This window comes from Paucilactobacillus suebicus DSM 5007 = KCTC 3549, assembly GCF_001434475.1.
Lineage (GTDB): Bacteria > Bacillota > Bacilli > Lactobacillales > Lactobacillaceae > Paucilactobacillus > Paucilactobacillus suebicus.
Genome location: NZ_AZGF01000010.1, coordinates 1 through 57671 on the forward strand (window position 1 = coordinate 1; position 57671 = coordinate 57671).

The 57671-nt window shown below is 38.5% G+C and carries 42 protein-coding genes, 1 tRNA gene and 2 pseudogenes (1 of these 45 running past the window's edge); 10 read left to right on the plus strand and 35 right to left on the minus strand.

All coding sequences use genetic code 11. The features are described 5' to 3' along the window. The 4 genes and pseudogenes from FD16_RS12750 to FD16_RS05600 form a co-directional block, all read right to left on the minus strand. Positions 1–202: mucin-binding protein (locus FD16_RS12750; RefSeq protein WP_235804810.1), on the minus strand; the 202-nt coding region annotated here is incomplete at both ends. A gap of 1 nt (position 203) precedes the next feature. Further along, positions 204–4181: pseudogene (locus FD16_RS13350) on the minus strand (mucin-binding protein); the annotation flags it as partial. A gap of 396 nt (positions 4182–4577) precedes the next feature. Further along, complete coding sequence (gene araA / locus FD16_RS05595) at positions 4578–6002, minus strand: L-arabinose isomerase (RefSeq protein ID WP_010621414.1); 1425 nt, start codon at positions 6000–6002, stop codon at positions 4578–4580. A 326-nt stretch (positions 6003–6328) separates the two neighbouring features. Continuing rightward, positions 6329–7411, minus strand: coding sequence for a GntR family transcriptional regulator (locus FD16_RS05600; RefSeq protein ID WP_010621413.1), 1083 nt, complete (start codon positions 7409–7411; stop codon positions 6329–6331). Between the two features lie 144 nt (positions 7412–7555). Here FD16_RS05600 and FD16_RS05605 point away from each other — a divergent pair, with 144 nt between their 5' ends. Then, positions 7556–8407 (plus strand): aldo/keto reductase, encoded by an 852-nt coding sequence (locus FD16_RS05605; protein WP_010621412.1) that lies wholly within the window; start codon positions 7556–7558, stop codon positions 8405–8407. Between the two features lie 379 nt (positions 8408–8786). Here FD16_RS05605 and FD16_RS05610 read toward each other — a convergent pair whose 3' ends face one another. From FD16_RS05610 to FD16_RS05695, 18 genes are all read right to left on the minus strand, one after another. Beyond that, positions 8787–9026: a hypothetical protein gene (locus FD16_RS05610; RefSeq protein ID WP_029508309.1), complete on the minus strand. Its 240-nt coding sequence runs from the start codon at positions 9024–9026 to the stop codon at positions 8787–8789. Positions 9027–9281: 255 nt separating this feature from the next. Then, a complete protein-coding gene (locus FD16_RS05615) occupies positions 9282–9737 on the minus strand; it encodes a MarR family winged helix-turn-helix transcriptional regulator (protein WP_010621411.1) in 456 nt (151 codons plus the stop codon). Between the two features lie 324 nt (positions 9738–10061). Continuing rightward, entirely contained in the window at positions 10062–11441 is a 1380-nt protein-coding gene (locus FD16_RS05620) for a sugar porter family MFS transporter (protein WP_010621410.1), read from the minus strand. Positions 11442–11965: 524 nt separating this feature from the next. Continuing rightward, the gene (locus FD16_RS05625; RefSeq protein ID WP_010621409.1) at positions 11966–12694 is read right to left on the minus strand and encodes an L-ribulose-5-phosphate 4-epimerase; all 729 of its coding nucleotides are present in this window, start codon (positions 12692–12694) and stop codon (positions 11966–11968) included. Between the two features lie 23 nt (positions 12695–12717). Next, complete coding sequence (locus FD16_RS05630; RefSeq protein WP_010621408.1) at positions 12718–14325, minus strand: xylulokinase; 1608 nt, start codon at positions 14323–14325, stop codon at positions 12718–12720. A 499-nt stretch (positions 14326–14824) separates the two neighbouring features. Further along, positions 14825–15148 (minus strand): hypothetical protein, encoded by a 324-nt coding sequence (locus FD16_RS05635; protein ID WP_010621407.1) that lies wholly within the window; start codon positions 15146–15148, stop codon positions 14825–14827. 337 nt (positions 15149–15485) lie between these two features. Continuing rightward, positions 15486–18098 carry a bifunctional acetaldehyde-CoA/alcohol dehydrogenase gene (adhE, locus tag FD16_RS05640; RefSeq protein ID WP_010621406.1) on the minus strand — a complete coding sequence of 871 codons (2613 nt, stop codon included), beginning with the start codon at positions 18096–18098 and terminating at the stop codon, positions 15486–15488. A 289-nt stretch (positions 18099–18387) separates the two neighbouring features. Further along, positions 18388–18894, minus strand: a complete 507-nt coding sequence (locus FD16_RS05645) for a DUF1836 domain-containing protein (RefSeq protein WP_010621405.1) — start codon at positions 18892–18894, stop codon at positions 18388–18390. A gap of 72 nt (positions 18895–18966) precedes the next feature. Next, positions 18967–19641, minus strand: a complete 675-nt coding sequence (locus tag FD16_RS05650; RefSeq protein WP_010621404.1) for a M15 family metallopeptidase — start codon at positions 19639–19641, stop codon at positions 18967–18969. A 12-nt stretch (positions 19642–19653) separates the two neighbouring features. After that, positions 19654–20190, minus strand: a complete 537-nt coding sequence (locus FD16_RS05655) for a hypothetical protein (RefSeq protein WP_033385542.1) — start codon at positions 20188–20190, stop codon at positions 19654–19656. 325 nt (positions 20191–20515) lie between these two features. Then, entirely contained in the window at positions 20516–21073 is a 558-nt protein-coding gene (locus FD16_RS05660; protein WP_010621402.1) for a hypothetical protein, read from the minus strand. Positions 21074–21253: 180 nt separating this feature from the next. Then, positions 21254–21326 (minus strand) — tRNA-Thr (locus tag FD16_RS05665). 65 nt (positions 21327–21391) lie between these two features. Beyond that, positions 21392–22633, minus strand: coding sequence for a glutamate-5-semialdehyde dehydrogenase (locus FD16_RS05670; protein ID WP_010621401.1), 1242 nt, complete (start codon positions 22631–22633; stop codon positions 21392–21394). 5 nt (positions 22634–22638) lie between these two features. Further along, positions 22639–23460: a glutamate 5-kinase gene (gene proB, locus FD16_RS05675; protein WP_010621400.1), complete on the minus strand. Its 822-nt coding sequence runs from the start codon at positions 23458–23460 to the stop codon at positions 22639–22641. Positions 23461–23520: 60 nt separating this feature from the next. Continuing rightward, positions 23521–24057, minus strand: coding sequence for an NAD(P)H-binding protein (locus tag FD16_RS05680; protein ID WP_056938537.1), 537 nt, complete (start codon positions 24055–24057; stop codon positions 23521–23523). Positions 24058–24066: 9 nt separating this feature from the next. After that, complete coding sequence (locus FD16_RS05685) at positions 24067–24939, minus strand: ATP-binding cassette domain-containing protein (RefSeq protein ID WP_010621397.1); 873 nt, start codon at positions 24937–24939, stop codon at positions 24067–24069. A 115-nt stretch (positions 24940–25054) separates the two neighbouring features. Then, positions 25055–26140, minus strand: coding sequence for a PTS sugar transporter subunit IIC (locus tag FD16_RS05690; RefSeq protein ID WP_010621396.1), 1086 nt, complete (start codon positions 26138–26140; stop codon positions 25055–25057). Between the two features lie 191 nt (positions 26141–26331). Beyond that, complete coding sequence (locus FD16_RS05695; protein WP_010621395.1) at positions 26332–26802, minus strand: Rrf2 family transcriptional regulator; 471 nt, start codon at positions 26800–26802, stop codon at positions 26332–26334. Between the two features lie 238 nt (positions 26803–27040). On the opposite strand from FD16_RS05695, the gene FD16_RS05700 reads away from it, so the two are divergent. The 3 genes from FD16_RS05700 (at position 27041) to FD16_RS05710 (ending at position 29759) form a co-directional block, all read left to right on the plus strand. Next, complete coding sequence (locus FD16_RS05700; protein ID WP_010621394.1) at positions 27041–28423, plus strand: hemolysin family protein; 1383 nt, start codon at positions 27041–27043, stop codon at positions 28421–28423. 93 nt (positions 28424–28516) lie between these two features. Then, the gene (nrdI, locus tag FD16_RS05705) at positions 28517–28984 is read left to right on the plus strand and encodes a class Ib ribonucleoside-diphosphate reductase assembly flavoprotein NrdI (protein ID WP_010621393.1); all 468 of its coding nucleotides are present in this window, start codon (positions 28517–28519) and stop codon (positions 28982–28984) included. 19 nt (positions 28985–29003) lie between these two features. Next, a complete protein-coding gene (locus tag FD16_RS05710) occupies positions 29004–29759 on the plus strand; it encodes an NADPH-dependent oxidoreductase (RefSeq protein WP_010621392.1) in 756 nt (251 codons plus the stop codon). 307 nt (positions 29760–30066) lie between these two features. Here FD16_RS05710 and FD16_RS05715 read toward each other — a convergent pair whose 3' ends face one another. From FD16_RS05715 to gnd, 3 genes are all read right to left on the minus strand, one after another. Continuing rightward, positions 30067–33486 carry an SNF2-related protein gene (locus tag FD16_RS05715; RefSeq protein ID WP_029508307.1) on the minus strand — a complete coding sequence of 1140 codons (3420 nt, stop codon included), beginning with the start codon at positions 33484–33486 and terminating at the stop codon, positions 30067–30069. Positions 33487–34025: 539 nt separating this feature from the next. Next, positions 34026–34373, minus strand: coding sequence for a cupin domain-containing protein (locus FD16_RS05720; RefSeq protein ID WP_010621390.1), 348 nt, complete (start codon positions 34371–34373; stop codon positions 34026–34028). Positions 34374–34445: 72 nt separating this feature from the next. Then, on the minus strand, positions 34446–35354 hold the full coding sequence (gene gnd, locus FD16_RS05725) for a phosphogluconate dehydrogenase (NAD(+)-dependent, decarboxylating) (protein WP_010621389.1): 909 nt from the start codon (positions 35352–35354) through the stop codon (positions 34446–34448). A gap of 159 nt (positions 35355–35513) precedes the next feature. On the opposite strand from gnd, the gene FD16_RS05730 reads away from it, so the two are divergent. Continuing rightward, positions 35514–36356 (plus strand): MurR/RpiR family transcriptional regulator, encoded by an 843-nt coding sequence (locus FD16_RS05730; RefSeq protein WP_010621388.1) that lies wholly within the window; start codon positions 35514–35516, stop codon positions 36354–36356. 95 nt (positions 36357–36451) lie between these two features. Here the strand turns inward: FD16_RS05730 and FD16_RS05735 are convergent, their stop codons facing one another. From FD16_RS05735 to FD16_RS05745, 3 genes are all read right to left on the minus strand, one after another. Further along, a complete protein-coding gene (locus tag FD16_RS05735; RefSeq protein WP_010621387.1) occupies positions 36452–37444 on the minus strand; it encodes a D-isomer specific 2-hydroxyacid dehydrogenase family protein in 993 nt (330 codons plus the stop codon). A gap of 33 nt (positions 37445–37477) precedes the next feature. Then, positions 37478–39124: a mannitol dehydrogenase family protein gene (locus FD16_RS05740; protein WP_010621386.1), complete on the minus strand. Its 1647-nt coding sequence runs from the start codon at positions 39122–39124 to the stop codon at positions 37478–37480. A 147-nt stretch (positions 39125–39271) separates the two neighbouring features. After that, complete coding sequence (locus FD16_RS05745) at positions 39272–39967, minus strand: GntR family transcriptional regulator (RefSeq protein ID WP_010621385.1); 696 nt, start codon at positions 39965–39967, stop codon at positions 39272–39274. A gap of 238 nt (positions 39968–40205) precedes the next feature. On the opposite strand from FD16_RS05745, the gene gntK reads away from it, so the two are divergent. Next, positions 40206–41750, plus strand: a complete 1545-nt coding sequence (gntK, locus tag FD16_RS05750; RefSeq protein ID WP_010621384.1) for a gluconokinase — start codon at positions 40206–40208, stop codon at positions 41748–41750. Between the two features lie 94 nt (positions 41751–41844). Continuing rightward, entirely contained in the window at positions 41845–43191 is a 1347-nt protein-coding gene (locus FD16_RS05755; RefSeq protein ID WP_010621383.1) for an MATE family efflux transporter, read from the plus strand. On the opposite strand, the gene FD16_RS05760 is transcribed toward FD16_RS05755, so the two are convergent. After that, a complete protein-coding gene (locus FD16_RS05760; protein ID WP_010621382.1) occupies positions 43192–44337 on the minus strand; it encodes a helix-turn-helix transcriptional regulator in 1146 nt (381 codons plus the stop codon). Between the two features lie 124 nt (positions 44338–44461). Between FD16_RS05760 and uidA the strand changes: the two genes are divergently transcribed. Beyond that, positions 44462–46279, plus strand: coding sequence for a beta-glucuronidase (gene uidA, locus FD16_RS05765; RefSeq protein WP_010621381.1), 1818 nt, complete (start codon positions 44462–44464; stop codon positions 46277–46279). A gap of 58 nt (positions 46280–46337) precedes the next feature. On the opposite strand, the gene FD16_RS05770 is transcribed toward uidA, so the two are convergent. From FD16_RS05770 to FD16_RS05790, 5 genes and pseudogenes are all read right to left on the minus strand, one after another. Beyond that, positions 46338–47372 carry a lactonase family protein gene (locus FD16_RS05770; protein ID WP_010621380.1) on the minus strand — a complete coding sequence of 345 codons (1035 nt, stop codon included), beginning with the start codon at positions 47370–47372 and terminating at the stop codon, positions 46338–46340. 17 nt (positions 47373–47389) lie between these two features. After that, positions 47390–48640, minus strand: a complete 1251-nt coding sequence (locus tag FD16_RS05775; protein WP_010621379.1) for a glycoside hydrolase family 28 protein — start codon at positions 48638–48640, stop codon at positions 47390–47392. Between the two features lie 109 nt (positions 48641–48749). Then, complete coding sequence (gene uxaC / locus FD16_RS05780) at positions 48750–50183, minus strand: glucuronate isomerase (RefSeq protein ID WP_010621378.1); 1434 nt, start codon at positions 50181–50183, stop codon at positions 48750–48752. 42 nt (positions 50184–50225) lie between these two features. Further along, positions 50226–52721 (minus strand): glycoside hydrolase family 31 protein, encoded by a 2496-nt coding sequence (locus FD16_RS05785; protein WP_010621377.1) that lies wholly within the window; start codon positions 52719–52721, stop codon positions 50226–50228. Between the two features lie 113 nt (positions 52722–52834). After that, positions 52835–54255 (minus strand): annotated as a pseudogene (locus FD16_RS05790) (MFS transporter). 448 nt (positions 54256–54703) lie between these two features. On the opposite strand from FD16_RS05790, the gene FD16_RS05795 reads away from it, so the two are divergent. Together FD16_RS05795 and FD16_RS05800 are read left to right on the plus strand one after the other, a co-directional pair. Next, positions 54704–55663 carry an NAD(P)-dependent oxidoreductase gene (locus tag FD16_RS05795; protein ID WP_010621376.1) on the plus strand — a complete coding sequence of 320 codons (960 nt, stop codon included), beginning with the start codon at positions 54704–54706 and terminating at the stop codon, positions 55661–55663. Positions 55664–55864: 201 nt separating this feature from the next. Continuing rightward, positions 55865–57406, plus strand: coding sequence for a glycoside hydrolase family 30 protein (locus FD16_RS05800; RefSeq protein WP_010621375.1), 1542 nt, complete (start codon positions 55865–55867; stop codon positions 57404–57406). 236 nt (positions 57407–57642) lie between these two features. On the opposite strand, the gene uxuA is transcribed toward FD16_RS05800, so the two are convergent. Then, positions 57643–57671, minus strand: the final stretch of a protein-coding gene (gene uxuA / locus FD16_RS05805; RefSeq protein WP_010621374.1) for a mannonate dehydratase. Its footprint extends 1039 nt past the window's final position; only the last 29 of its 1068 coding nucleotides appear in the window; its start codon lies beyond the right edge, outside the window; it ends in the stop codon at positions 57643–57645.

Sequence of the window (57671 nt, forward strand, 5' to 3'; positions counted from 1 at the left end):
CCGTCTTTGGTTCCGTTGGTGTTAATGGTTCTCCGTTTGGTCCCTCAGGGACCAGTGGTGTGGTAATTTCAATCGGTGCCACTGGTGTTAAGACTACCTTAAAGACTTGATCCGTGTTGTCGTCATTGTCAAAGTAAGCATTCAAGGTTCCATCAGTTACTAGGTTGTAGCCTTGGTTAATGGCTTCTTGGATACCTGGTACNCTGTGTACTTGTATCTCCACTAATGGATTGATTAGGAATAATCGTATCGCCAGTCGTTTCATCAATATATTCCACGACAGCTTTTTGTGTATCAGGTGCATAAATAACAATCGTTGGTGTATTTGTCTTCTCTGGGAAATTAGGAACCGGTTGTCCCGGAACTACTGTATAACCTGGAATATTTGGATACATAGTTGTGTCAATTGGTGTATCTGGAATTCCGGTTTCTGTTACAGGAGTTGTTGGTTCCCCAGGAACATCATTTCCATTTGGTAATTCTGGTTTAATTGGTGTCGTTGTTTTAATAACTGGCACTGGAGTTAAGACCACTTTGAAAACTTGATCTGTGTTGTCATCATTATCAAACTGTGCATTTAAAGTGCCATCAGTTACTAGGTTGTATCCCTGATTAATAGCTTCTTGAATATTTGGAACAATTTGATCGTGCTCGACCAACGATCCCGTACCTCCAGAAATTGGTTGGTCAGCAAGAATCTTATTACCATTTCCATCGACATACTCGACCACTGCTTTTTGAGTATCTGCCGTATAAATAACCGTTTGTTGCTGATCTTGTGGAGTTGTTGTTTGCTCTTTTGTAGCAGTAATTGGTGTGTTGGTAAAGGTCACTTCATCTTGATCTGGAGTGTAGCCGGTTACTGGTGGAGTGGGAACTGTTTCGCTTTGGTCACTTGGCGTGTAAACAACCGTCCCAGTGACTTCATCAGTATCTGAACTCCAAGTAACAGGATTGGTACTATCAGCTGGTGTCAAGTCAGTTGGTGTTCCTGTATAAGTAACTACGTTATTAGTCGTTATAGCAGCTTGATTGACATCATGAACATGTTTTAGATGAACGGTATAAGCTTGATCTGCATTATCATCACTGTCGAACACAATTGAAGCTGGAACATCCGTACTAACAAGTTCATAGCCTTCATCTGTGAAACCTTTTAGTGTACCAGTGTAATCATAGTCACTAGTGGTATTGCTACCACCAGTTAGTTTATCGGTTTGGATGGTACTATTTTCATCATCATCGATATACGTAACTGTAGCATTTTGTTGATCAGCAGTATATGTGACAGTTATTTTTTGATTTTGAGGAACATCTGCTTTATTAACTGCCCCATCGCTAGGTCCTAACGGATCATTGGTAAAAGTTACCGTGGTTTGGCTAGCAGTATAGCCAGGTATTACAGGGCTCGTAACCGTGTTACCAGTACTTGTAGGGGTAAAGGTTTCATCGTTGTTAGCCTGATCCAAGTCCACATTCCAGTTCACACTCGTAACATTGTCAGCCGGTGTTAAATTGTTTGGCAACCCAGTATAAGTGACCGTATTCGTGGTGGTTGTGGTGCCACTATCGTGAACATGTTTTAATAACACAATTTTAGGGACCCAAGTTGGGACTTCAGTGGCACTAGTAGGAATTGTAAAACTATAGTTTCCAGAAACTGGTTGGAAAGCATCAGCTAATTCATAACCGGTTGGAATCTGCTGTGAGACGTTATATGTCGTGCTTTCATTAGTAACGCCATTAATTGGAATACCTGCTCCAACTTGTGCATTGTTATTATCTTCATCTTCAAAAATCACTTGGGCTTGTTGTGGGTCAGCAGTAACATGAATCGTAACCGTATAGGCACCTCGTCCGATATCCAAAGGGTCAGTACCATCAGAAACGCTTTGGCTTTGCAAAACTGGTGTGAAATCAACGGTTTGCGTGCTAGCATCATAGGTGGCACCTAGTGGGTCAGTAGCGCTGTCGGCAAACCCACCATTTGGGTAAGCCGCGATATCTGGTGAATACCCGACTGGAAAATTATTCAGTGTTAAAGTCGCCGAATCAATACTTGGAGTATATGTTGTAATTTTAGTGACTTCGTCATATGCAATAGTCCAAATGACGTTTGGCGAATATACGGTCGTCACCCCCATCGAGGTCGTACTACCTTTTCCAATCGTGTCATTAATATAACCAATTTGTAATGTCCAATCGTCAGTTTCGGTATCAATAATGTGTTTTAATTCTACCGTAAAATCATCACTGTCATCATCACCGAGTTTGATGACATCAGTGCCTAATCTATTTTGGGTACTATCCGCTAGTGTATAGCCTGTGGGAAGTTGCATTAAATAATTGGCAGCATAACTAGCATCTGGGCTAACCGCGCCACTAATAACCTGCGTTCCTTGGGGTCCTGCAATAGGTTGGTCACCATTATCAGCATCTAAATAAGTAATCGTGGCGGTATTTGCCAATACATATGTGTCAGGCGTTACACCATCATAACTGGTGACGATAGCCCCTGAAGGATTGGTCACAGTCTGACCAACACCACCGCCATTGACGTCACCAGTACCAAAACCTACAGCTGCCCAAGTTGGATTATTAACATTGATATTAGCTAAATTCATGGCCGGCATGTCAGCACCAAAGGTAATGTTGATCAAATGCGAATTATTATCTAACATCTGATTCATCGTCGCACTCGCATTCGGTGTCCAAGCCTCGAAGTTAAGGGTCGTAAAGGCTGTGCCGTTAAACAGGTTGTCAAAATCAGTAACGTTGCTAACATCCCACTTTGGATAATTATCAACTTCACTTAGTGAGCTATCTTGATAGAACATGTTGGCCATTGTTGTAACATGACTGGTGCCAATTTGGCCTAAATTAAGGTCCGTAAGCCCGCTATTCCCAGCAAAAGCCCCACTCAAATCTGTGAACACGTCCGACACCCATTGAGATGTATCAATGGTAGCCAATTGACTATTACCCGCCTGATTATCAGCAGTTAAGTTATTTAAGAAATTAGCCGCGGTCGTGAGATTAGTCATCTGCCAACCAGAAATATTTAAAGTCGTCAGTTGTGGCGTATTTTCAAACATCCCACTAATATCTTGCATTGAGTTTCCAACACCCCATTGAGCGTTGACACTCGTTAGACTAGTGTCATTTCTAAACATGTCAGCGGCAGTCGTAACTGTTTCAATGTTCATTCCACTAACATCAACTGTTTGTAAACTAGTATCATTTTCAAACATGCCACTAACATCTGTTAAATTAGCTCCACCAACAGACGTTGCAAATGTAATATTCGTGAGTGCTGTATCGTTAGCAAACATGTTCTTCATGCTAGTAATATTAGTGAAATCAATGTTATTTATATCACTCACCGTCGTTAAGCTTGGTAGATTTGCAAATAGATTACTGGAATCAGCTGGTAATATTGTAGAATTTGACACAAAATCGATACTGGTAATATCAGTATTGCCACTCCATGGAGCAGGCGTGGTCAAACCACTAATATCACCGGCAATTTGCAAAGTCCCATCACTAATTTGCCATTGACCGCCAGTGGAAACCGTTCCAGAAGTGGCTGTATCAGCAGCTATTGCATTAATTTGTTGTGGCTGACCAGTTTGTTGATACTGCTCTTCAGCTGCCGACTTTGCTTCCTGTATTTGATCACTTGTTGGATTATTTAATGTCTGTATATCAGCAGAGCTTGACGCTTGATTAGCATCGACTGATGTTCGTTGTGCTGACACCGCCCTGTCAGATTTAGATGCACTGCTTGTATCAGTTTGATTAGCTGGTTCGGATACAATTGCTTCGCTAGCTACACTACTTTCAGTTTGACTAGTAGATGTTGACGTTGCAGCTACAGTCTCACTAGCATTGTCAACTGAGAAGTTGCTTGCAGCGTTATTAGCTTCTGACAAATTATTCGTGCTATGCGAGTTCAAAGCCACACTTGCAGTATTGCTGTTAGCGGCACTCGTCACAACAGACGTATCAGTGGATACCGGTGTTGTATCACTAGCCTCAGCGTTTTGAGTGCTTAAACCAACCCCCAATGAAATTGCAAAAGTAAAAATTCCAGCATACACCCAATTTTTACCACGTTTATACATCTTGTAGTGTTCCTGTGCATTTTGACGTAAGAAGCTGGATTTGTTATTTCTAGACATATTCTAATTCATCCTTTCTTTATACAAACCGGTTCACTAGCAACCAGTGTTGTACTCCCAATAAAGTACTGACAATTAGTAATAAATAGTAAATCTATTAAATTAAAATGATTGTAACACGTATATAACTATTAAAACGTCAAGAAAATATTTTGTAACATAGCTTATACAGTTTAAGATGTTAATCATCTACTAAATAACGTGTAAACTATCATTACCATCATTCAGATAGATGCTATCATTTTTAAGAAAAACATTAAATGTCTTCACGTGGGTGTTTGTTCTACGTGTTTTTATAAATTATCTAAAAAGAGTGTAATTAACATTATTTTTAAAATGCCTGGACACTAAAAAAAGGAATCGCTTTAGCGATTCCTTTTAATCGAAAATTTTAAATTATTGAATGTCAACAAAGTCTAAGTCGATCAAGTTGGCAAAGTCTTGCAACTGTGTGCTTGTCAAAGCAAGTGAGAATACAGTATGGTGACCACCACCAGCGTGAATCCAAGCAGTTGCGCCCTTCTTCAAGCCAACTTTAGGTGTCCATAATTGCTTAGCAACTGGAAGATGTGGAGTTTCTTGTGCTTTAGCAGCAGTAACATCGTAACCAATCATCTTGAAGTCTGTACCCATGTCTGAAACGGTAACATCGATACCATCACCAGCTGAACCTGTAAATACAAGACGTGCAGGATCATCTTTGCCACCAATATCCAATGGGTGAACTTCAACACGAGGCTTATCACTAGCAATTGTTGGATCAACTTCCAACATGTGTGAACCAAGGATAGCTTCTTTACCATGTTGTAATTCAAGTGTGTAGTCTTCCATGAAGGCTGTTTGTTTGTTGTGTGACATGATCTTAAGGAGACGTGCCAAAGCAGCTGTCTTCCAGTCACCTTCAGCACCGAATCCATAACCTTCAGCCATCAATAATTGAGCAGCTAAACCAGGTAATTGCTTCAAGCCCCAAAGATCTTCGAAGTTTGTAACAAATGCGTGATAGTTGTTACGTTCCATGAATGACTTCAATGCGAAGTATTGACGAAGTTGTTCCTTAACTGAAGATTCGAACTTTTCAGGTGTGTTGTCGCCAACAACAAATGTATAGTCCTTTTGTAATTCTTCATATTTTGCATCAACGTCTTTTTCGTCAACGTGCTTGATTTCTTCAACCAAATCACCGACACCATAGTAATCAACAGTCCAGCCAAATTTAATTTGTGCTGAAACCTTGTCACCTTCAGTAACGGCAACATTACGCATGTTATCACCGAAACGAACAACACGAATCTTTTGGCTTTCGTTGTAGGCTACTGCAACATCTTCCCACTTACCGATTTCGTTTTGTGTTTCTTCATCGCCCCACCAGCCGTAAACAATCTTGTTGTTAAGGCCTAAGCGAGCATTGATGTATCCATATTCACGGTCACCATGGGCACTTTGGTTAAGGTTCATGTAATCAAAATCAATTGTGTCATATGGGATCTTGTTTAAGAATTGTGTTGCCAAGTGAAGTAATGGCTTCTGCAATAATTTTGTACCGCGAATCCAGTTTTTAGCTGGTGAGAATGTGTGCATCCATGTGATGACACCGGCAACGTTGTCATTGTAGTTAGCATCCTTCATAAACTGAGTGATGTTTTCGGCGGTAGTAGCAACCAACTTAAATACAACCTTGTATGGTAACTTACCACTTTCGTTTAATTTGTCGACAATTTCACGGGCGTCGTTTTCAACTGATTTCAGTTGATCTTCACCATACAAAAATTGACTACCAGTTGCAAACCAGAATTCATAATCAGGTACTTGTAATGACATGAGATGATCTCCTTTTTAATTTATTGTGTTGCAATAGAATTTGAATAGCGTTTTCATCCAAGCAACCGCAACACTTAAATCGCTTACATACATATTGTATGATATTTGTCCGTATAAATCAACAAAAACTTTTTTTGATAGCATAAAAATGACAAGTATTAGCCCTCAATAGCTGATAAATCTGTGCGATATCAGTGCTTTTATCGTTTAGAAAATAAATTTATCAAATAGTAAAAGTCACTAAAAAAGCCGCCCACTGGACGACTTTTGGTAATAATAATTAAATTAATTGTACTTTTTTAAAATTGGTGACATAAATTTATTAACTATTGATTCTTCTTAATACCTGCTGATTTTCTAATTTTTAGATCCAAAGGATAGCGAATTGATTCCACTTCCTCATGGTTAATCATTCTCATCAATAATTTGCCAGCATCAATCCCCATCTTACCCTTTGGATGGACAATCGTTGTTAAGCTTGGTTCAATGTACTTACTTAGTTGATAATCATCGAAACCGACAACGGCAACATCTTCTGGAATTCGTAAATCCAGCGAACGGACAACATCAATAATTTGAATTGCCAATTGATCGTTATAACAAGCAATCGCTGTTGGTCGATCTTCGCGCTGAAAAATACCCGAAACCTTATCGAAAATCTTAACCATTTCATCACTCGATTGGTACATAACCATTTCACTTAAGTACGATATCTTCGGATGCTTAAGGTATGCGTGAATAAAGCCGTCCATCCGATGAACTCCCTGCAAATCGTCTATTTGAAAAATGCCAAGTATTTTTTCATGTCCTTGGGTAAATAAGTACTCGGTCAATTGCTGCTCAGCATCGGAATCTTGTGTCTCAACATATGGAAAGGTGAAGTCCTCATAATGAGAGTTGATAAATAGCGTTGGAATTCCAGACGCTTTGATTTTTTCATAGATGTCACGATTAGGGTTAGGTAAAGCACTTTGAGTTGGTTCAATAATCATTGCTTCGATATTATCATCAAGCATACGGATCAAGCTTTGCCGTTCCTTTTGGTGATTGTTATGTGTATTACTCAAGATCATTGAGTACCCGTTATCGGAGATTACCCGATCTATGCCACTAATGATGCTTGGAAAAATATAATCGGCGATATGCGTTGTAATCAAGCCAATCATCTTATTATTGACCTTACTTGAACGGCCCTTTTGCCATTCGTCAACAAACATCCCCCCACCTTGAATACGGTAGACGTAATGTTCATTCTCTAGTTCACCGATTGCACGACGAATTGTGTATCGACTTACCTTATATTGTTCCATCAGCTCGGACTCTGTTGGCAGTTTATCGGTGACTTGGTACTTGCCGGCAATAATCTCTGACTTCAGGCCCTGCTTGACCATTTCATATTTACTTTCCACGAAATCTAACTCCTCATTTTTACGTATCTTTGCTAATACTATATCACTTGGAAACGTTTTTTGCTTCAACAGATGATAAACTTTTTTTCTTTTTAGCTTTTACGTTTATAATAGAGCATGTTAATAAACTAAACGGAGGCCATTATGACAGATATTAGCGATAACTTCATCACTCTCGCCGATGGCAATAAGATGCCACAGCAGGGGTTCGGTGTTTACAAAATCACCGATCAATCCGAATTTGAGCAGGCCGTGACTGCCGCATGGCAGCAAGGATACCGTCTGTTTGACACTGCACAAATGTACGAAAACGAACAGTATCTTGGTAAGATTTTACATGATTTACAGGTGCCACGCGAACAAATTTTTATTACTACTAAAATTTCGGAAGCCAATCAAGGTTATGACGCCACAATTCGTTCAATGAAAGAATCTTTAAAAAAATTACAGATGGATTATGTTGACTTATTATTAATTCACTGGCCAATTAACACCCACTTTTTCGACACGTGGCGTGCATTTGAAGATCTGAAAGCTCAAGGACTCACAAAATCGATTGGTGTCAGCAACTATGGCATGGTTCATCTTCAATACTTGGCAACCCAAGCACGTGAAATGCCAGTATTAAATCAAATTGAGGTTAGTCCCTACATGAGCCAGAAGCCACTCCTTCAGTTTGATAGAGAAAATAATATTGCTACCCAGGCATGGAGTCCGCTTGGACGAGGAAAAGTATTTAACGAGCCCGTCATTGCAAAAATTGCCGAGCAAAAACACCGTTCAGCAGCTCAGATCATCCTCAGATGGCACTTGCAAAACGGTGTAGCATTCATACCAAAATCAACTCATCCAGAAAGAATTGCACAAAATGCATCTATTTATGATTTCTCATTAACAGACGAAGAAATGCAACTGATGGATAGTGTTAATAAGAACCATCGTGTAAGTAAGGAACCTGAACTTGTTTACGAGTTTGGGGAACAGTATCCATATTAAGAGTGCGTAGAGTCCCCGGTCTGAGACTGGTGTATAAGAAGATTAGGAGGATTGATTGCCGGTTTTTGGCAATTGATTCTCCTAATCTTCTTATACGTTAGGTCTCAGGGGACTCGGAGCACATTTCGATTATATAAATTGATCAGAAGCACTAAAAAGTTAAAGATAAAACTCTATGATTAGCAGAAACAAGCAAAAACAGTCCGAACCACATCATATAAGCAAAGAGAACCATATAGCTCATACCCATCAGTATCCATCCTGCTGCCTAGCTGAAACGTGCAAAAATAGACTGATCCACATCATATAAGCAAAGAGGACTCACAGCCAAAACCCAGGCTGTCAGTCCTCTTTGCTTATATGAGACGGATCAACCCGTCTATTTTTGCACTCTATTTTGTTTCATATTCATGACCGCAATAACATCAGCAATAATAACCATTGCCAACCCAATTAGTGATACATATAAATTATCGTACATCATTGTCACAGCTGACAGCATAAATAACGACACAGAAATCATCCTTATCCTGCTACTCTTTGATGACTGGTGACGATCACGATTAAGCTGAAATAAGCCCGTGGCCAGTATAAAAATCATCACTATCAACCTAAACATTACGTTACACCTCATTTCTCATCATCTAAATATTTTTATTTCATCGATTTGAACACACAGTCTAACACTTTATGAAAATGTTTCAACTATAAAGAACTAAAGCGCATTTTAGACCGAACACATCAGTATATTTAATCAGTCTTTGAGCCTTAATCTGCTCATAACTATGTGAGCAAATGTATGTTTTTAGCTTCTATTCGTTGATATAAACATTATACATAAAATTATGGTTCGATACGTTTATTCATAAAAACATCAAAAATTGTTTATCATTTTGTCAACAACTTCCATAAAGATATGTTGCTCACCAGGTGTCACATCTTTTGTCATCTTTTTTTCAACTTGATCAACTAGTTTACTAATTTGATCAAAATGAGCGTCCATAAATTCTTTTCCAATTGGTGACAAGCTCAACATGACCTGTCTCGCATCAGTGTCTGACTTACGGGCTTGAATGTAATTCATTAAACTAAGACGCTTGACGATTCCTCTAGTGGTCGGATGACTCAAACGGAAATTTAATTCCAATGATTTTTGAGACATTTCATCATCTACAATATACAAAGTGTTAAGAACAGCAACTTGAACACCGGTTAAATTAGGAATCACTTTACTAATCGTATTGTTCAATTCCTTTTCAACTAGTGTATCAAGCATCTTTAATCTAGGACCCAGTTGATCTCCTGGTAACTCTGGTAGTGGTTTTGTCATTAGTTGCTCCTCCAAGTTGAACGAAGTACCCTGCTTCGCTATCTAATCAGTTGATATCATACCACAAAAACAGAGTCGTCAAGAAGGCGTTTAGATTATGTTGTATAAGCAAGGGTCGCTAATATTCGTCATTTGGATGTTTCCAAACCTTGCTTATACAATGAGAATTTGACCTCTTGACCACGTTTAGAACCGACAACAAAAAAACGAGATCCCATAAAGGATCTCGCATAAAACTTCATGTCATTAATACGCGCAACCAAAGCATACCAACGAATATTTATTTTTAAATTTTATTAATGAGCTGTTGCAATGTTAGAGAAATTATTCCTTAACGTTCTTAGCTTCGATCTCTTCAAGTGAAATACCTTTAGTTTCTGGAACACGGAACTTAACAAAGATAACACCGAAGATACAGATAACACCGAAGATGGCGAACACGGCTTCTTGTGGAAGACTTGCAGTCATGATTGGGAATAACAGACCAACAACGAATGAACCAATCCAGTTGAATGATGAAGCCAAGCCAGCGGCTTTACCACGAACAGCCAGTGGGAACATTTCACCAACGATAACCCATGTTAGTGGAGCCCAAGTAAAGGCGTAGAAGAAAACATAGATACATAGGAATACCAAAAGAAGAATTGGGTGTTCAGTACCAGTAATCTTGTTAACAATAGCTGGGATCAAGAATGAAATGGCCATGATTGTACCACCAGTCATGATCAATGTACGACGCTTGAATTTTTCAGCAATGATCATGTAGAGCAAAGCTCCGACAACCAAGATAACACCTTGGAGAACTGACCAAATCAAAGCATCACTAGCGTTAATCTTCAAAGCACTTTCAACGATCAACGGAATATAGTAGAAGATCGCGTTTGCACCTTGGAATTGCTGGAAGGCAGCAACCCCAACACCGGCAATAACTAGGTAACGATACTTACCAGTAAATAATGAAGCGTAGCTAACACTCTTGTTAGCAGCAGCATTTTCTGCTGAAGCAGTTTTCTTGATATCACTTAATTCTGAATCAATTTCATTGTCGTTATCACGAACGTAACTCAAAACCTTACGAGCTTCGTCGTTTTGACCATGGTTAACCAAGAAACGTGGTGATTCAGGTAATTTCAAAACACCAAAGAACAAGATAATTGCAGGAACAGCAGCGAAGGCTAACATAACACGCCAGCCCCATGATACTGGTAAACCTTTGAATACGTAATCCATGATGTATGAAATCAACATACCAGAAACAATCATTGTTTGGTTAAGTCCATTCATACGACCACGTAAACGTGCAGGTGCAAGTTCGGCCATGTATGGAGGTACAAGTGCTGAAGCAGCACCAACGGCCAAACCAAGGAAGCACCGAACGATAATCAAGTACATTGTACCGTTGTTAGGTGCAAAACCTGATAATAGTGAGAAGATACAGAAGATAACAGCTGAATACAAGATCATACGACGACGACCAAGACGGTCAGCTAATTGTCCAGCAATTGCACCACCAAAGATGGCACCGAACGTAACACCAGAAGTAACCCATCCGACTAATGAAGCATTTGACATTGCGCTTGCCCAATCAATTTTCAAGAAAGGTAAGGCACCAGTCATAACACCAATATCATAACCAAAAAGGATTCCACCAAATGATCCAAAGAAGTATATGAACCAACTTGGAATTTTCTTTTCATTTTCCATTGTACTTTTCTCCTTTGCTCCAAAGAATTAAACATGATGCCGTCAACGTAAGCGCTATCTAAAAACCCAGTAGTTTGTCAACAGAACTCGTATCGATCAGCATCACTTAACGGTAAATAATGGCTGTAGTTGCTGTGCCCGATCACATTTTGTCTAGAATTAAATATGACAAGGTACCGCTTACATATCTAACAATAAAATATTTGTACGTATAAATCAAGTACTAATTTGATTTATTTTACAATTTTTGTAATCGATTACCTTTTTAAGCTTTATTTACGTTCCTTAAAATACCGTTAAATCAGCTTTTATAGGCAAAATCATCTTTACATATTGATTTCGTAATTATTTCATCAATTTTAATTAGTCTCTAATTTATTTGATGATTACGCTAACATTTTATTTGAATTAATCATCCAATACTCTGATTAGATTGAAAATTTATAGTTACTTACCGAATAACAGAGTCAAAAAAATGGATATCGCAACCTTCAAGATTGCGATATCCATTTAAGCACACAAAACTATGCCTTCTTAGCATGTCCTTGTGACTTAGCATTAGTTTGACCGTAATATGCATTGGCCCCATGCTTCCGATAATAGTGCTTGTCTAACAAGTATTGTGGCACATGACTGTCGTCATGAGTCAATTGAAGAGTATGGTAATCCATCTCAGCAACGACTTCAAGAACCTTAGCATTATGCACAGAGTCAGCGGCATCTTTGCCCCATGTGAATGGTCCATGTTGGCTGACCAATACGGCTGGGACGGCGTCTGGATCGATACCACGTTTTTCAAATGTATCCACAATTACCTTACCGGTATTTGCTTCATATGCATCTTCGATTTCTTCCTTGCTTAATGCATCTGCGGCTGGAACATCCCCGTAGAATGTATCTGCATGAGTTGTACCAAAGGCTGGAATGTCCATCTTAGCTTGTGCAAACGAAACTGCCCAAGGTGAGTGAGTATGAGTCACACCACCGATGTTTGGAAAATGATTGTAAAGGTATGTGTGTGTTGGGGTATCACTTGAAGGGTTCATGTCACCTTCGACAACTTCACCCTTCAAATTAACGACAACCATGTCTTCTGGCTTCATCTTGTCATAATCAACACCAGAAGGCTTGATGACAAATAAGCCTTTCTCACGGTCAATTTGTGAGACATTACCCCACGTAAATGTGACAAGATCAAGTTTTGGCAACATCATGTTAGCCTCATAGACCTTTTGCTTAAGTTCCTCTAACATTTAAATATTCTCCCTCTTTCTTATTAGTTCATCTTCATTGATTCTACAGCCTTACTCTCTACAGGTAAAGCTGCTTTGTAATTATCAATAAATTTCTCGTATCCGCGAACACTAACAGGTTCTGGATCAAGAGTTGAACTATCAGGATCAGTAAACACTTCATCGTCAAGATAATCAGACAATGATTGACCATCTTTGTGACTCTTGGCATAAAGTGCTAGAACAGCCATCCCCCATGGTCCACCTTCGCCAGCATTACCCATAACTGTAATTGGTGTGTTCAATGCGTCAGCGAGCACTTGTTGTGCAACAACTGGTGTCTTAAATAATCCACCTTGAGCGATCAAGACATCTGTCTTAATGTGTTCCTCACGCAATAGGATATCCATACCAATCTTCAAAGGAGCAAATGCTGAATAAAGCTGTGACTTAAAGAAGTTAGCCAAATTGAAGTTAGCATCTGGCTTACGGACAAACATTGGCCGGCCTTCTGGTAAACGAGTGATGTTTTCACCTGAAAGATAAGCAAAGTTAACAACGCCACCAGCATCTTGATCACCCTTTAATGAGTTATCAAATAAAGCACCGTATAATTCGTTACCTTTTAGTGGCTTACCAATTGCACGTGCAAATTCACTAAAGATACTTGCCCATGCATTAATATCTGACGAGCAGTTGTTAGTATGCACCATGGCAACTGGTGCGCCATCTGGTGTTGTAACCATATCAATATCACGGTGAACCTTCTTCAATGGGCTGTCCAAAACAACCATTGAGAATGCCGATGTTCCGGCTGAAATATTACCAGTACGTTTACGAACAGCATTAGTTGAAACCATCCCTGTACCAGCATCACCTTCTGAAGGAGCCATCAATGAACCAGCTTGCAACTGGCCACTAGGATCAAGTAAAGCGGCACCTTCACTAGATAATGTACCAGCACTTTCACCGGCAACCTTAATACTTGGTAAAATGTCTTTGATATCCCATTGATACTGCTTAACAGCTTGAAGTGCACGGAATTTGTCTAACATGCCAGCATCAAAATCTTTGGTTCCTTCGTCAATTGGGAAAATACCAGATGCATCACCAATACCAACGACTTTTTCACCAGACAACTTCCAGTGAACATAACCGTCAAGAGTGGTGATAAAGTCAACATTCTTAACATGTTCTTCCTTGTTGAGAATTGCTTGATAAAGATGAGCAATACTCCAACGTTCTGGAATGTTAAAGTTGAAGAGTTCTGTTAATTCACTAGCAGCCTGGCCAGTGATATTGTTACGCCATGTACGGAATGGTACAAGAATTTCTCCACCCTTATCAAATGCCATGTAGCCGTGCATCATGGCACTAATACCAATTGAGCCTATCTTAGTTAAGCCAACGCCATACTTGTCTTCAACTTCAGCGGCTAAGTTAGCGTAACTTGTTTGGATTCCCTCCCAAACCTTGTTGAGTGGGTAACTCCAAATTCCTTGGTTTAATTCGTTTTCCCAAACATAGTCACCTGAAGCAACTGTTTGGAAGTCAGTAGAAACTAAAACTGCCTTAATTCGTGTTGAACCAAGTTCAATACCAAGAGCAGTGTTTCCGCTTACAATTTCGTTCTTAATTTGATCTGCATCCATGGGATAACCTCCACCTATATAATTAAGTAAGAAAATATATAATTACATCAAAGTTGTACGCTTACATTGTAAGATATTTATCCGTATAAATCAATAAATATCTAGATTTGTTTCATGAATAATAGAGTAGAGTGACAAATAAACCGATTAGGTCAAGTTATGTAAGTGAATAAGACGGATATCTCCGGGTTTGGGATATTTGACTTATTGGCTTACATGGCAGGACCTGGTTTATTTGTCGCGTTTCGGCTAGTCCGCCTAAAGCCACCATAAAAGAGCATCCCTTCCGAGGCAAAAAAACGTTAACTATTCAACAACTCATAGCAAATACACCTAGAATCATGCATCAATTTAAAAATTTCTCTTACATCTAAAACGTGCTCCGAGCACACTGAGGCCTTACAAAAATAAGGAGTGCAACTAAATCAATTGCAGAATCTGCAATCAATCTAGCTACACTCCTTATTTGTACAGCCTCAGCCCGTGTGCTCTCCGCACTCTACTTTGCTTCTTCTCCTCTTCGCAACAAATGATAATGCATCACAATGTTACCGTTAATGATAAAGATAATACTACTTAACAGCAATGCGTAAACAGCTCCACTTGTCACTCCAATCAAGTATAGAATCGCCGTTGCGACAGCAAACACAATTGCAACTCCCGTTAATATATGAACAGTCGCCTTCAATTTATGATAGATCGGCATGTTGTCTTCAACATCAGCGGTTGTTTGCTGCTTTTGATCCAATGTATCTCGATAGACCATAAAAGCCGCAAATAAAATACAAAATACAAACACAATCAGTGCAAATGTCATATTCATAGTTTTATGTTTATGGCGCCTTCTTAAACTTATTGAGAAAGCAGCCAATCCTTTCTGTAATTTCTATTAACAAATATAGCATGAATTTTATGTGAAAGTGAATTCTTTGACCAATAAATTTTAACGGAATACCGCTGAATCAGGTGTTTGTTTAGTAATAAATTTTTGTTTATACGTTTAGAATGAAATTAACACACTTTCTACTTTTATTGTAGAAACGTGCGAGCCAATCCAGCTCGACATAATATAACGGCCAAAACCCCATCAGGACCACGGTTCAGTCCTAATGGGGTTTTGGCCGTTATATTACCACGAGCTTACTGGATTGGCTCGCACTCTATTTTGTTTCAATACCTTTCCCATCAAAATCATCAATCATGATCTGTTTCAAATCATCGATTAAAGGTTCCTTAGGGTTAGCTGTAGTACATTGATCTTCATATGCTAATGCTGGAAGGCCATTTTCAATTGCCTTATCGAAATCGGCTTTCTTAACGCCGTTACCTTTAAGGCTTAAGTTGACGCCAACCGCATGTGCCAGCTTAACAAACTTGTCAATTAATCCGTTGATCAATTCTTCGTCAGTATTGCCTTGTACCCCAACGTAACGAGCTAAGTCAGCATAGTCCTTGTTTGCACGGAAGTATTCATACTTAGGCCATGCTTGGAACTTTTGTGGTTCAGTTGAGTTGTACTTAACAATGTGCGGGTAAGTAATTGCAATACATAGTCCGTGGGCTAAGTTGAATTCTCCACCTAATTTGTGAGCAACTGAATGGTTAATACCAAGGAACGCATTTCCGAATGCCATACCCGCTAAAGTTGAAGCATTGTGCATTTCTTCCTTAGCGTGTGCATCACCATTATATGATGCTTCCAAGTTGTCAAAGACTAACTTAGCTGCTTGCAATGACCATGGACGAGTGTAATCTGATGCTAATGCTGAAACGTATGACTCAGTAGCATGTGATAAAACATCAAGACCAGAGTAAGCAATTGTACGCTTTGGTACAGTTTCAATGAATTGTGAGTCTACGATTGCCACATCAGGTGTCAAAGCATAGTCAGCTAATGGGTACTTAACGTGGGTCTTGCTGTCAGTAATAACAGCAAATGGTGTAACTTCTGAACCAGTACCTGAAGTTGTTGGAATAGCAACAAACTTAGCCTTGTTAGCAGTACCAAACTTGTATGTCCGCTTACGGATATCCAAGAATTTTTGCTTAGCACCAAAGAAACTTGATTCTGGGTGCTCGTAGAATAGCCACATGTTCTTAGCTGCATCAAGTGGTGAACCACCACCAAGTGCAATGATTGTATCTGGTTCAAATTCGCGAATCTGTTTCAAGCCACGTTCAACAGTATCTGTCGATGGGTCTGGTTCGATATCTGAGAAGATTTCATATTGCATTTCGTTACCGTTAGGACGACGCTTTAATTCGTTGATAACGATATCTGCATAACCATACTTAACCATACTTGGTCCAGTAATGATCATAACTTTCTTAACGTTTGGCATGTCCTCAAGATAACGAACAGAGGTCTTTTCGAAGTATACTCGTGGAAGTTTTACCCATTGCATGTTATTCCGCCGCTTTGCGATAGTTTTGACATTGATTAAATCAAATGATGATACGTTGTGAGAAATTGAGTTTTTGCCCCATGAACCAGTACCAAGTGTCAATGAAGGAATCATTTCGTTATACATGTTACCAATACCACCAAGTGCTGATGGCGTGTTAACAATCACACGACTAGCCTTCATCTTGATACCAAATTTCAGGATTACATCGTCATCTTCTGATTGAATAGCTGCTGTATGGCCCAAGCCACCGAAGTGAAGTAATGCATCACATAATTCAAATGCCTTTTCTTGAGTCTTAGCACGATAAACTGACAGAACTGGTGACAATTTTTCAGCAGAAAGTAGTTCTTGCTTACCAACTTCGTTGATTTCAGCAATTAAGATCTTTGTGTCCTTTGGTACTGAGATGCCGGCAAGCTTAGCGATGTTATAAGCAGACATACCTGGAATTGGTCCCTTAACACCACCCCGTTTTGGATCAAACATTGCATCACGTAACGCCTTGTGATCTTTCTTAGCAACAACAAACGCATTGTGAGCTTTAAACTCAGCCATGGTCTCATCATAAATGCTATCTTCAATAACAGCACTGTTTTCTGAAGCACAGATCATACCATTGTCAAAAGTCTTAGAAAGTAAAATGTCATTAACGGCACGTTTGATATTAGCTGTCTTTTCAATATAAACTGGACCATTACCAGGACCAACACCTAAGGCAGGTTTACCAGTTGAGTAAGCAGCCTTAACCATGCCAGGACCACCAGTAGCAAGAACACTAGCAACACCGTCGTTATTAATTAATTCTGTTGTAGCTTCAAGGCTTGGTGCATCGATCCATTGAATGATATTTTCAGGTGCGCCAGCTTTAACTGCAGCATCTAACAAAATCTTAGCTGCAGCAACACTACTCTTTTGAGCTTGTGGATGGAACGCGAAAATAATTGGGTTACGAGTCTTAACAGCAATTAATGATTTAAAGATTGTTGTCGAAGTTGGGTTCGTAACAGGGGTGATCCCTGCAATGACACCAAGTGGTTCTGCCACTGTGATTAATTGACGTTCCTTGTCATCTTTAATGATACCAACTGTTTTATCATGTTTGATTGAGTGCCAGATGTATTCTGATGCGTAGATGTTTTTAACTGCTTTGTCTTCTACAACACCACGACCAGTTTCTTCAACAGCTAATTGAGCAAGTTCCATATGCTTGTCCAAAGCAGCCATTGCCATCTGGTGAACAATGTGATCAATTTGTTCTTGGTTGTAACTGTCCAATGCATCTAAAGCTGTATGGCCATTTGCAACGAGCTTGTTAATCATTTCGTCAACGTTTACTTCTTCTTGTTGTTTGGGTTCTTTAATCATATTATTTTCCCTCCATGCCCGATAAATATCTTGTGAACATCTTAACAACTACGAGTATATACCGTTTTTCATTTTTGTAAAGCTTTTTGTGCAAACTTTTTCAAAGTCAATAAAATCAATGCTTTGTTGTGATAAAAGCGGCGTTATTTTTTCACAATATCGATTACTGATACGACAACAAGGACTAAAATAGTTTGTGAATTAAATAACTAATTGTAATCGCTTTCATTTTTTGCAAAAAAAATAAAAGAAATTTGATGGGCAAACACCAAATTCCTTTTATCAGAACCTAATTCTTTTCTTTTTCCATTAATTTAAGTAACATTCTAGCTCTTAAACTGGTAATTACACTTTCAGTAGCAACCTCCATTAGCTTGTTGTTAAGCTGATTGGTTCCATCATCATCGGGTAACTGTTCACCTTTTAGAGATGCTACAAGCATCGACACAAACCTATCATATCCCTGCTTTGGGTAATTTCGCTTAGTAACTTGGTCAATTCCTGACCGGATCGTTTCTAACGAGTATGTAGACTTTAACAGACTAATAATCAAAATATCAGCAACTTGCATTGATTGGTACTTTTTCTTCACTGGAGCCACAACAACCTTATGCTTAACATAGTTGTTAATCATTGATGAGGTTATCGGTTCAAATTCCAGCTTACCTAACGTACTGTTTACAAAAGCCACAACTTGATCCATATACAAATCAAACTTAGGTAGTTCATCCCACGTTGGCAATGCAACCGTCGCTAATGATTCTTCCCACTCACGATATTCATCCATAATCTCCATTTTTTCACCCCATTTTCGTAATCAATTTTACCCCAACACATCTAGTTATGGCAACTACAACAACCAGTTTATTTAATTAGATATCTTAGCAATGTACTGTTCCAGGGTTAAATGATGATGGTAGATATAGCTGGCATTACGCTTACCAACGTAGCGAAAGTGCCAGGACTCATACGAAATATGCGTGGAATTTTTCCCATTTTCTGGATATCGTAGTATCCATCCATACTTCCACGAATTAGCCGCCAACCATTTACCTTGTTTCGTTTTTGCAAAAGATTGAGTTACATCACTACCAGCTTTTTGTTCACGGGGAGTCAAAAAATCCATTGCCAATCCAGTTTGATGTTCACTAGCTCCAGGTTGATTAACCGTCTTGAGTGCATCAGAGCGGGCCGCAGTCGCACTCATCCCCTTCGCTTCTCGAGACTCAATATTTCGATTCAACACTTGTTCTTGTTGTGCATACGAACGATATCCAGACCCCGCTACCAGTGTTGCTCCAGCTGATTTGGCAGCCGTAGTCATTTTTTCGTAGCTGGACACTACTCGTGAATCCAACTGTTGTCCATTATCAACCGTTGTCAAATTAGGGACGAAATTTGAATCTAATCTATGATTAACATTTACCAGTTTTAAATCCCATTCACTGGCATTAGCCGTCTTAAGTGTTTGAGTACTTTGGTACCAATTAAATCCAATGATACCTAAAATCACAATTAAAATGACCAGCAGTGTTTTTTTCATATTTTCACTTTCCTATTTAATGATGTGATAAAGACACCATACCATATCCGGATGATATTTCTGAATAATTTGATATGGATGACCTTCCGTTAAGGAATCTTCACTAACTATTGTAAAACGATAATCGTCAGCCACAAAGTGATCGTACGCGCTGGCCTTACTGCCGGCATAATGAATTGAAATATCCAATTTCTGTTTTTTTAGGTACGTGTTTAATAAGTTAGTCGTGGCAGGATGAATAATCGCCTTATTTTGTTTAAAGTTGAAATTTGAAATTAAACAGAGGGTCTTCAATGGATGATGATAAACCGTTTCTAATGTCAAACGGTCCCAGTACTCATAACTAAGCTCACGCCACCCAAAATCACTGTGCTTGCTTTGATAAGCTGCTGGCAATAATAAATAGTCATCCGCATAATGTTGCAGATTTTCAATAATATCATCAAAACTATCATGAAGAACGATTTCATTTTCAACATCATCAGGAATGTGCTGTGATGCTTCATAGCTATCAGTAGCTTTCGGACCAAGCGTGTGTATTTTTCTCATATTATTTTCTCCATTCATAAAACCAAAAAATCCGTCAGACTTAAGCTCACTTAAATCTAACGGATTGATTCTCGATTTTAACTCCGATAGATTAACCATACCTATCGGATATTTCCTCAGATATGGACGCAAGCCATTTGGGCGTCCACATCTGAGACATGGACGCTATCTAAAGAAACTAAAATTAAATTGTTGTAATTGCTGTTTACTCATTTAATCTACCTCAGATCTATTTGTATTCATTAAAACAGGGTGAGTGATATTTGTCAAATTCAGAATTCTCTAAACCGAGATTTGATGATGATTGATCAATATTTCATAATCATCAGTCACCTTGTACCTGACTAGTCCGATAAGCTCCATTAGTATCCATACCTGGGAACGTTAATTCATCCCCATTCTTATGCACTGTCAAAGTTTCAGGTCCACCTTTATATAAGCCACTAGGCTGACCAGTTCCCGAAATCAGGTATTCCCCATTTTGCATTTTCCAAGTCACATTCGTGATTTTTTCACTTGGCATATTAGAATACTGTAAAGTAATCGAATCCGCAGTAAATTCGTACACAGGGGCAAAACCATCAGATTCATTTTGTTTTACCTTATCCTGATACAATCCGATCAATTCCGCCGGCACTCCATTGTGTACGGCATCATCGCTACTGGAACTACTAGAGCTGGTTGAACTACTTTGACTGTTCACAGAACTTGTACTGCTTTGACTAGTAGCACTCTTATGTGAATCCTTGCTTGATGTATTTTTAGTACTGACCGAACTTTTGTCACTAGAACTTTGTGATTTACTGTGAGACGAGTTACTCCCACAACCCGCCAAAGCCAACACAGCAATTACTGCAACTCCTGCACCTACAACTTTTTTCATAATATATCCCCCAATAAATTCGATATAAAAATTATATCAAACCGCAAATGGCGGTTACAAGAGCTTGCAGGACTATTGATTAAATTAATTTATTTAGTAATAATCTGATTATTATATCTATTTAGATATTTAGACGCACAAAAAAAGCCCCAAACCAATGGGACTTTCATGTATCCGTGATGCTGATTACAGGATTCGAACCTGTGACCCCTTCATTACTAGTGAAGTGCTCTGCCAACTGAGCTAAATCAGCATAACTGAAAAGTACTCTTAATATATTACCATAAAATCATAAAAGTACAATACAGTTAGGAGATTTTATTTACGAATTTGACCATTACCACGAATTACGTACTTAGTAGACGTTAATTCATTTAGCCCCATTGGTCCGCGAGCATGTAATTTTTGCGTACTAATACCAATTTCGGCACCAAAACCAAATTCAAAACCATCGGTAAAACGAGTTGATGCGTTCACGTAGACGCACGCCGCATCTATTTCACGAAGAAACTTTTCGCTATTTTCATAGTTATCAGTAATGATCGATTCTGAATGTTTAGTGTTGTACTTATTAATGTGATCGATTGCTTCATCTAATGAATCAACTACCTTGACTGCCATAATGAAGTCATTATATTCAAGACCCCAGTCTTCCTCTGTTGCAGGCGTAATGTCAGGTAAAATTTCTTGTGCACGTTTATCCCCACGCAACTCAACATTAAATGGCTTCAACGCTTCAGCAATCTTTGGCAAAAACTCTTTTACAACACTCGAATGGATCACAATTTTTTCAGCCGCGTTGCAGACGGATGGTCGCTGTGTTTTGGCATTAACAATAATATCTGAAGCCATTTGTAATTGCGCAAATTCATCAACGTAAATATGGCAATTTCCTGCCCCAGTTTCAATAACAGGAACCTTTGCATTTTGTACTACTGCTTGAATTAAGCGTGCGCTACCACGTGGAATTAAAACATCAATGTATTCAGTTAACTGCATCATCTTGTCAGCCGTTTCATGCGATGTGTCCTGCATAACTTGAATCATGTATGGATTAAGGTCGTTTTGTTTTAATACGGATTGCAAAACGTCACACACTGTGATGTTGGTCTGGAGTGCTTCCTTACCACCTCGTAAAATAACAGCATTGCCCGACTTGAATGTCAGAGCTGAAGCGTCTGCAGTAACGTTTGGCCGTGCCTCATAAATAATACCAATCACACCTAAAGGCACTCGCTGCTGTTCGATCATTAACCCTGCTTCAGTTCGCCAGCCTTTTTCAATATTACCAATGGGGTCTGATAATTGTGCAACTTTTTCCATCCCCAGTGCCATTTGTTCAATTCGTTCTGCTGTTAAAGTCAATCGATCAACAAAATTCACAGCCAGATCCGAAGCAGAGTTCAGGTCACGTTGATTGGCCAACATAATTTCTGCTTGGTGCTGTCTCAACGATTGCGCCATTTGAACTAGAACTTGGTTTTTAGTGATTGTTGACAATTGTGACAATTCTCGTTCTGCTGTTTGGGCTTGTTGCCCAATTACTTGCAAATCATCCATATTGACTAGTCCTCCCGTTTCAACGTCGGAGCAAACAGCGTTCCGACTGATTTACCGGCTAAAATATCAAAAATAATTTTGGGATCGGTCCCGTTAGCTAACACCATTTGATGTCCAGCGCTCATCACCCGCTGGGCAGCCTTTAGCTTAGTCACCATGCCGCCAGTTCCAAATCTAGTGCCGGAACCACCGGCAGCTTCAATAATTGCTGGAGTAATTTCATCGACATAAGGTAGTGGATGAGCATCATCATCAACATGGGGATCAGCATTAAAGAGTGCATCAATGTCAGATAAAACGATTAACAAATCAGCATCTAAAGATGTTGCGACAATAGCAGACAATTGATCATTATCACCAAAAGTCGTTTTGTGATCCAGTTCATCAACGGCCACAGTGTCATTCTCGTTCACTATTGGGATTGCATTCATGTTCATTAACTGGTCAAACGTATTCAATACATTTTCCCGACTATGTGGATAATCCATCACGTCATGTGTCAGCAAAACTTGTCCAATCTGCTGACCATAACTGGCAAATCGTTGATTGAAGATTGCCATCAGTTCATTTTGCCCAATTGATGCAATTGCTTGTTGCGATGCAATGTCTGCTGGCCTTTTTTTCAAATGCATTTGGTTTAATCCAACACCAATTGCTCCAGATGAAACAAGAACCACTTCACGACCCTTTTTCCGAACCGCGCTTAGTACAAACGCTAATTCATCCATTGTTCTTAAATTTAACTGACCGTCTGGATAGATTAGACTACTGGTACCAATTTTAACAACTAATCGTTTGGGGTCCAGAAAATTTGGCCGTTGACTCATTTATTCCACCTCATTCAATATTTTCACTAATTGTAACCATTTTACATTATTTGTCCAATATTATATATCGCTGACGCCAATTGATTGGTTCGTGTACTGATCGATTGAGCAGGCATTCGCAATTATTGTTGCTAACGAATCAACATTCACTAAATCACCCTGTAACGGGCTTCCTTCATTAGAAACTTTCACACTAGTTGAAGCATTAGTTTGCGGAGCAGCACGGACGATTGTATATGGAATCTCAAGTTCATCAATCATTTTAATGGCGTATTGATATGAAAGAATCAAATCCCCATATTCATCCCCATACCAACTAGATAATTTTTTTGTATCAACTTCATCGTTTACTCCGGCAATCGACAACATGACAATTTTTTCAGGAGCTTTAGCGCGCTGATCAAGTAAGCCAATCAGATCAAACACTTGATCGTCGACTCGCGGATTTTCAGCCAGCCAAACGACCACTTGTGCTGTTTTCAAAGTTTGGTCAAACTGAGAAGTCAATGTCACCTGATTACCCAACCGAACTAAATCATCATTAACCGATTGTCCGAGGGACTCAATGTTATTCGCAACTACTGTTATCTTTTTCATTCACTGCACCTACCAAACCAATAATTCATCTGCAACCGTGGCGTCAGTAATTCTAACATCCGTAATTCCACTTTGCTCTAGTAGTGGTAACAATGACTGAATACTGCCACTGAAAATAAATTCCTGCTTGGCAGGCGTTTCTTCTATAAAATGACCACCTAGCGTGGCGACCGTATCAACTGGCAATCCAGCGCCAATCACCTTAACCACGCAATCACTGCTGTCATGCGTTAATATTTGCCTAATCTGTGAAACATGTCCGTTAGAAACATAAATAATATGATTAGACCATCGTTGCATTTCGGGGACAGATTCACTGGTAAATAGGATGGTTGCATGAGTTTTTTCAACATAATCTGTTAGCAACTGCCAAATACTATTGGCGCTAATTTCATCCATGCCTGCAGTTGGATTAACCATTAGTAAAATCGGTAGCTTCAACGATACTAGTTTCACAATTTCTACTTGACGTAATTCAACTTCGTCTAAATCACCTAACCGTGCATCTGAATCAATTTTTAGCTGATCAATAATTGAATTAGCTTGTTCAGCACTTAAATGTCCTTCTTTGGCCTTTTTTAAGCTATTATTCAGATATTCTTTCACTGATACATGTTTACTGGCCTGTAAACTACTTGGCAAGTAACCGATTGATTGGCCTAATTTTTTTCGATCATGACGAGCATCATGATCATTGACGATCACGGTACCCTCATCAGCTTTAATCTGTCCTTGGATAAGGTCAAAAATTGCCCCAACGCGTTCAAACTTATCAGGACAAATTGCACTTATTGTGGATGACTCAACGCTTAGTGAAAATTCTTCTAATAATTCTTTCTTATGATCTACCAAACCAACCCCGGTAAATTGAACTGTGGTCATCAGTCTTTCCTCCGTCATTTTCCATTCTCATCACCCTATAATAATAGACCAAAAAAGCACTAAACAAAACTATCCATTTCAAGTTTTGTTTAGTGCTTCAATTTAAAAAATGATTTTAAACAATTTCCATGTGCAGGTCTTGAGCTTCAACCAAGTGAAATGCTCTCATTACCCTGTAACCAATGGCTGAGATAACTGCGGGTAGCAGAATACCACAGAACATGTATACCCAGAATGAGTGCATATTGCTGGAAGCTAAGTTAATTGGTGCAATTAATGAATTCAATCCTAATCCACCCAATGTATATGGAACACTGAATTTAAAAACAATCGTTCCGATTGCAGCACTGACCATCGCGGCGATAAACGGTGGAATACATAATGCCGGTCTCTTTAGCAAGTTAGGAAATTGAACTTTGGGTGTAATCAATCCTTGTGCGATGTTGGCGCCAAGATTATTTTCCTGAAATGACATTGCCAAGAAGCCAACGAACTGGGCTGTTGTCCCGATCAGAGTCGCACCAGACGAGATTGGGTTCAGTGCAATTGCAATCGCAAGTGCAGCAGAAGATGCCGGTGTCATTAAAAAGATGGCGAATGCAAGTGACAGGCACATTGATCCAATGAGTGGACTTACCGTCATCGCTCCAGCAACCCATTTGCTCAAAGCGTTCAACGCGGGTGTCACAACTGTTCCTGCGCCAAGGCCAAACATTGATCCAGCAAAGGTTGCAGCAAGTGGGACTAGAATCATATCTAGCGGTGTTTTCCCGGTTAAATATTTACCAATCAATGTTGCTAAAATTGCGGCTAAAACGGCACTAATTGGCTGTCCTGTCGTAAAAATAGTACTAGCGGCAGCTTCATGCATTTGCCAGCCAGTTGCAGTTGTTGCATTAACCGCAGCTTTAGTAAAGTAGACACCGTTAGCTCCCACAGTTGCGGCAATCATTGAACTAAACAATACCAGTGTATTGACTTTCAATTGGGAAGCAACACCCGCTCCAAAAGCGGCTGGCAATAATACTTGAGCCAACGCCCCAACCTGATAAAGTGCCTGCCAGTGAGTAATGTTAGCCACTGATTGAAACAGCAGTCCAACCCCCAACATAACCAGCACGGCGTTTGAAACCGCCGCTGAAACATTATAAACATACGAACCGATGGTCATCTTACCATCTTTTGTCTGTGCATTCTGCATATATGTATCCCCCTCTAAAGTCCCAAAAATTATGTAAAAATTAAAATATAATGAGAATATGATAATAATTTAATCTTTTTTTCTAATCTTTGTCAATATTTTTTTGTTCAAATGCTTATTACAACAACGATTCCACAAAAAAATGGTAACGAATACATCGTTACCATTAGTGGAATCTGATCGCAAAAGAATTAATCAGAATTTTTTTCAAATTTATTGAGAAAATAGCCGTGATTTTGAATATCATTCTTTATATCAGCAAGTGTAAATTGGTGATAAAACTTTCGGTAATCTTTATCGGCAAGCGTAAACAAATCATTCAAGGTTTCTTTAATGTTATCAGCAATTTCGGTTGGATGAGTTTCTTCCATGACGTTAGACTTTCCCGTAATAAAGCGTGCGTAACTAATAGTTGGCGGAATTGTCAAATCGTACAGTTCGCCGACATTACATTCATCAAGTGACTTTAACAATTGATAGCCACCATTTTTACCAACATTTCCTTTGACATATCCATTCTTATGAAGCAACGACAAAATGTTTCTAATCATCACAGAATTAACATCAAGTGACTCGGACAACTCACGACTGGAAATGCGCCGATCCCCCTGTTGGTCCAAATACAGCATACTATGTACGGCTACTGAAAAATCCAGTCGCATGTGTTCATCCTCCTTGTTTCAAATCATATAACAACATTTTACACCATTATACGATATAAACGCTAATCTTAGCGTATCAAAATGTCGACATAGGGCAATCAGAAAAAATAATGTTTGGTAGGCCGAATTCGTTGGTACTACTTGCTTTTATCGCCGTTTACCTGTACCATTGTTCCAATTAATAGTATAATAGCTTTTGAATATATGGTTACTTGACCCAAGAAATGAGGAATAGTTTTTGGACAGCGGTCAGATAATAATCAATCTTGTGATTATTCTAATTACATTCTGCTTTGCAGCATTCTTTGTTGCCGCAGAATTTGCACTTGTGCAGACACGGCTTACAGCTCTTGAAGAACGACAAGAGGAACGTGACAAGCCATCTACCAAGATAAACCGGGCCATCAAGATGGTCACTAATTTAAATGAATACCTTTCAACCACACAGGTTGGTGTTTCAGTCTGTGGTATTATTTTAGGTTGGATTGGTGAATCGTTCATTGAATCACTGCTCTTTGATGTGCTGGATCTCAGTCATCTGCCAATCAGTTCCGGGGCACTGCACGGTATTGGTGCAATTCTTGGTGTGCTGATTCTAACGTACTTGGAAGTGGTATTTACTGAAATCGTTCCAAAGAACATTTCAATTGATATGCCACTTAAAGTTATGATGTTTGTAACCACACCATTGCATTGGTTCCACATTATTTTCTATCCATTCGTTTGGTTGTTAAACGTTTCAGCCAGCGGAGTTGTTCGTCTAATTGGATTAAAACCGGCAGATGAAACTGATGAGGTTCTGTCGCAAGGTGAAATTCTAAGTCTATCGCGCAACGCCGTTGAGGGCGGTGAGCTTGAAAAAAACGATCTGTTGTACATGGAACGTGCCTTTGATCTTAACGATAAAGTTGCCAAAGATGTCATGGTTGATAGAACGCAGTTAGTGGTCATCGATATCAAGGATAAGATTTCCGATGGGATCAGCGTGTATTTACAAGAGAAGTACAGTAGGCTTCCGGTCGTTGCAGATGGTGACAAGGATAAGATTCTTGGCTACGTCTTCAACTATGATCTAATCAGACAAGCTCGGATTGATTCAAACGTTGCGATCAGCAAGGTCATAAGACATATTTCAACAACCCCCGAATCTACCCCAATTACTGAGGTGCTCCAACAAATGATTCGCAAACGTACGCCAATTGTTGTTGTTGTTGATGAATATGGCGGTACCAGCGGGATCGTTACAGATAAAGATATCTATGAAGAACTATTTGGTACTGTCCGTGACGAGATCGATGATGTCTCAGACGAAATCATCTTTAAACAAGATGATGGATCTTTCAAAGTAAGTGGTAAAACGACTACTTATGATTTTGAACGCTACTTCCAAGCTGACATTAAATCGTTTGATAAGAACGAATCAGTTACCATTACCGGCTACGTAATCGATAACACTCCAACCATCCACGTTGGTGATGTCATCCATATCGATAATTTTGATCTAGAAGTACTCGATTATGAAAATTCATACATCAATTGGTTTAAAGTCACTGAACATAAACCTGTTCAACCTGAAGAAACTAAAGATGATGAAGCAGCCGATGAATCTGAATTAAATTAAAAATACATTGCGAATTTCTGAATTTTAAAGTAGCTTACGTGGTAAAATTAAGCTACTTTTTAATTTTGTAAATATTCGTCCGGAGGAAATTTTATGACTAAGATTAACGCTCTCTACATTTCAATTGAAGGTAACACACGATCATTTATCAACCGGCTTGCTGCATACGCAAGTCAGCAACACGCAATCGACGATTCGTTGCCGTTAGTATCTTCAAAAGAGATCAGTGAACAAATAGACTTTGACGACGAACGCGAACCTTTTTTTGCATTTGTCCCAACGTACCTTGATGGTGGTAATGGTATTGATTCAGGCGTCAAAGAACTAATGACCAACGTACTTGGAGAATATATCGCCTATCACAACAATGCACGCCAATGTGCCGGCGTAATTGGTAGTGGCAATCGTAACTTTAATGAACAATACTGTTTGACTGCCAAACGTTATGCACACCAATTTAACGCTCCATTTTTAGCTGATTATGAACTACGTGGCACATCTGCTGATATTGAACGCATCTATAATTTACTTGCAAAACAGGTTGAACCAACAAAAGAGTAACTAGAAAGAAGTACTTCCATTGGCTAATAGTTCAACAATTGAGACACTTTTAAATCATCGCAGCATCAGAGATTTTACTGAACAGCAGTTAAGTGAACAACAGGTTGATCAATTACTAGATGCAGCTCGACAAAGTTCATCATCAATGTTTATGCAGCAGTTCAGCATCATTAACGTATCCGATAGTGACATAAAAAAGAATTTAGTCGCAATCACCGGCCACCCGTATGCTGCTAATAATGGCCATTTGTTTATATTTGTTGCTGATCAGTACCGTAACTACTTGATTGGCCGTGAAAAAGGGCTCGACACCAAGTTACTCGGTGAAACGGATCGTCTACTTGGTGGTGTATATGATGCAACTATTGCCGCACAATCCATTGTTACTGCGGCAGAAAGCATCGGACTCGGTGCAGTTTACCTTGGCAGTATTTTAAATGATGCGGCTAAAGTTGTAGATATGCTTAATTTGCCTCGCCTAACTTTCCCACTATTTGCACTTGCCGTTGGTTATCCGGCTAACTCACCCGAGCTAAAACCCCGATTACCAAAATCACTAACAACTTTTAATGACCAATATAAAATACCAGATAATTTTGACGACATCCTCGATGATTACGATAAAACACTGACAAATTACTACGCTACTAGAAGTACTAATAATCGCTCGGAAACTTTTCGTGAACAAATTGATCGTCATATTTTATCATCCCCAAAGAAACGAAGAGATTTGTATAAAGTATTACGATCTCAAGGCTTTTTGACGGAGGCTTAGATACAAAAACAGAAACTGGAACTTTTCCGGTTTCTGTTTTTGTATGCTGATATTTTTTTATATCTATTTTTTTAACGTGTTCTAGCAGCACTGAGGCCTTGCACAAGGGAGTTTATTTGCTAAGCTTTTGCAATCAATTTTTAACACCGGCTTTTAACTATTTTGTTTCCCCTTTTGAAACGTGTTCCAGAAGCACTGAGGCCTTACATATAAGGACACAAGGAATATCAATCGCTAAGCCCCTGCGATCAATATTCCTTGTGTCCTTATATACCAGCCTCAACCCGTGCTTCTTACACACTCTGATTTAGTCTATTCCCAAAATTAATCTTATCTCTACATTGGTCAATGATCCCTTATTTTGTGTACCACTTAGTACTTGATCCACAAAGTTTCTTTTTTGTTCCTGTAACTTATAAATTTGTTCTTCAATCGTGCCCTTCGTAATCAATCGGTACACTTCAACCTTGTTCTTTTGTCCAATTCTGTGGGCCCTGGCAGTTGCCTGGTCTTCAACTGCTGGGTTCCACCATAGATCAACTAAGATAACTAGATCGGCTCCCGTTAAATTCAATCCTGTGCCACCGGCTTTCAAGGATATTAGAAAAATATTCTTATCACCGTTGTTAAATGAATCAACCATGGTTAATCTATCTTTTGGCTTCGTATCACCTTTTAGTACATACGCAGACAAACCATTTTGCTGCAACTCGTCTTCGATTACGCTGAGCATACTTGTAAACTGAGAAAAAATCAAAATGTGACGACTACTATCAACCGCTTGTCGAATAACTTCATTCAGTTGATCTAACTTTCCGGAATCACCCTTATAGTCGTCTAAATACAACGCTGGAGTGTCGCAAATTTGGCGCAGTCTTGTTAAACCAGCCAGAATTTCAATTTTATTCTTAACCAGACCATCATTAGACAATCCTCGGACTTTAACCTGCATTTGTTGAAGTTGTGCTAGGTAAACAGTCTTTTGTTCTTTTGTCATTTCATTCGTTAAATTAGATTCAACTTTAGGGGGCAGATCTTTCAAAACAGTCGCCTTTTCGCGACGCAAAATAAATGGCTTAACCCTCACTGCAATCTCTTGTGGAGTTAATTTTTTAAATTCCTTTTTATTTGGTAGTAATCCAGGCATAACTAAGGTGAAAATTGACCATAGCTCTTCTGCTCGGTTTTCAATTGGCGTCCCTGACAAAGCAAAAGTATTACGAGGTGTCAGTTTTCTTAGACTTTGATTAGTCTTACTGTTACCATTTTTAACATACTGCGCCTCATCAAGAATCATATAATTTAATGGCAACTTCTGATAAAGATCATTGTCTAACCTGGCACTATTATAACTGGTAATAAATACAGACGACTTGCTCGTTTTAATTAACTCACGGCGGTTGCCTTTCGATCCATCAATTACCTGCACATCTATGTCTGGTGCGAATTTATGAAACTCCTCTTGCCAGTTATAGATTAATGATGCCGGAGAAATAATCAAATCAATTCTATCGTCACTCAAATGATTATTTAAAAAAGCAATCGCTTGAATTGTTTTTCCAAGTCCCATTTCATCGGCTAAAATACCGCCAAATTGATGAGAGTCCAGCATTTCTAGCCATTTTATGCCAAGTGTTTGATATGAACGAAGAGTCGCATTGACTGGCCTTTCATCACTAATATCAAATTGTTCGGGGTGTGACAAGTCCTGGGCAATTTGTTTAAATTGTTGATCAAATTGCGCTGTTTCACCAAGTTCAGCTTGAACGGCCAATGCTTGCGAAGCTGGCATTTGAACTGATCCATGACTAATTGATCCATGATTTCTAATTTTAGCAAGGACACTACTTACCTTGCGTAACTTGTCATCAACAATCAGTAATTTACCATCACTACGTTGAACATAAGGCCGCTGATTATCAAGCTGAGACAGCACACTATCTATTTCTTCACCATCAATACCATTAAATGAAAAGTTTACCGACAGTAATCCACTATTCGCTGTAACTTCAATCTCTGGTTCAACGTCATCCCCAAACTGAATCAAATCATCTAGTTCATCGGAAATAGTGACAACACCATTTTGTCTCATGTTTGGCAGTTCAGCTGTAAAAAATTGGTACAGCATCGATGAATCAGAAAAATCTTTAACCCAATCGTGGCTACGTTTATGGAAGCCCAAGCTTTGCAAATACTCCAATGATTGGTGTTCCTGATCACTATTGCGTTTCACACTTTCCAGTGAGTCAACGTTATAGCTTTCAATTAATTGGCCGTCGTATTCATAATCCATCGTCAGAAGTAATGAATCCCCGTCACGATTGATATCAAAATGCGGTGTCATTGTGCTGGCCGATAGTTCATCGGGCATATCTACAATGCCAATTTGCTTAAAGTAAGCAATGAATTGAAGAAGTTGACTGGCATCACTGCTATTAAAATGTAGTTTTGCATCAGGTATCCGGTACTTATCAACAAAGCGTGTGCTGCCCGCAAACATCCTGTAACTATTAATAATATTATTAAAGACAGTAAATTCAGTTGGCGTCATCTGGTAAAATACATTATTAAAAATCATCAAGTGGTCACTAGCAATTAATTCGTCAAATTCAGTGACTAAAGTCACGTCAAATCCATCCACAGCTTTTTTTACGTGTAGTTCAATTAACCCGTCGTCAACATTAAAAGTTTGAAATTCAATGTTTGAAAATTCATCACCATAACCATTCGTTTTGTAGATAAAATGGTCAAACTGATCAACAATCTCTTTAAGGTCATTGATGTCACCAGGATTCAACATTTTTGATTTCTTTTCTTCACTTGTCTCGGAAAATCTGCTTTCTGCGCCAACTGATTGCACTGACAGGATATTCATTAACTTTTGTTCTGCCGCGGGAAAATCACTTTTTCTTAGACTGAAAGTGTTTTTGTTACTAGTTTGATAGGTGGACTCTTCTTGATATGCATTAATAAATTCATCAATATTTTTAATAACATAAAATTTTGGGTTCGATGATGAAGCCAGCCTTAACCTAATAAAAAAGCGATCATCAATTGAATTCCAAGGCGTAGCAACTGATAAAGTCACTTCTAATGATAAATGATCGTTAGTCACATCATTTATAGATGAAAAATAATGTTGTTTTGGCATTTGTAGTTCATCTAAGAATTCTTGGCCCGTACTTTTCTTTTCTTTTAACTTGGGAAATACATCAAAAGTTCGCTTAAGCGACGCAAAATCGGTTGCCTGGGAAGTTGCCTTCTCATCAAGATGCTCGCTAAAATACTGATCCCAAGTGTCTGGATCAGCTCTTAATCGGTTATATTCAGACTTATCTGTATAAATCATTCGTGCTGCTAAAGGATTGTCGTTTAAACGCTGCTCGAACTCTTTACTTAATTGCAGATAATTGTCCGGAAATTTATCCGGAAAATCATCATCGTAATCCCAATCATTAAATAGCTGTTCAAGTGGGCGTCCTTGAGATTGCAGTAATTTAATTACTGCGGCTATATGCTTACAATATCCGTGGTCTGGAAAATATGGACACTCACAAAAATTATCTTCCAAACTTACTCCAACAGTCACACCGTAGGGATGAGTACCGTATACCGTTGATTCCACTTCTTTTTGTTTGTTATTTATATAATCAATTTCAACTGAACCACGCTCAGCAATTTTTCTGCCGCGGGTCCATATAATGCTTGGCATCGTTATTTTCGCCATATTTACCCCTCAATTAACACCTAAAACGTTCGTTTGATAATTTTACAATAATTGCGAGATTGTGCAATGGAAAAGTTTGGGTTTTCTATCTTTTATTTTAACTAACATCTACAACTGAAGCACTTCTTGCAAGATAATATTTTCCGAATAAGTTTGAATATAATTAAAGCTTTTCATTATATAAAGCAACCAGACGCCCGCCTGTTTGGGATTGATCCACTTTCTATTCTTTATAGATTAAACGTGAAAAAAACAGCAGTGTCTCATTATATAAAGCAACCAGACAGATATTCCAAGTTCGGGAATATCTGTCTGGTTGCTTTATATAACAGACACTGAACGCTGTTTTTTTCACTCTATGTATATAAAAAGCCGGCATCATCATTTGCCGGCCTTCCTTAAACACATCAGTAATTTTCACCGTTATTCACGGATGCTGATGCCTTAAGTTGTATTCCATTTGTCAAAAGACATCACCTCCTTTGTTTGATGGTTAGAATATATCACCAAGTTGGATGAAAATCAATTAATTGCAATCTTTATTTTAGAAAATCTTCTCTTTGTGGCGTAAAACTATCTAATAACTGACTATCGTCTTCCAACGGAATACACCCATGATAAACATTTGATGGAAAATAGATGCTATCTCCTTGATGTACTTCTTGTACATCTGGCCCATTTTCACCGCGAATTTCAAACTTAAATGATCCTTTTAAAACATACGTTGTCTGTTCATGAACATGGTTATGAACTGGAATTTCATCATTCGGTGTTGCGTGTTTAAAAAACACCTTAACATTCATCAGTTTGCCTTCGTGAGCTAGTACCTCACGATATGAATTGTCATCAATTGTTTGAATCTTTAATTGATCCTGTTTGAAAAACATTGTCTTCCATCCTTTCTATATTAAAAGAGTCCGGTCACCCTTTTGGGTTCCGAACTCGATTTGAATTATTAATTACTTTTTATCAACCGCATGTCCGCCAAATCCGTTACGCAAAGCTGCAACAACTTTACCAGTGAAGTTGTTATCAGCATCACGCATTGATTCGTAACGCATCATCAGTGACAGAGCAATAACCGGTGTTGGTACGGCCATGTCAAGTGATTCCTGTAGAGTCCACTGACCTTCACCAGATGAATGCATCCGGCCAAGCAAGTCGTCTAATTTAGGATCCTTAGCAAAGGCATCTTCGGCAAGTTCCATTAACCAACTACGGACAACTGAGCCATGGTTCCAAAGCTTAGCAACTGCTTCGTTATCATAATTGTAGTCACTGTTTTCAAGAACATCAAATCCTTCACCAATGGCTTCCATCATACCGTATTCAATACCGTTATGGACCATTTTGAGGTAGTGACCTGAACCAGCCTTGCCGGTGTACAAGAAACCATCTGGTTCTGATACAAGTTCAAATACTGGACGAAGGTACTCATCAAACATGTCTCCATCATCGCCACCGATCATGAAATTACCACCATTCAGTGCACCATTTTGGCCGCCTGATGTACCACAGTCGAAGAACTTAATGCCAGCACCCGTTAGAATATGGTTATGACGGAGTGAATCCTTGTAGAATGAATTTCCACCGTCAACAACGATGTCACCCTTATCGAGTGTGTTGGCGAGTTGTTGAATTGTAGCATCAGTTGGTTTGCCGGCTGGCAACATCAACCAAGCAATTCTTGGAGTATCAAGCTTACTAATCATATCTTCCAAAGTTGAAGCAGGAGTAGCGCCAGCTTCCTTAGCAGCTGCAACGTTATCTTTTGCAAGATCGAAACCAACAACTTCGATTCCGTTTCGTAACATATTCTTAGTTAAGTTTAGCCCCATTTTACCAAGGCCGATCATTCCAACACGCATGTTCAAATACCTCTTTCGTAGTTTTTGATTTTCTTGTTTTTCTTTTTACAAGATCATTATATGCAAATACCTATCAAATTGCAACAATAATTGATGAAAATTGTGAAAATAAATCTTTTTTGGTATACTATTAATTAAAATAAAGTAGGAGGTCTAAAAATGACCCTTCAATTAATCGAACGGATTTATTCAAAGTACGACACTTTTGGCAACAGCAGCCATAAAATCGCTGATTATTTTCTTAATAATCTTGCCGATTGTGACCACCGTTCAATCCAATCACTTGCAAAGGACATCGATACATCAGTTTCCACTATTTCACGATTTGCAAAGCGGTTAGGATATTCTAGTTATCCCGAATTGCAACTAGCTATCAGCGATCAATTAAAGCATCCAGAAAAGATTGCAGCTGATATAGATGTCACAGATCCTAATATTATGGTTGCCCAAAAGGTATTCAGTTCTAACGCTTCTTCACTTAATAAGACCCTTGATCTATTGACCGAGGATAAACTAAACAGTGCCGTCGAGCTGATTACCAACGCCAATCAACTTAGTTTCTTTGGCTTAGGTGCCTCAGAAGTCGTTGCTTTTGATGCTTACCACAAGTTTTTAAGAACTCAGATTACCGCTATCTACAACTCTGACTACCATATGTCATTAATGCAGGCAGCTAAGATGAACAGTGATGACTGTGCGATCGTGATTTCACACTCTGGCCGTAACCTTGATACATTAAAAATGACCAAGATTTTACGTGATAACCATGTTCCAATCATCGCCATCACCAGTTTCTCGTCATCAGAACTAGCTAAGATCGGTGATGTAACATTCTATTCCGTCTCTGATGATTCTAAATATCGATCACAGGCGGTTGCTTCATTGATTTCTCAGATGAGTATCATCGACTGCCTTTACATGTCTATCATGCGAGATGAGACTGGTAATCCAAGTCCTAAACTCACCAAAATTAACTCAGTTATCAAGCAAACTCGTGAGTAATTACCCGTTTTTAGCAATTTTTGAGCATAGCAAAGCCCTCATAGTTGGTTAAACCCAAGTATGAGGGCTTTTACTATTCATTCAATAACGTTCAATTAAAGTGTTGAAGTTAATTCACGACCAAGTTTCTTGCCGGCAACAAGGTTCTTAACATCGGCAACACACTTTTCACCCATACCATGAAGACATTCGTATGTGTAAGCAGAAGTATGTGGAGTAATTAAGAATCGATCATTTTGCAAGAATGGGTGGTTGGCACGAACTGGTTCTACTTCCATAGTATCAGCTGCGTAACCAGACACTTTACCACTTTCAACGGCGGCAAGCATTGCCTTTTCATCAATCAATGCACCACGAGCATGGTTAACAAAGTAAACACCATCTTTAGCCTTCTTCAAGGCATCAGCATTGATCATGTGTGTATCTTCTTCGTTCAATGAAGCGTTCAATGAAATGCAATCTGATTGTGCTAACAGTTCATCAAGTGAAACACGTTCAATCTTTGGATTGTCTTCAAACCAGCCCTCACGTGCATGTGGATCTGGATCACAGACAACAACCTTAGCGGCGAAGTACTGGAAGATTTCAGCGACACGGCTACCAATGTTACCACAGCCAATTACACCATAGGTCTTACCAGTAAATTCGTGACCCATGAATTCGGCACGATCTTCATAGTGGTCTGCCTTGATACGCTCTGATGAAGGAGTTGCACGACGAATCAGTGAAAATAAGTTAGCGATCGCATTTTCAGCAACTGCATTTCTTTCAACCAATGGAGGCACAATGGTTACTTTTGTACCATGTTCCTTTGCGGCTTCAAGGTCAATGTTGTTGTAGCCAATACCATGGCGAGAAATCAACAGAAGTTCATCCTTGTTTTCAAAGAAGTCTTTCTTGAAAAATGGTGTCACACTAGAAATAATTACGTTATATCCCTTTAGCTTTTCAGCTAATTCAGGACCTGGAATGTTAGGTTCAACCATGAAACGATCCACTGTACCGATTGCTTCTAGTTGTGTCCAATGTTCAGTAAAAACTTGTCCAAAACTACTTGAATTTACAACTGCGATTTTATATTCTGTCATCTTATTTTCTTTTCTCCATTCTCGATTTTAATACTAGTCTACTTCTTGACCCTTGGCTGCAAGAGTATCATGCAATACTTGTTCGATGGCGCCGGCACCGGCCAATTCTTGCTTGAAGTATGCTTCAATCTTATCACCCAAACCTACTTCGTAAAGATCCAAGTTAAAGATTCCCTTGTTGCTTAAGATGCCCTTAACATCTTCGTGAACATCAACATCTGATGAACCTAGCTTCAAATCAGCAACCTTTGCATGTAATTCATCATACATTGGATCTGGACTTGGTTCGAATGTTTCACCCTTATCGTTGATACCCATCAAGTAACGTAACCACGTTGCGATTACTAATGGAATGAAGTTCAAGTCCTTAGGATCACGGTTTGCGTCATCAACGTAGTGTTGAATTGTAACACCGTAACGAACGCCAAGCTTTTGTGAAGTATCTGTAGCGATACGTTGTGGCTTGTCTGGTGTGTATGGGTTAGGTAAACGCTTCTGAACTAATTCATCGATGAATGACTTAGGGTTGATAACCTTAGGATCCTTAACAACAGGCAATCCTTCAACGTAACCAATTTGCTTGATCAAAGCAACTAAGTCCTCGTTACCCATTTCAGATGAAATTGATTGGTAACCAAGAATGCTACCGTAGACAGCTAAGGCAGTATGAAGTGGGTTCAAGCAAGTTGTAACCTTCATTTCATCAGCTGAGTTAACTGTGTCACGATCTGTCATGATCACACCGGCCTTTTCAAAGGCTGGACGGCCATTAGGGAATGTGTCTTCAACGACTAAATAATGTGCTTCTTCAGTGTTGGTGAAAGCAGCGATGTTAGTATGCTTCTTAGAATGTAAAATAGTTGCATCTTCAAAGCCATCATCCAACAATGATTTTTCAATTGTTTCAGATGGGTTTGGTGTAATCCGGTCAATCATTGATAATGGAAAGGCAATTTTCTTGCTGTCTGACAAGTAATCAATGAATCCTTGGTCAACAAAGCCCTTATCTTGCCAAGCTTTAGCAATGGTCATGACACTGCTCTTTAGACGGTCACCATTTTGTGAGAAGTTGTCCGTGCTCATCATGGTCAATGGAACTGCACCATTTTGGTAACGAGCAAGTAACAAGCTTACCAACAATGACATATTGTTTTCTGGTTTAGCAGGACCGTTTTCGATATCACGTGCAACTGGTGGGAAGAATTCTCCTGCACCATTCTTAAGGTGATAACCTTTTTCAGTAATTGAGAATGAAACAACTTGTAGGCTTGATTGAGTAAAGTATGACTTTAATTCTTCAAATCCACTTGCATCTTCGGTAGCTGGACCAGCAAATACGGCCTTAGCAACTGATGCGAAGAGGTCACGATCTTGTGAACCGTCGGCCTTAGTAACAACACGTACAATTTTGTTGTCATATTTACCGTAGATGTCATTAACAACTTGATCATCATAGGTATCACTAACGATAACACCGGTATCTGCTACACCATCATCTAACAGTTTGCTTGCGATGGCAGCGTGAAAAGCACGAAACAGGTTACCACCACCAAAGTGAATCCAGTGTGGTTCTGCTAATGTCTTTTCAGCCACCTTTTTAGCATCGTAAGTTGGAACAGTAATCTTACTGTCCGCAAATGCCTGCTTATTTTCTAAGTAATTGTCTGTAATTTTTACCATTTGAATAGCTCCCTCCAGCTAAATAATTAGTAATGTAAAACCAACTGATATACTAGTATGCCTGAATACGCTTTCATTATAACGCACATTTCCGATGTGTCAATGTTTATTTTTAGATTCTAATCTAAACACCAGAAATAACATGTTTTACTCACTTGCCTCTGTATCAATATTGATGTCAAAATAATCTGGAAACTTCTCTAGCAAGCTTGGCAATTCATGCAGCATCAATCTTAGATGTGATTCGGCACTAAAACGAATTCCTTCGATATTATGAGACTTAATTGCATCAAATATTCCTTGATGTTGGTCAAGCAATGTATCCCAATCTAGTTTGGTAACTTCCAATCTCAACCGACGATACCGATTGAGGTGCATGTTAATCATTTGCAACCAGTCCCAGATCATTTGTCTGTCGGCACCAATGTAAAATAATTGATGAAACTGTTCATCTAAGTCAAAGAACAAGTTATCATTACCATCTGCAACAGCTTGGCGTTGTTGGGATAAGTTTTGTTCTACCCGATCAAACATGTCATCACTAGCCTTAATTGAAAATTGAAGTAAAACATCTGGATCAATTTTACGACGTAAAAACTGCGCTGTTTCAGCAGATTTTAAGTCAATTTTAGTAATATATGTCCCGCTTTGTGGCACAACTTCTACTAGTGAATAGCGTTCCAGTCTGATAATTGCTTCACGAACCGGAGTCCGTCCGATACCGAGATCTTGAGAAACAATTTTTTCCGAAATTTTTTGTCCGGGATAGTAAACACCGTGTAAAATTTGATATTTCAACTGATTATATGCGTCCGTTCGCATGTTGGCTGACGTGTCTTCCATTAAGTATTCACTTCTTCATCTATAGATTTTATATCCATTAATATGGTTTTACATATCTCGACAATACCACAAAATCGAGTACTAGTTTGCGTTTATTTAAAATAATTTTTTCAAACTGATATATCTGTTATTGACATTCATCTCTTGATTTTGTATCATGTAAGCGTTAACAGATGAACTAGCCTCCATCTTTAAAAAGAAAAAACTATTTTTTACAATCACAGGAGGGAACCTACACATGGATTATATTATTGGTGTGGACGTTGGTACGACTAGTACAAAGGCCGTTATCTACACGCTCCACGGAGACATAAAAGGCTATTCGAACCAACTTTACCCACTTTATCAAGATACCCCAGATACTGCTGAAGAAGATCCAGATGAAATTTTTAACGCAACTGTTAAAGCATTAACCGATGTTGTCAGCAAAGTAAGTGGTACTGTGCGTGCCGTATCATTTTCAACACAACAGCATAGCTTAATTGCACTAGATAAAGATCACAAGCCACTGACAAAAGTTATCACCTGGGCCGATAACCGTGCTGAAAAGCAGGCTACTGAGGCTTCTAAGAGCGGTTTAGGAATGAAGATCTATAATAAGACCGGTCTTCCAATCCACCCAATGGGTCCTGTTTATAAATTAATGTGGTTAAAAAAGGAACACAACGATATTTTTGAAAATGCCAACTATTGGGTTGGATTAAAAGAATACCTAATGTGGCGTTTCTTTGGTCAACTGAAGGAAGAAACTTCAATGGCTTCTGCCACTGGATTAATGAACATTTTCGACATGGACTGGGATGATGACATTCTCAGTTGGGTTGGCATTAATCGTAAACAATTACCGGAATTAGTTGATCCAACTTATCAATTAACTGGAATGGACAATGATATTGCTGCTGAAATTGGCATTTCACCAAAAACTCCATTTGTTATGGGTGCCACTGATGGTGCCCTTGCAGAAATTGGCTTAGGCGCAATTGGTAAAGGTGAAGTTGCCGTTACCATTGGTACTTCTGGTGCCGTAAGAACCTTCGTTGACAAGCCTCAGCTTGATCCTAAAGGCCGGACATACTGCTACCCTGTTATGAACGGCAAATGGATCGTTGGTGGTCCCGTTAACAGTGGTGGAATTGTCTTCCGCTGGGTTCGCGATAACTTGTTTGCACCTGAAAAAGCCACTGCTAAGATGCTTGGCATGGATCCTTATGACTTCTTAACAGAAGTTGCTAAGACAGTTCCTGCCGGTTCAGATGGTTTGATTTTCCAGCCATTTCTTGGCGGTGAACGTGCACCTATCTGGAATGGTAACGCACGTGCAACCTTCTTCGGTTTAACTCGTAGTCACACACGTGCTCACATGGTTCGTGCAGCCCTTGAAGGTGTTGTCTATAACCTCTACTCAGTTCTACTAGCCTTGCAAGAAGCTGTTGGTGAACCAACTGTGATTACTGCGACTGGTGGTTTCGCTCGTTCAGCCCTTTGGCGTCAAATGCTTGCTGATGTCTTTGAACATCCAGTAACCATTCCCGAAGCCTTTGAAAGTGGCTGCTTGGGTGCCATGGTAGTCGGCTTAATTAGTATCGGTGAAGCAGATGACCTTTCAGTTGTTAAGAAGTTCATCGGTAAGCAAAATACTTACCAACCAGATCCATCGAACTTTGAGAACTACCGTGATCTGTTACCAATCTATCTGAGTGTTGGCCGTCAGCTTGAATCTGAGTACGATTCAATTGCTGAATATCAACGGAAGCATCCACATCCAGAAGATAAAAAAGATTAATATCTAAACAAATAGAAGTTCTAAATTCCTAATGGTTATTTAGAACTTCTATTACTGTACATAGCAGTAAAATCATCTTGGGGGACAAGCGTTCATGAAGGACACAATTGATTTAACAACTGGATATCCGTTAAAAAAAATTTTACTGTTTTCTCTTCCACTTGTAGGCGGATCATTGTTTCAACAACTATACAATTTCATTGACACAATGATTGTCGGCCGATTAATTGGAATCGATGCCTTGGCTGCAGTTGGTGCGTACTACCCACTCAGTTTTTTGATTCTTGGTTTTGTTCAAGGAAGTTGTGTTGGCTTTAGCATTCCACTTGCACAGAGCGTTGGTAGTAAAAGTGAGCGAGACATTAAGGACTATTTAGTAAATGCTGTTTGGCTTTGCCTAGTGGTGGCAATTATATTGACTCCACTCATGATGATCTTTGCCCACTCAATTTTACAAGGGTTAAATACACCGCATGAGATTATTAAGTTAGCCACTACTTTTACAGTAGTGTCGTTTGCTGGTATCCCGGCAAATATTCTCTATAATTACTCAGCTAATGCATTGCGCGCTTTTGGTGATTCAACGCGACCTTTTTACTTTTTAATCAGCTCTCTCGTACTAAACATCATTTTAGCGTTAATTTTCATTGAAGTATTTCACTTCGGTATTGCCGGTGTAGCTCTAGCTACCGTTATCAGTGAATTTTTTAGTGGCATGTTAAACGTCATCTGGTTAATTTACAGCGGTCATTTCATCAAAGTGCGATGGCATGACTTCAACTTCAGTTTGCATCATATTAGTAGAATGTGCATTATTGGTTTTCCAATGGGGTTCGAGTACTCGATTTCTGCAATTGGCGCCGTGGTCATGCAAGACGCAATCAACTTGCTAGGTACAGCAGCCGTGGCTGGTCAATCTGCTGGTGAAAAAATTAGACAATTATTCACACTACCTGCCGAAAGCGTCGGCATGGCAATTGCAACGTATATGGCCCAAAATTATGGTGCCAAAAAAATTGATCGAATTAAAAAAGGCATCCTCCAAGGATCTCTAATTCAATTGATATACTCTTTAACAGCCTTTGTGTTAGTCATGGTGTTCAAAAAATTACTAATCTCGGCAGTTTTGGGCACAACTAGTGGTGTTGTCTATAACAAGGCGGACCAATATTTAACAATTATCAGCTTCTTCTTTATCATTCACGGACTACTAATGATCTTTAGAAACACTCTACAAGGACTTGGCCACAGTATTTATGCTATCTTCTCTGGCTTTGGTGAACTTATTGGCCGTTCCATCGGTGGTATCCTGTCGATTACCTCAATGGGATATATAGCAATCTGTTATTCAAATCAAATTGCTTGGGGACTATCACTGTTATACTGCATGTTCATCATGTTCAGGCTTTTCAAAACTGATAATCAACTAAAAAATAAATAGCTATTCCGCGTCTAAGTCGTGACCTAAGTCACGGCTTTTTGCATACTCTGATGGTGACATCCCCACGATTTTTTTGAAACACTGTGCAAAGTAACTTTGACCATTAAAACCAACGTTAATTGCTATTTCATTCATTTTACTATTCTCAGTTCTAATCAACTGTTTAGCAAATTCAATACGTTGAAAGTTGATAAACTCAAACAATGATTGACCTGTTTCTTTGCTAAAATTCCTAGATAAAACTGATAGGTTGCTGTGTACAGCATGAGCAATTTGAGTAAGTGTTAACTGCTGAGAATAGTGCATATTTACATAACTGATCGTCGCACTTACTAGTCGGCCATAGTGTTTATTATGTAAATCGCTGATCAAATCGCAGTATTCTTGAGCCATTGTCCTGATTAGGTGCCAAATAGAATTCAAATCTCTGGCCTGCTCGATCTTAATTGCATATTTTTCAGAGATTAAATGAACGTAGACTGGCTCTAATCCACCCTGTTCAGCACCAATTCTACACATCGTATTATAGGCAAAACCGATATTTTTTGCGGAACGAAGTGGACTACTTGGCACACGACTCACAAATGGTGAAAAGAAACTGGTGGGTGTTCCGTCAGTTAGAATATCCGCCTGTTTTGCATTTCCATCAATAATTGCATCAATTAATTCCCGTTGTTTCTTATATCTTTCATTTACTTGTTGTTCAAAATTATCATCCAGATCACCTGAATCTTGAACAATATGTGAATCATCTTGAAAATCTGTTTCCATATGAACTTTAGCTTCACCACAATTAATCAATGATGCCGTAATTGATGTAATACTATTGATCTCCGACTTATTTAAAATTGGTAAACTACTTAATTCATTTTGAATCCGTTTTGACTTACTCGCAATATTATATATTTTTAAATCCGAATTTGATAAAAAAGGCCCTAGAACAACTATGGATGATATTTTTTTGTTTTGCCATTCGGCAATTGCCAGATATTTCACAATATTTTGATTAAAATAATAGCATGTATTCTCACTCTGTTTAATCAAATAATCGAACATCTTTTTCGTGGCTTTTTTAGTAAATTTATGGTAAATGTTCACGTTAACCTTTGCTATTTCACTCAGATGTGATGCCAATGCATTATCCATCTCATGTATCCTCCAATCAGTCATTATAATTATAATATAGTCAATATATTAATAAAACCAGCTAATAAAGTTTAATATACTGATTACAGTAAGCGATTACATTGATTGAATGGAGGAAATTAATTTGTTATACCCTATTACAACAAACACTCGTGTAGTTTTAGATTTAGATGGAGTTTGGAAATTTCAAGTTGAAGAACCAGTTGGTAGCATTACAGAAGATAATCCGCTTAAAACAGACGAAGTCATGGCTGTTCCGGCGTCCTTTAATGACCAAACTGACAAACCGGCCTTAAGAGAACACAACGGTTATTTCTGGTACGAGACTAACTTTGAAGTTGCCGATATTTTACAGGACCAACGATTGGTTTTAAGATTTGGTTCAGTCACTCATGAAGCATGGGTGTATCTGAACGGGAAAAAATTAACACACCATAAGGGAGGATTCACTCCCTTTGAAGTTGAAGTAAATGACTTCCTGGTGCCTGGAAAAAATAGATTATCTGTGCGCGTAAGTAACTTACTGGATTACACCACACTCCCTGTCGGAAACTTCTCTGAAACTAAAGATGAGAATGGTGACCCTCAATACAGCGTTGATGAAAATTTTGATTTCTATAACTACGCTGGTATTCACCGACCTGTAAAGCTTTATTCAACACCCAAAGACTACATCAGTGATGTAACAATCGTCCCAGACGTTAATCTAAATGATGGGTCTGCAAACGTAAACTTTGATATTGACACTGGCGGGAGCTTTGATGATATCGAAATTAAAATCATTGATGAAAATAATAACGAAGTTGGTACCGCCAAGGGAACGAGCACAAATGTTGAAATTAATAACGTCCATCTATGGCAGCCACTTAATGCTTATATCTATACTGCCAAAATCATTGGCATCAAAAATGGCAAAATCGTAGATACCTATGAAGAACCATTCGGTGTTCGTAAAGTTGAAGTTAAATCCGGCAGATTCTTAATCAATGGAGAACCATTTTATTTTAAAGGATTTGGTAAGCATGAGGACACCTACGTCAATGGTAAAGGATTGAATGAAGCATATAATGTTTTAGACATTAAATTAATGAAATCAATGGGAGCAAATTCATTCCGCACGTCGCATTATCCATACTCAGATGAAATGATGAGACTTTGCGACCGTGAGGGAATTGTCGTGATTGAGGAAACTCCAGCTGTTGGTTTGATGGTTGACTTTGGCTTTGATATTGCTAACAAGATGGATAAAATTGATGAAGATCCAACATGGTCTAAGTTAAAGACTGGAGACGCACATCGACAAGTCATCCACGAAATGATTGACCGTGATAAAAATCACGCATGTGTAGTCATGTGGTCAATTTCGAATGAATCGGCTCATTACGCACCCGGTGCTCATGAATATTTTGAGCCCCTCTTCAAATTGGCGCGTGAGCTAGATCCACAGAAACGTCCATGCACATACGTTGCCATCATGATGACTCTCCCTGATACAGATAAATGTACAGACCTCGTTGATGTTATTTCACTAAATCGGTACTACGGTTGGTATCTAACAAATGGCGACTTAAGCAAGGTAACAGATACTGTCCTACAAGAGCTTAATCAATGGCAATCAAAGTACCCGGATAAACCAATTATTTACACTGAATATGGAGCAGACACAATTGCAGGTGTCCACAGTCCCTATAATGAACCGTTCTCGGAAGAATATCAGGTTGAATATTATAAAAAATATAGCACCGCTTTTGATGAAGTTAAGAACTTCACTGGCGAACAAGTTTGGAATTTTGCTGATTTTCAAACAAAATTTGGCATTCAACGTGTTCAAGGAAACAAAAAGGGGATTTTCACTAGGTCCAGAGAACCCAAAATGGCCGCTAAATATTTGTCAGATAGATGGAATAATATTCCAAATTTAGGTTTTAAAAAGTTAAAATAATCAATTAAACCAATTAAAAAAGCAGAAACTCCTAACGGAATTTCTGCTTTTTTACTTATTAACGTTTCAAAAATAAAACGTTGACGCATTCTGGTGTCACAATATTCTTTTCAACTAACGTTAATTTACCGTTTTCACTATTTCTTTTATAAATTGTTCCATTACTGGTGTTTTGATTAACCAGCAGAATAAAATTGTTTGTTAGATCTAAATTAAAATCTCTCGGAAAATCTCCCTCACTGGAAATTTGTTGGATCTCCGTTAATTTAAGACCATCCCTGTTGATTGCAAATACAGTAACACTATTAAACCCTCTGTTAGAAACATACAAAAAGCGTTGATCATTACTGATTCTAATCGCTGCTGCACCGTTATGGGCAGTCCATGTTGTTGGTATTGTGGAAACTGAGGATACTAAACTAAAACTACCATCGCTCTCGTTGTATTTTAAAGCACTCACCTGACTAGATAACTCACCTAATAAATAAGCAATTGGTTCTTTTTCATTAAACACTAAATGTCTAGGGCCATATCCGTCAGGTAGCTCAAGTGTTTGAACTAATTTAAGTTTACCCTCTTCGGTAACATCATAAGTAGTTAAAGTGTCATTCCCTAAGTCAACGGCCACAACCCTCCTGTCAGGTGTCAGTGCAGTAAAATGAACGTGGCTAGATTCCTGTTCTGGCCGTGGCCCATTGCCTTGGTGAACTACCTCGTCAATCTCACTGATTGTTTTGTCTTGATTAATTCGATAAACATTAATTTTCCCCATATGGTAATTGCTGGCAAAAATTAATTGTCGTTGTTCATCCAACATGACATGTGCCGGAGAGGTGCCAACCTTTATATTCTCGTTAATTAGCCTTGGTTCTTCACTATTTAATTCATATGCAGCCACTCCGCTCTGATCGGCATGATCGTCAATTAAATAAGCATAGTTATCTTTTGAAACAGCTAAATATGTTGGTGATCCAATTTTTTTGATGTAAGCGGAAGGTGTTGTTAAATGACCAGTTTTCGAATCAAATGAGGCAACGTAAACTCCCTCACCGTTTTTATGTGTGTATCCACCCAATAAAACTTTTTCAAACATTACAGATCCTCCATTACTTAGTAACTAATTATTTCATTTTCACTATCTTCAATTTGAACGTTCGTTAAAACCAAATTTGCAGTTGTCTCAGTATTCAGGCCAATATGGGAACTTGTCACAACTCCTGAACCATAGTTAGGTCTTAAATCAAATTCCGTAGCCGTTTTAAAAGGTTTATTCAACTTTAAATTAACATCTCGTAAATATATATCACGAACGGCACCTTCAACACTTGAATAGATAAATATACCATTATCTGACTCACAGTTAATGTTCAAAAAGCTGATGTTGTCAATAACCTGATTCTTCATATCAGTTTTTTCATCCCGTTGAACAAGTGTGATGTATATTGGTTCGCCAGATCCCCACCAGTCCTTAGTATAGGTTTTGTTTTTGATCGTTATATTTTCGAATGTAATGTTCCTAACACTACCGGGATCTCTAATTTGAAATGCAATACCGCGATTTGTATCTTCTATTTTAAGATCGGTAAAATAGCAATCTTCAAAATTTCCAAAACTACTACTGCCAAACTTGATTGCTGAGCTTCGAGTTTTAATGTTGCAACGTTCCACTTTGATATTGTTACAATCACCATACTTAGCAGTTTCTTCTGTGCATTTGGGACAAATACCGTCATCTCCGGTAACGATCGTGCAATCATGAATATGTGTTTCTCTGCCTCGGTCAATATCTATTCCATCAGTATTTGGCATTCTCATTTCATTATTAATAAAAATTGAGTCTATTTCGGTTTTAAAGCATCCAACCAAGTGAATTGTCCAAAATGGTGAATTAATAATGTGAAGATTACTAATTTTAACGTCGCGACAATTCTCAAAATAAAACATCATTGGACGTGGGTATTTGTAAAATTTTAGATGTTGTTCACTGCCCTGGTCAGGAAAAATAAATTTTTCAAAGTTTCCATCAATCGTTCCATCTCCGGTAACTGCAATATTATTTGCACCATTGGCAAAGATCAGTCCACTAATTGGTGTATTATTTCTAATTAATTCAAATGGACCAGGCCTTCTGATATACCGTTCTTCATTCCCAGATCCTCTAAGTGTTGCACCAGATTCAACGTTCAAAGTTACATTACTTTTCAGCTCAATACCGTCAATAATATAAACTCCTTCTCCTGGGACAGTCACAATCCCACCATCTGCGCCGTTACACTTATCAATTGCACTCTGAATTGCCTCTGTTGCATTAATACTAATATCATCAAAATCATGATTATCTAAGATATTGATTTCTATCAAACCGATTTCCTCCATAATAGAATCTCTGTTTGCGTTAATTATACTCGTTTTAAAAAAGGTAGCCGGTTTCCCGACTACCTAATGGATTCAAAACTGGTATTAGATTATTTTATTTATTTTCGTCTTCAAAAAATGCAAAGTAGTTATATGCATTATTATAGGAAATATCTTCAACAATTTTGCCAAGTGTCTCTTCATCATCAGGAGCTTGGCCACGTTCAACCAATGAACCAATGTAATCACAAAGAACACGGCGGAAATATTCATGGCGAGGATATGACAAGAAACTTCTTGAATCAGTCAGCATACCTACAAAGTTAGCTAATAAACTTTGTTGAGCCATAATTCTGAGTTGTTCAGCCATTCCTTCACGTGTGTCATTAAACCACCAAGCACAACCAAGTTGAAGTTTTTGAGTAACTCCGCCACCATAAAAGTCGCCCATGCCAGTGGCTAACTGCATCCAGTCATTCGGATTCAGCGAATAAAGGATCGTCCGAGGAATGTTATCTTCATTTTGCATATCAGTGAATAGATCAACAATGTTACCAGCAATATCAGGTTGTGTCCCCATTGAGTCAAAGCCAGTATCTACACCAAGTTTCTTGAACATTGGTTTGTTTGCATTACGCACAGCATTAACGTGGAATTGCATAGTCCAATTAAATTTGTGGTTCAATCTCATCAATGCTTCGATCAGTGCTGTAGAATATGCATCAACTTCATGTGCGGATAGGGATTCATTGGCACGACCCTTATTAAAAATTTTAGCCAGTTCATTATCTGAAACTTTAACAAAGTGGAAAGTGTTCAAGCCGTGATCAGAAAGACGCCCACCTAAACTATTGAAAAATTCAAAGCGTTGTTCAAGAGCATCAATTAATGAATTAAAATCTGTAATTTTAACGCCAGAAACTGATGATAGCTCATCAAGGTACGATGCATATGTGTCGGCGCTGATATTAAAGGCCTTGTCAGGGCGCATTGCAGGCAATACCTTGAAACCATTTTCTTTTTCTTCCTTCTTCAAGAGCTTATGATATTTCAAATCTGAAGCAGGATCATCGGTTGTGCAGACAGCTTTTACATCAAACTTTTTAATAAGATTACGTGGCTTGAAGTCATCCGTTGCTAACATCTTGTTGGCCTTATCCCAAACTTGTTTAACATTCTTGGTTGAAAAAGGCTCATCAATGCCGAAGAAGCGTTGCAATTCGAGGTGAGTCCATTCATATAGTGGATTACCAATCGCCTTTTCAATGGTTCCAGCCCATGCAACCATCTTCTGATATTCGTCACCATCACCGGTAATGAATTCTTCATCAACACCGTTAGCTCTCATCAAGCGCCATTTATAATGGTCACCAAAGTTACCATCATTAATCCAAATTCTAGAAAGGTTAGGGTAGTTTTTATTCTCATAAATTTCCTTTGGGTTCAAATGACAATGAAAATCAATAATTGGCATCTTAGCTGCATGATCATGAAGCAGTTTCTTACCCATATCATTTGTTAACAGAAAATCCTTATCTAATAAACTCATTACACATTCTCCTTAGAAAAATTTTTAAAGTGACTTCAAATTTTAAATTGAAATCAAGTCTTTAACAGAAAAACTTATTTGAACTTGGTATTTATCGACTTGTCTGTTTGCGTACTTAATCTCCACTTGGCGACTTTCACCATTAAAGTACCAGCCTTCGTCGGCATTCTCAAACTTATCAAAGTTTAAGAATTGTTCCACCTTTATACCATCAATAGATACGCTGAACGGTGCTACGCCTGGACAACATACTGATAACACCATATTTTTAACCTTTGTTTGGTATTTACCAGTTTGTGTCACGTTTACTAGAACACCACCGTCGAGCGGCTGAAAGTCAAAAGTAGTTTCTAATGACTGACCACGTTTATAGTCGTTAGTTTTACCGTCGTCTTCGTAGACAGTAAATGACGATTTAACACTCGGTTCAATCAATAAATCAAGCTTGTCAATTATGTCATTGTGCAAATTACTAATTTCTGGACTTCTTGGAACAATTCCACCCGTTCTTAAGAACATTGGAATTGAAGACAAATCAACAGGTACTTCAATCGTCTGACCACCCTGATAATACTTGGCAGTTTTAATTTCATACCAGTCAGATCCTTCAGGCAGATAAATGCCTTTAACGGTTTGTCCTTTATCTAACACGTTAGCAATTAGAAGTGATGATCCTAGCATAAATTCAAAACTCTCCTCAGCAACTTTTGGATCATCCTGGAATTCGTAAACTAGCGGACGCATAATTGGAGATCCAATAGTTGATGCCTCGTACAATAATGAATAGAAATACGGAATTAAAGTGTATCTCAACTTGATTGCATCACGAATATAACTGGTATATTGGGGATACATCCATGGCTCGGTCACTGTATTATCATCATTTGAGGAATGAATTGAGAATCGAGGTTGGAATATTCCATTTTGAACCCAACGAACGAATAACTCTGGTTCGGGAGCTGGACCATCAAATCCACCGATATCACAGCCTTGATTGGCAACACCGGATAGCCCCATTCCCAAAATAGTTGGGACATTGTATTTTACGTTAGTCCAACTTGTACGATTATCACCGGCCCAAGTCTGGGCATAACGCTGAATTCCAGCAAATCCGGCACGGTTAACCAAATATGGTCGTGCATCAGGATTATATTTATTGATCGCATCCTTAGCAGTTTTTGCCATCATCGTTGACATCAATGGCTTAACAGCACCAATCTTTTTCTTTAATCCTTCAGCATCAACAACAGCATTATTGTCATTAATTTCATACTCGTTATTGTCATTCCAAATAGATGTGATCCCCAATGAAAGCAGGGAATCGGTCATATGCTTTGCCCATTCTTGACGACCGGCTTCACTTGTAAAATCAACAAAGTGAGCGTTGCCACCCCAATACTGATCTACTTGATCATCCCTGCCATCTGAAGTTTTAACATACGCATCGTGCTCCTGAAAATCTTTGGTAAGAAAGTGGGTCGTTAACATTCCTGGCTTAATATTAGGTGCTAGCAAAACACCTTTTTCTTTTAGTTTGTTTACAAAGTCTTGAGGATTGGGGAAACGTGTCTTATTCCAATTAAACACATAACGCTTGCCATCTTTGCCACTGGTATATCCGGATGATAGGAAGAATCCGTCACAAGGTATACCGTATTTTTTGCACGTATCAACGAAATCTAGAATTGCGACATCTGCATTCTCATCTAATTCTGTGTAATACATCGTTGAACCCATGTATCCGAAAGAAGGTAGCGGCATCATTGCACTCTTACCAGTTAAATCAGTATAATGCTCGACCACCTTTTTGATTGTTGGTCCACCAATAAAGAAGACATCCAATTCTCCACCATCACACTCAAAGTAACTGAATCGTTTCCAGTAGTTACTATGTTCGCTATCCATGTCAAAAACTGAATCATGGGAATTATTGTAGTATAGACCACTGGCAATATTATCTTCACCATTAAAATCTATATAGAATGGAATCATTTTATATAGCGGATCAGATTTTTTGGCGTTCCACCCAAGTGAATCCGTGTTGTGCATACGCATTCTACGTTTGAATTTATTTAATTCACCGGATTTTTCTCCAAATCCATAGAAATAATTATGGTCACCCATCGAACTATAATGGAAAGAACGTCCATTATCATCCTGTAGAAAGGCTCGCTTTGCTAAGTCTTGATGAACTATGTTTCCATTTTCATCAACTATTTCAAAAGCAAACGGTTCTTGGTAAATATTTAAAGTATATTTACCAGTTGAAACCGTGTACCCAAATTCTGTTTTTTTAGGATCAGTTTTAATTGCCTGAACTCTGGTTCTTTCGTCACCTAAAAGTTTATCTGTCTTGTCGTCCCAAGCAGTCTTCGTTAATGCATAAGATTCCTCAGGTGCAAATTCGTCGTCAAACGTACCACGCATACGAATGATATTTTCATCTAAAAGATAAACCCTGAACTTTGCGCCATTTGTTTCTAATTCCAAGAAATCGTCATTATTTACAACGTTGAGTAACTTTGTACTTACTTTCATGATTTCCCTACTTTCATTGTTCAAACAAATTTGGTCTTTATAAAATGAATGTGCTCGCTTCACTAAAATTATCAGCGATGCGAGCACATTCGCTCTTTATGGTTAATTTAAAATTAGTCTTTTGCTTCTTCTTCAGCGTTTTCGTTGTGAATCTTAGCCAATTTGGCAGCGTTTTCTTGAACACGCTTCTTGCTCAATGGGTAGAAGAACAACAATACTAATGCGGCCAAAAGCAGGCAAGTTGTTGGTACACCAGTTGCTAAGTTATAGATACGATCAACAACTTGAGTACTTTGTTGAACACCACCACTAGTAGATGAAACGTAACCAATGATTGTTAGCATAAAGCCACCAAAACCACCGGCGATAGCTTGAGCAACTTTACGTGCAAATGAGTTAACACCATAAACGATACCATCTTCACGAACACCAGTAATAACTTCATGGTTGTCAATAACATCTGTAATGAATGCCCAAACCATCAGGTTAAATACACCTGCACCAAGTGAACCAAAGAACAGCATTACTAGGTATACACCTGCGCTGTGAGTATGAATCAACATCAAAGCACCATAGATAATGGCACCAAAGATTAAAGCAGCAATTGAACATTCCTTACGACCAAACTTACGAGTCATCCAGTTACTGAATGGAGCAAGTAACAATACAGTCGCAAAGTTAAAGATCAAAGCAATTGACATTGCAGTCTTGTTTTGGAAGTAATCATTGAATAAATAAGAAATTAATGTCCCAGAAAGGTTTTGGTTGATAACCAAAATAATATCTACAAGAACCAAAATCAAAAGTGCACGGTTTTCGAACATGCCTTTAACAACTTTGCCCAATGGAACTGGTTCGCTCTTTTCAGTACGAACACGTTCAGTAGTTAAATTGTAGTTAAGTGGTAGCAAATAAATGCTATGACAGCGCATACAACTACGACAATGAAGAAACGATTGCCAGAAATCTTTTGGCTGGCACCGATGTAAATAAACATTGGTAAGATGTAACTTGTTAAAGCACTACCTAAAGCTGAACCCATGGCACGGAATGTTGATAGTGAAGTCTTGTCATCAGGATCACTACTGATGGCTGAAGCCATTGATCCATAAGGGATGTTAACTGATGAGTAGAAAATGCCCCAAGCCAAGTATGTTACAAAGACCCATACAAAACGCATTGGTAATGCCCAATCCTTAACAATTGGAACGAATACCAAGATGAAGGCAATTAACAGGAACCATCTCATCCGATTCATCCAAGGCTTGAAACGCCCAATTTTGTGTAATTTACTATTATCAACCAATCTACCAACTGTAATATCGGCGAACGCATCAATAAAACGAGCGGAGATAAACAGAATACCAACCTGCGCACCAGTTAAACCAAGCACGTTAGTATAGAAGATCATTAAGAATGAGTTAACAACGTTGAATGAGAAGTTATTCCCAATATCGCCAAACATGTAACCTATTTTATCTTTAATACCAAACGGTGCCGCTTCGATCGTAACTGTCTTTTGCGACTTATCCAAAATAATCACTCCCTAAAATTGATATAACACTGTGAATAAATACAATAATGAACTGTAAAACAATTGCTGATCTCTTTTGACTTGTTCAAAAAACCTCCTTGATTCACTCTAATAAAGTTCAACGTCTTACTAAATTATATTGAAAAAAATAGTTGAAATTCATCAAAGTGGTATATCAGATATTGATTACAAATGCATCATAAATGCTTTTGAAAGCGTTGTCAACAGGTTTTAAAAATGCACACGGTAACATTTTTTTGTTTATTACAGACCCACGTATTTAATATGTTCTTGCAGGTATTTTCTTTCCTTATTATGTCCATTAAAATTGTTACATTAAAAAAATTATCTAATATAACAGTTATTTTTTTGACTAAAAATCACAATTACTAGCTTTATTTAATTTTTTCGCATAGAATAAAAGCAATTTATCGAAGGACGTGATTAAATGTCATCTAAAAACTTGTTGGTGATTTCTCAAATTACTGACGATCAAAAAAATGTCATCAAAAAAATGGGAATTAATGTATTTGGCATAGATGATCTCGATGTTCAGGTCTCAAAAAACGAAATCAACATTCTTTATGGTTGGAATAAAAAAATTGGATTAGACATCATCAATGCAGACCACTCTTCATTAGAGTGGATCCATGCAATTTCAGCAGGTGTGGATAGCATTCCAATGGACATACTCTCTAAACGCAACATTAAGCTTACAAATGCTAGCGGTATCCACGCTGAATCAATTAGCCAGTCTGTGATCGCATTCATTCTGCATTTTGTTAGAGGCATTGACAATGCAGAATCAAATCGACTTAATAAAAATTGGATTACTAATGAAAATACACAGCCTGCCATAATTTCAGATTTTGATTATTTAATATTTGGCACCGGACATATTGGACAGCAAATCGCCAGATTGTTGAAATCTCTGGGCGGACATACAACTGGAGTTAATACATCAGGTCACCCTGCTGAATACTTCGATAAAACAGTCTCCATTAAAAATGTATCTAACCAGCTTATTCACGCTGATGTAATCATTAACGTCATGCCCCTAACAGACTCGACACTGCATTACTTCAACTACGACCGTTTCGCATCTGCGAAGGAAATTTTCTTATTTATCAACGTCGGTAGAGGACCGGTTGTTGAATCAAAAGGTCTAATTAAAGCCATCAATGATGGCACAATCAAGCATGCTGCTCTGGACGTTTTTGAAGAGGAACCTTTAAAATCAGACAGTCCATTTTGGACATTGCCGAATACTATCATCACTCCGCACAACACAGGAGTCGTTCGACACTTCAAAAATAAACAGATGCGTATTTTTCTTCCGAACTTAGAACAGTATTTGAAAGATGGCACTTTTAAATCAAACCAAGTTAATTTGAACAGTGGATATTAAAAAAGATCTCCGTTTGTGGAGATCTTTTTTATCACTGCCCTGCACGATTAGTAGAACAAATTTTTACACAAAAAAGTAATTCATTCTAAAATCAAAAATTATTTGACGAATATTCTTATTGTGATATATTGAAAGCGTATTCATGACGCAAACTAATATATCACAATTATTAGTCATCATTTTATGAGGAGGAACAGATTTATGGCATTTAATAACTACTCGAATGAATTTTGGACAGTTACCTCTGGTGATTTATCACAAAAACGTCAACATGTAGCGACACCTGAGATTAAGAACACAACAGGTAGTAAGAAAATCATTATCGATCCATCTACTGAATATCAAGATTGGCAAGGTGGTGGAGCGGCCATTACTGATTCTGCAGCAAAATTAATTTGGGAAAACCTTGATAAGTCAAAGAGACACGAATTATTAACTGAACTATTTGATCCCGATCAAGGTGGATTTTCGGTTGTAAGAGTTCCACTGGGTTCTTGCGACTTTCAAAGTCAGGATTACTATACTTATGATGATGTTCCATTTGGTGAGCACGATAGTAAGCTTGAAAAATTTTCAGTGGGCGAAGGTGTTCCGGGAGCAGAGGACGCAACAAAAGATCTCAAGCACATCGTTCCAGTTTTACAAGAAATACTACAAATAAATCCTGGAGTTAAGGTAATTGCATCGCCTTGGTCTGCACCGGCGTGGATGAAGAATACTGGTAAGCTAACTCACGGTGGTCACTTCAGATTTGGCGAATTCACCGGTAACGGATATAACGAAGAAAGCCGCTTTGAATACATTTATGCTCAATATTTCATCAAGTATATAGAGGAATATCAAAAACTCGGCATTCCAATTTACGGCATAACTATTCAAAACGAACCTTCTAACGCAGCACATTGGCCAGCTATGATTTGGACAATTCCTCAACTTGCTGAATTTGGCTATAAGTATTTAAGACCGGCACTTAATAGATCATTTCCTGATACAAAGATGTATCTACTTGATGATAATTTTCACACATTGACCGAGCCTCTTACTAATAATGTGACTCGCGAACAGGCCACAGCATTTGATGGACTATCTGTGCATACCTATGTCGGCCCTTACACGAACCTATATAATGCAAGTCGTTCATTTCCAAACTGGTCATTAATCATGACCGAACGTCGATGCATGATGGAAGAAACCGTTGAAGATGCTTCCCATATCATGATGGGCATTATCGGTAACTGGTTGGTTAGAAACGGTTTAAACATGATTACATTATGGAATCTTGCTCTAGATGAACGAGGACTCCCTAACGCCGCTGACTCTACCGGCAGACGTGGAGTTATTACAATTGACCATACTACTGGTAAGATTCAGCGAAATTTAGAGTACTACATGCTTCGCAACTTTGGACAGGATGTTCCAGTGGGATCAAAGATCATTGCTTCCACCAACTATACCCCAGATGGATTTAGTGGTAGCATCGGATCAGTTGCATTCAAATCACCAGATAATTCAATTTCAGCACACATTTATAATCCTACAAATGCACCGATAAAAGTTGCAATTACTATTAACGGTAATGGAAGTGAATGGCAAGAAGTTACTGTACCTGCATTTGGTACGGTTTGCTTTAGAAAATCAAATGGAGTTATCAATGAATCAGAGGTTCCTGCAGACGAAGAATTCAAATTAAATCCAACCCCAGCAAACACTGATGATTTAACACCAACACAGTACCTTAAATAACTAAGTGTCCTAACGTATTAATAGATTGAAACAAAGGTGATATCATCTACCAAAAATGCTAATTTAGTGTTTGAAATTATCTATGCTAAACGTGCTATGGAAGACTCTCAAAACATTAGGTCTCCAAGACCAAAATCCAATTTTCAGGATTTTAGTCTTGGAGACCTAATATTTTGGGAGACAAGTGACCTTGTTCCCACTATCTTTCTTGAATATAGTCTTTCATCATCTTATTTTTATTTTTCCAATGCTTCCCACAATCCAT

Coding starts and splice junctions, on each gene's coding strand:
- araA (WP_010621414.1), bottom strand. CDS start 6,002: ATGTCATTACAAGTACCTGATTATGAATTCTGGTTTGCAACTGGTAGT.
- FD16_RS05605 (WP_010621412.1), top strand. CDS start 7,556: ATGACAGATATTAGCGATAACTTCATCACTCTCGCCGATGGCAATAAG.
- FD16_RS05610 (WP_029508309.1), bottom strand. CDS start 9,026: ATGTTTAGGTTGATAGTGATGATTTTTATACTGGCCACGGGCTTATTT.
- FD16_RS05615 (WP_010621411.1), bottom strand. CDS start 9,737: ATGACAAAACCACTACCAGAGTTACCAGGAGATCAACTGGGTCCTAGA.
- FD16_RS05620 (WP_010621410.1), bottom strand. CDS start 11,441: ATGGAAAATGAAAAGAAAATTCCAAGTTGGTTCATATACTTCTTTGGA.
- FD16_RS05625 (WP_010621409.1), bottom strand. CDS start 12,694: ATGTTAGAGGAACTTAAGCAAAAGGTCTATGAGGCTAACATGATGTTG.
- FD16_RS05630 (WP_010621408.1), bottom strand. CDS start 14,325: ATGGATGCAGATCAAATTAAGAACGAAATTGTAAGCGGAAACACTGCT.
- FD16_RS05635 (WP_010621407.1), bottom strand. CDS start 15,148: ATGAATATGACATTTGCACTGATTGTGTTTGTATTTTGTATTTTATTT.
- adhE (WP_010621406.1), bottom strand. CDS start 18,098: ATGATTAAAGAACCCAAACAACAAGAAGAAGTAAACGTTGACGAAATG.
- FD16_RS05645 (WP_010621405.1), bottom strand. CDS start 18,894: ATGGAGATTATGGATGAATATCGTGAGTGGGAAGAATCATTAGCGACG.
- FD16_RS05650 (WP_010621404.1), bottom strand. CDS start 19,641: ATGAAAAAAACACTGCTGGTCATTTTAATTGTGATTTTAGGTATCATT.
- FD16_RS05655 (WP_033385542.1), bottom strand. CDS start 20,190: ATGAGAAAAATACACACGCTTGGTCCGAAAGCTACTGATAGCTATGAA.
- FD16_RS05660 (WP_010621402.1), bottom strand. CDS start 21,073: ATGAAAAAAGTTGTAGGTGCAGGAGTTGCAGTAATTGCTGTGTTGGCT.
- FD16_RS05670 (WP_010621401.1), bottom strand. CDS start 22,633: ATGGATGATTTGCAAGTAATTGGGCAACAAGCCCAAACAGCAGAACGA.
- proB (WP_010621400.1), bottom strand. CDS start 23,460: ATGAGTCAACGGCCAAATTTTCTGGACCCCAAACGATTAGTTGTTAAA.
- FD16_RS05680 (WP_056938537.1), bottom strand. CDS start 24,057: ATGAAAAAGATAACAGTAGTTGCGAATAACATTGAGTCCCTCGGACAA.
- FD16_RS05685 (WP_010621397.1), bottom strand. CDS start 24,939: ATGACCACAGTTCAATTTACCGGGGTTGGTTTGGTAGATCATAAGAAA.
- FD16_RS05690 (WP_010621396.1), bottom strand. CDS start 26,140: ATGCAGAATGCACAGACAAAAGATGGTAAGATGACCATCGGTTCGTAT.
- FD16_RS05695 (WP_010621395.1), bottom strand. CDS start 26,802: ATGCGACTGGATTTTTCAGTAGCCGTACATAGTATGCTGTATTTGGAC.
- nrdI (WP_010621393.1), top strand. CDS start 28,517: ATGACTAAGATTAACGCTCTCTACATTTCAATTGAAGGTAACACACGA.
- FD16_RS05715 (WP_029508307.1), bottom strand. CDS start 33,486: ATGGCGAAAATAACGATGCCAAGCATTATATGGACCCGCGGCAGAAAA.
- FD16_RS05720 (WP_010621390.1), bottom strand. CDS start 34,373: ATGTTTTTCAAACAGGATCAATTAAAGATTCAAACAATTGATGACAAT.
- gnd (WP_010621389.1), bottom strand. CDS start 35,354: ATGCGTGTTGGAATGATCGGCCTTGGTAAAATGGGGCTAAACTTAACT.
- FD16_RS05730 (WP_010621388.1), top strand. CDS start 35,514: ATGACCCTTCAATTAATCGAACGGATTTATTCAAAGTACGACACTTTT.
- FD16_RS05735 (WP_010621387.1), bottom strand. CDS start 37,444: ATGACAGAATATAAAATCGCAGTTGTAAATTCAAGTAGTTTTGGACAA.
- FD16_RS05740 (WP_010621386.1), bottom strand. CDS start 39,124: ATGGTAAAAATTACAGACAATTACTTAGAAAATAAGCAGGCATTTGCG.
- FD16_RS05745 (WP_010621385.1), bottom strand. CDS start 39,967: ATGGAAGACACGTCAGCCAACATGCGAACGGACGCATATAATCAGTTG.
- gntK (WP_010621384.1), top strand. CDS start 40,206: ATGGATTATATTATTGGTGTGGACGTTGGTACGACTAGTACAAAGGCC.
- FD16_RS05755 (WP_010621383.1), top strand. CDS start 41,845: ATGAAGGACACAATTGATTTAACAACTGGATATCCGTTAAAAAAAATT.
- FD16_RS05760 (WP_010621382.1), bottom strand. CDS start 44,337: ATGGATAATGCATTGGCATCACATCTGAGTGAAATAGCAAAGGTTAAC.
- FD16_RS05770 (WP_010621380.1), bottom strand. CDS start 47,372: ATGTTTGAAAAAGTTTTATTGGGTGGATACACACATAAAAACGGTGAG.
- uxaC (WP_010621378.1), bottom strand. CDS start 50,183: ATGAGTTTATTAGATAAGGATTTTCTGTTAACAAATGATATGGGTAAG.
- FD16_RS05785 (WP_010621377.1), bottom strand. CDS start 52,721: ATGAAAGTAAGTACAAAGTTACTCAACGTTGTAAATAATGACGATTTC.
- FD16_RS05795 (WP_010621376.1), top strand. CDS start 54,704: ATGTCATCTAAAAACTTGTTGGTGATTTCTCAAATTACTGACGATCAA.
- FD16_RS05800 (WP_010621375.1), top strand. CDS start 55,865: ATGGCATTTAATAACTACTCGAATGAATTTTGGACAGTTACCTCTGGT.